The 57,671-nt window shown below is 37.5% G+C and carries 51 protein-coding genes and 1 tRNA gene (1 of these 52 only partly in view); 26 read left to right on the top strand and 26 right to left on the bottom strand.

Annotation, left to right across the window (positions count from 1 at the left end):
- The 7 genes from FJR37_RS03325 to FJR37_RS03295 form a co-directional block, all read right to left on the bottom strand.
- On the bottom strand, positions 1–1,218 hold the 5' portion of the coding sequence (locus tag FJR37_RS03325) for a glycosyltransferase (RefSeq protein WP_039204165.1). It extends 39 nt beyond the left edge of the window; only the first 1,218 of its 1,257 coding nucleotides appear in the window; the start codon lies at positions 1,216–1,218; its stop codon lies beyond the left edge, outside the window.
- Positions 1,219–1,519: 301 nt separating this feature from the next.
- On the bottom strand, positions 1,520–2,779 hold the full coding sequence (locus FJR37_RS03320) for a glycosyltransferase family 2 protein (RefSeq protein WP_039204164.1): 1,260 nt from the start codon (positions 2,777–2,779) through the stop codon (positions 1,520–1,522).
- Between the two features lie 86 nt (positions 2,780–2,865).
- The gene (locus FJR37_RS03315) at positions 2,866–3,333 is read right to left on the bottom strand and encodes a DUF2141 domain-containing protein (protein ID WP_039204162.1); all 468 of its coding nucleotides are present in this window, start codon (positions 3,331–3,333) and stop codon (positions 2,866–2,868) included.
- Positions 3,334–3,689: 356 nt separating this feature from the next.
- Positions 3,690–4,652 (bottom strand): glycosyltransferase family 2 protein, encoded by a 963-nt coding sequence (locus FJR37_RS03310; RefSeq protein ID WP_039204160.1) that lies wholly within the window; start codon positions 4,650–4,652, stop codon positions 3,690–3,692.
- Positions 4,653–4,676: 24 nt separating this feature from the next.
- Positions 4,677–5,681, bottom strand: coding sequence for an NAD(P)-dependent oxidoreductase (locus tag FJR37_RS03305; protein ID WP_168465289.1), 1,005 nt, complete (start codon positions 5,679–5,681; stop codon positions 4,677–4,679).
- Positions 5,682–5,876: 195 nt separating this feature from the next.
- Complete coding sequence (devC, locus tag FJR37_RS03300) at positions 5,877–7,055, bottom strand: ABC transporter permease DevC (RefSeq protein WP_039204157.1); 1,179 nt, start codon at positions 7,053–7,055, stop codon at positions 5,877–5,879.
- A 165-nt stretch (positions 7,056–7,220) separates the two neighbouring features.
- Positions 7,221–8,432, bottom strand: coding sequence for an ABC exporter membrane fusion protein (locus tag FJR37_RS03295; protein ID WP_039204155.1), 1,212 nt, complete (start codon positions 8,430–8,432; stop codon positions 7,221–7,223).
- Positions 8,433–10,145: 1,713 nt separating this feature from the next.
- Here FJR37_RS03295 and FJR37_RS03290 point away from each other — a divergent pair.
- The 11 genes from FJR37_RS03290 (at position 10,146) to chlP (ending at position 32,399) form a co-directional block, all read left to right on the top strand.
- Positions 10,146–15,497, top strand: a complete 5,352-nt coding sequence (locus FJR37_RS03290) for a type I polyketide synthase (protein WP_168465288.1) — start codon at positions 10,146–10,148, stop codon at positions 15,495–15,497.
- Positions 15,498–15,712: 215 nt separating this feature from the next.
- Positions 15,713–17,443 (top strand): SDR family NAD(P)-dependent oxidoreductase, encoded by a 1,731-nt coding sequence (locus tag FJR37_RS03285; protein ID WP_168465287.1) that lies wholly within the window; start codon positions 15,713–15,715, stop codon positions 17,441–17,443.
- Between the two features lie 303 nt (positions 17,444–17,746).
- Positions 17,747–19,099 carry a polyketide synthase gene (locus FJR37_RS03280; protein ID WP_168465286.1) on the top strand — a complete coding sequence of 451 codons (1,353 nt, stop codon included), beginning with the start codon at positions 17,747–17,749 and terminating at the stop codon, positions 19,097–19,099.
- 4 nt (positions 19,100–19,103) lie between these two features.
- Entirely contained in the window at positions 19,104–22,418 is a 3,315-nt protein-coding gene (locus FJR37_RS03275; protein ID WP_168465285.1) for a type I polyketide synthase, read from the top strand.
- Positions 22,419–22,629: 211 nt separating this feature from the next.
- Positions 22,630–24,297 carry a PfaD family polyunsaturated fatty acid/polyketide biosynthesis protein gene (locus FJR37_RS03270; protein WP_027403733.1) on the top strand — a complete coding sequence of 556 codons (1,668 nt, stop codon included), beginning with the start codon at positions 22,630–22,632 and terminating at the stop codon, positions 24,295–24,297.
- Between the two features lie 2 nt (positions 24,298–24,299).
- The gene (locus tag FJR37_RS03265) at positions 24,300–25,814 is read left to right on the top strand and encodes a thioester reductase domain-containing protein (protein WP_168465284.1); all 1,515 of its coding nucleotides are present in this window, start codon (positions 24,300–24,302) and stop codon (positions 25,812–25,814) included.
- Between the two features lie 194 nt (positions 25,815–26,008).
- Positions 26,009–26,800 carry an SDR family oxidoreductase gene (locus tag FJR37_RS03260; RefSeq protein ID WP_039203012.1) on the top strand — a complete coding sequence of 264 codons (792 nt, stop codon included), beginning with the start codon at positions 26,009–26,011 and terminating at the stop codon, positions 26,798–26,800.
- 84 nt (positions 26,801–26,884) lie between these two features.
- Positions 26,885–27,475, top strand: coding sequence for a Uma2 family endonuclease (locus tag FJR37_RS03255; RefSeq protein WP_053537790.1), 591 nt, complete (start codon positions 26,885–26,887; stop codon positions 27,473–27,475).
- Between the two features lie 1,089 nt (positions 27,476–28,564).
- Positions 28,565–28,930: an AccI family restriction endonuclease gene (locus FJR37_RS03250; protein ID WP_254434494.1), complete on the top strand. Its 366-nt coding sequence runs from the start codon at positions 28,565–28,567 to the stop codon at positions 28,928–28,930.
- Between the two features lie 46 nt (positions 28,931–28,976).
- Positions 28,977–30,470: an Eco57I restriction-modification methylase domain-containing protein gene (locus tag FJR37_RS03245; protein WP_168465283.1), complete on the top strand. Its 1,494-nt coding sequence runs from the start codon at positions 28,977–28,979 to the stop codon at positions 30,468–30,470.
- 708 nt (positions 30,471–31,178) lie between these two features.
- Entirely contained in the window at positions 31,179–32,399 is a 1,221-nt protein-coding gene (chlP, locus tag FJR37_RS03240; RefSeq protein ID WP_027403737.1) for a geranylgeranyl reductase, read from the top strand.
- Positions 32,400–32,486: 87 nt separating this feature from the next.
- On the opposite strand, the gene FJR37_RS03235 is transcribed toward chlP, so the two are convergent.
- The 6 genes from FJR37_RS03235 to FJR37_RS26360 form a co-directional block, all read right to left on the bottom strand.
- Positions 32,487–32,855 (bottom strand): M48 family metallopeptidase, encoded by a 369-nt coding sequence (locus FJR37_RS03235; protein ID WP_168465282.1) that lies wholly within the window; start codon positions 32,853–32,855, stop codon positions 32,487–32,489.
- Positions 32,852–33,376: a hypothetical protein gene (locus FJR37_RS03230; protein WP_168465281.1), complete on the bottom strand. Its 525-nt coding sequence runs from the start codon at positions 33,374–33,376 to the stop codon at positions 32,852–32,854. The genes FJR37_RS03235 and FJR37_RS03230 overlap by 4 nt, the downstream gene beginning before the upstream one ends.
- A 2-nt stretch (positions 33,377–33,378) precedes the next feature.
- Positions 33,379–33,795, bottom strand: coding sequence for a type II toxin-antitoxin system VapC family toxin (locus tag FJR37_RS03225; protein ID WP_039203017.1), 417 nt, complete (start codon positions 33,793–33,795; stop codon positions 33,379–33,381).
- A complete protein-coding gene (locus FJR37_RS03220) occupies positions 33,777–34,049 on the bottom strand; it encodes a DUF2281 domain-containing protein (RefSeq protein ID WP_039203019.1) in 273 nt (90 codons plus the stop codon). Before FJR37_RS03220 ends, FJR37_RS03225 begins: the two co-directional genes overlap by 19 nt.
- Before the next feature lie 78 nt (positions 34,050–34,127).
- Positions 34,128–34,316 (bottom strand): hypothetical protein, encoded by a 189-nt coding sequence (locus FJR37_RS03215; RefSeq protein WP_174763379.1) that lies wholly within the window; start codon positions 34,314–34,316, stop codon positions 34,128–34,130.
- Positions 34,317–34,359: 43 nt separating this feature from the next.
- On the bottom strand, positions 34,360–34,620 hold the full coding sequence (locus tag FJR37_RS26360) for a type I restriction-modification system subunit M N-terminal domain-containing protein (protein ID WP_039203023.1): 261 nt from the start codon (positions 34,618–34,620) through the stop codon (positions 34,360–34,362).
- A 624-nt stretch (positions 34,621–35,244) separates the two neighbouring features.
- On the opposite strand from FJR37_RS26360, the gene FJR37_RS03195 reads away from it, so the two are divergent.
- From FJR37_RS03195 to FJR37_RS03175, 5 genes are all read left to right on the top strand, one after another.
- Positions 35,245–35,514 carry a hypothetical protein gene (locus FJR37_RS03195; RefSeq protein ID WP_168465279.1) on the top strand — a complete coding sequence of 90 codons (270 nt, stop codon included), beginning with the start codon at positions 35,245–35,247 and terminating at the stop codon, positions 35,512–35,514.
- Complete coding sequence (locus FJR37_RS03190; RefSeq protein WP_039203028.1) at positions 35,504–35,875, top strand: type II toxin-antitoxin system VapC family toxin; 372 nt, start codon at positions 35,504–35,506, stop codon at positions 35,873–35,875. Before FJR37_RS03195 ends, FJR37_RS03190 begins: the two co-directional genes overlap by 11 nt.
- An 85-nt stretch (positions 35,876–35,960) precedes the next feature.
- Positions 35,961–36,560 (top strand): hypothetical protein, encoded by a 600-nt coding sequence (locus tag FJR37_RS03185; protein WP_052149974.1) that lies wholly within the window; start codon positions 35,961–35,963, stop codon positions 36,558–36,560.
- Between the two features lie 259 nt (positions 36,561–36,819).
- Positions 36,820–38,235, top strand: a complete 1,416-nt coding sequence (locus tag FJR37_RS03180) for an ABC transporter ATP-binding protein/permease (protein ID WP_254434492.1) — start codon at positions 36,820–36,822, stop codon at positions 38,233–38,235.
- Between the two features lie 107 nt (positions 38,236–38,342).
- Positions 38,343–38,603: an ATP-binding cassette domain-containing protein gene (locus FJR37_RS03175; protein ID WP_371416088.1), complete on the top strand. Its 261-nt coding sequence runs from the start codon at positions 38,343–38,345 to the stop codon at positions 38,601–38,603.
- Between the two features lie 144 nt (positions 38,604–38,747).
- On the opposite strand, the gene FJR37_RS27600 is transcribed toward FJR37_RS03175, so the two are convergent.
- Positions 38,748–39,011 carry a hypothetical protein gene (locus FJR37_RS27600; protein WP_039203030.1) on the bottom strand — a complete coding sequence of 88 codons (264 nt, stop codon included), beginning with the start codon at positions 39,009–39,011 and terminating at the stop codon, positions 38,748–38,750.
- A 294-nt stretch (positions 39,012–39,305) separates the two neighbouring features.
- Between FJR37_RS27600 and FJR37_RS03165 the strand changes: the two genes are divergently transcribed.
- Positions 39,306–40,541, top strand: coding sequence for an AAA family ATPase (locus FJR37_RS03165; RefSeq protein WP_039203031.1), 1,236 nt, complete (start codon positions 39,306–39,308; stop codon positions 40,539–40,541).
- A complete protein-coding gene (locus FJR37_RS03160) occupies positions 40,534–41,109 on the top strand; it encodes a DUF4276 family protein (RefSeq protein WP_039203032.1) in 576 nt (191 codons plus the stop codon). The genes FJR37_RS03165 and FJR37_RS03160 overlap by 8 nt, the downstream gene beginning before the upstream one ends.
- Before the next feature lie 258 nt (positions 41,110–41,367).
- Here FJR37_RS03160 and FJR37_RS26770 read toward each other — a convergent pair whose 3' ends face one another.
- A complete protein-coding gene (locus FJR37_RS26770; RefSeq protein WP_284081702.1) occupies positions 41,368–41,505 on the bottom strand; it encodes a transposase in 138 nt (45 codons plus the stop codon).
- Between the two features lie 2 nt (positions 41,506–41,507).
- Entirely contained in the window at positions 41,508–41,837 is a 330-nt protein-coding gene (locus FJR37_RS03155; RefSeq protein ID WP_254434491.1) for a transposase, read from the bottom strand.
- Positions 41,838–42,083: 246 nt separating this feature from the next.
- On the opposite strand from FJR37_RS03155, the gene FJR37_RS03150 reads away from it, so the two are divergent.
- Complete coding sequence (locus tag FJR37_RS03150) at positions 42,084–42,374, top strand: hypothetical protein (RefSeq protein WP_039201450.1); 291 nt, start codon at positions 42,084–42,086, stop codon at positions 42,372–42,374.
- A gap of 88 nt (positions 42,375–42,462) precedes the next feature.
- Here FJR37_RS03150 and FJR37_RS03145 read toward each other — a convergent pair whose 3' ends face one another.
- Together FJR37_RS03145 and FJR37_RS03140 are read right to left on the bottom strand one after the other, a co-directional pair.
- Positions 42,463–42,867 carry a hypothetical protein gene (locus tag FJR37_RS03145; protein ID WP_174763378.1) on the bottom strand — a complete coding sequence of 135 codons (405 nt, stop codon included), beginning with the start codon at positions 42,865–42,867 and terminating at the stop codon, positions 42,463–42,465.
- Positions 42,868–43,004: 137 nt separating this feature from the next.
- A tRNA-Thr gene (locus FJR37_RS03140) sits at positions 43,005–43,076 on the bottom strand.
- Between the two features lie 229 nt (positions 43,077–43,305).
- On the opposite strand from FJR37_RS03140, the gene argF reads away from it, so the two are divergent.
- The 5 genes from argF (at position 43,306) to FJR37_RS03115 (ending at position 47,556) form a co-directional block, all read left to right on the top strand.
- Positions 43,306–44,226, top strand: coding sequence for an ornithine carbamoyltransferase (argF, locus tag FJR37_RS03135; RefSeq protein ID WP_039201449.1), 921 nt, complete (start codon positions 43,306–43,308; stop codon positions 44,224–44,226).
- Positions 44,227–44,402: 176 nt separating this feature from the next.
- The gene (gene lexA, locus FJR37_RS03130; protein ID WP_039201448.1) at positions 44,403–45,008 is read left to right on the top strand and encodes a transcriptional repressor LexA; all 606 of its coding nucleotides are present in this window, start codon (positions 44,403–44,405) and stop codon (positions 45,006–45,008) included.
- A gap of 278 nt (positions 45,009–45,286) precedes the next feature.
- On the top strand, positions 45,287–46,768 hold the full coding sequence (locus tag FJR37_RS03125) for a DNA phosphorothioation system restriction enzyme (RefSeq protein ID WP_039201446.1): 1,482 nt from the start codon (positions 45,287–45,289) through the stop codon (positions 46,766–46,768).
- 146 nt (positions 46,769–46,914) lie between these two features.
- Positions 46,915–47,259: a type II toxin-antitoxin system RelE/ParE family toxin gene (locus FJR37_RS03120; RefSeq protein WP_053537797.1), complete on the top strand. Its 345-nt coding sequence runs from the start codon at positions 46,915–46,917 to the stop codon at positions 47,257–47,259.
- A 3-nt stretch (positions 47,260–47,262) separates the two neighbouring features.
- Positions 47,263–47,556 carry a helix-turn-helix transcriptional regulator gene (locus FJR37_RS03115; protein ID WP_039201443.1) on the top strand — a complete coding sequence of 98 codons (294 nt, stop codon included), beginning with the start codon at positions 47,263–47,265 and terminating at the stop codon, positions 47,554–47,556.
- Between the two features lie 743 nt (positions 47,557–48,299).
- On the opposite strand, the gene FJR37_RS03110 is transcribed toward FJR37_RS03115, so the two are convergent.
- From FJR37_RS03110 to dnaK, 3 genes are all read right to left on the bottom strand, one after another.
- The gene (locus FJR37_RS03110; RefSeq protein ID WP_168465276.1) at positions 48,300–49,040 is read right to left on the bottom strand and encodes a Uma2 family endonuclease; all 741 of its coding nucleotides are present in this window, start codon (positions 49,038–49,040) and stop codon (positions 48,300–48,302) included.
- Positions 49,041–49,171: 131 nt separating this feature from the next.
- Complete coding sequence (locus tag FJR37_RS03105) at positions 49,172–50,164, bottom strand: DnaJ C-terminal domain-containing protein (protein ID WP_039201435.1); 993 nt, start codon at positions 50,162–50,164, stop codon at positions 49,172–49,174.
- A gap of 124 nt (positions 50,165–50,288) precedes the next feature.
- Positions 50,289–52,343 (bottom strand): molecular chaperone DnaK, encoded by a 2,055-nt coding sequence (gene dnaK / locus FJR37_RS03100; RefSeq protein WP_039201433.1) that lies wholly within the window; start codon positions 52,341–52,343, stop codon positions 50,289–50,291.
- Between the two features lie 255 nt (positions 52,344–52,598).
- On the opposite strand from dnaK, the gene FJR37_RS03095 reads away from it, so the two are divergent.
- Positions 52,599–53,447: a M28 family peptidase gene (locus tag FJR37_RS03095; RefSeq protein WP_039201490.1), complete on the top strand. Its 849-nt coding sequence runs from the start codon at positions 52,599–52,601 to the stop codon at positions 53,445–53,447.
- Positions 53,448–53,786: 339 nt separating this feature from the next.
- Here FJR37_RS03095 and FJR37_RS03090 read toward each other — a convergent pair whose 3' ends face one another.
- Positions 53,787–54,668, bottom strand: coding sequence for an SMEK domain-containing protein (locus FJR37_RS03090; protein ID WP_160289964.1), 882 nt, complete (start codon positions 54,666–54,668; stop codon positions 53,787–53,789).
- 380 nt (positions 54,669–55,048) lie between these two features.
- On the opposite strand from FJR37_RS03090, the gene FJR37_RS03085 reads away from it, so the two are divergent.
- A complete protein-coding gene (locus tag FJR37_RS03085; protein WP_027403751.1) occupies positions 55,049–55,483 on the top strand; it encodes a DUF29 family protein in 435 nt (144 codons plus the stop codon).
- A gap of 90 nt (positions 55,484–55,573) precedes the next feature.
- Here the strand turns inward: FJR37_RS03085 and FJR37_RS03080 are convergent, their stop codons facing one another.
- The 4 genes from FJR37_RS03080 to trxA form a co-directional block, all read right to left on the bottom strand.
- Positions 55,574–55,774 (bottom strand): type II toxin-antitoxin system HicA family toxin, encoded by a 201-nt coding sequence (locus FJR37_RS03080; protein ID WP_338422795.1) that lies wholly within the window; start codon positions 55,772–55,774, stop codon positions 55,574–55,576.
- A gap of 147 nt (positions 55,775–55,921) precedes the next feature.
- Entirely contained in the window at positions 55,922–56,128 is a 207-nt protein-coding gene (locus FJR37_RS03075; protein ID WP_039201429.1) for a type II toxin-antitoxin system HicB family antitoxin, read from the bottom strand.
- Positions 56,129–56,341: 213 nt separating this feature from the next.
- Complete coding sequence (gene fabG / locus FJR37_RS03070; RefSeq protein ID WP_053537806.1) at positions 56,342–57,037, bottom strand: 3-oxoacyl-ACP reductase FabG; 696 nt, start codon at positions 57,035–57,037, stop codon at positions 56,342–56,344.
- A 205-nt stretch (positions 57,038–57,242) separates the two neighbouring features.
- Positions 57,243–57,560, bottom strand: a complete 318-nt coding sequence (gene trxA / locus FJR37_RS03065; protein ID WP_168465275.1) for a thioredoxin — start codon at positions 57,558–57,560, stop codon at positions 57,243–57,245.
- Positions 57,561–57,671: the final 111 nt, after the last annotated feature.

Below are 57,671 nucleotides of genomic sequence, written 5' to 3'. Positions count from 1 at the left end.
AAGCTTATTTTCAAACTTTTGGGTACAAGCTGACCAATCAAATTCTAGAATCGAGGGACGTGCTTGTGCAGTCAATTGATTTTTAAGATCAGGATCTTCGAGTATGGTAATTACCTTTTGGGCAAAGTCTTCAGGGCTATTAGGTGCAGCTAAAAAACCATTTACTCCAGAAATAACCTGTTCAGCGGTTGAAGGGGCAACAACAGCCACTACGGGAGTTCCAGAAGCTAAGGCTTCGTTGGTTGTGGTACAGAAATTTTCGGTGACAGAAGGGTTGACAAATATATCTGCTTTTGCAAACCAACCTAAAAGTTCTTTCCCATGAGATTCACCCCAAATTGTGACACCATTGGGGAATTTTTCAGCACGACGGCGAATTTCTGCATCTAGGGGACCGCTACCGACAATTACTAAATGGACATCGGGAATTTTGGCAGCAATGAGGGGATAAATATCTAAAAGTTGATTGACATTTTTTTCTGGGGTAATGCGTCCCACAAATAAAATAGTTGGACGTTTATCATCAGGAATTGGATCATAACAAATATTGCGAGGGTGAAATTTTTCGCAATCAATTCCTTGATAGGGTAAATATTCGCTACGTTGCGCTCTTAGTTTTTGGTATTTAGTTAATTGTTCGCGGGAAGAGAATAAACTTAAATCGTAAGTTTCACTAAATTGTTTAACTAAAAGTGGTAGGAGGGGACGAACTAGGTTAAAGAATGTATTTCCAAAATAATATTGGATATAGGCAATGATATCTGTATGGAAAATTGAAATAATGGGTGTTTTGGTTTTTTTGGCATATTGTACTCCCACAGAACGCCCATAACCTTGTAGGAAGCCAGAATATAAACCTCTCATTTGTGGGGCTTCTTCAACAACAATAATATCGGGTTGAAAGTGATTAAGTAGTTTTGTATCACTCCAATGACGATGGTTTAATGGTTGGGGTAAAGATTTATAAAATATCAGTGGTTCCGTCGGGAATGAATAGGAGGAAAAATTAATAAATGTTTCTAGTTCTTCTATTCCCAACATAGGACGATTTCCCACTTGTTTAGGATATTTATTATTGATTTCTGGGTGAACTAGAAAAACTTCATGTCCTTGTTTTAATAGCCAGTGAACTCGTTGATGAACGGCGACAGAAACTCCGGTTAAAAATGGGGCATATAATCCTGTAAATAAAGCGATGCGAAGAGGTTTATTTTTCATGACTTTGAGGAAATATTTTTTGCAAAAATAGATTACTGATGCGCTGGTTTATAATAATTGTTGAATTGGGAATTTTAGATATTGAAGTGAAATAAAAAATCTAAAATTTCCCTATTCTCTTAAATAAATATGTTGGGTTTTCTCAACCCAACCTAAGTAGGTGAGCGTTGAAAATTGTCGTTATGGCAAGGCAAAAGGCAAGAGGCAAGAGTGAAGAGGGTTTGGGCGATTTTACATTTCTTTACACAGTTTGGTTTTATTGTGTTCACCTACTTACATTTAGTTAGCCGAGCAATATTACTTAAAGAGATGCTTTGGGATCAATTGGTTGATCTAGCCATTGGTAAGGACGATATTCAATTAACCGAATATTTTCACGCCCTTTAATGCGATAAGTAAGTCCACGCCAAGTAATTGTTGATACCCACAAAGAAGATAATATTGTTAACCCGTAAACCCATTGTGTTAGGGGAATAACTATCAACATTTTTAGGATGATTAAAGGCGACAATTTGGGTATTTTTTCACCTTGATTGTGCAGCACTTTATGTATGCCAAATTCCATCAATAGCATTAGCAGGACTAAGCCAATGGTATAGGAAATATAGGCGGAAAATAGCAAGGCGGCTGCGTCCCATTGAGCCTCAATCAATAGCTGAAAAATAACGATGATGACTGCATTGGGGACGATGATACTAGAATATGCTTCACTGATTATGGCTAACCACCGGGGATGATAAAGTTTAGAACCAATTATTAACCTTTTTAATGATTCTAGTAAGTTACGTAGACTACTTTCCTCCCGATTTAGCATCAATAAAGAAGGAATAAATTTGATTTGTAACTTTTCTTGCTTGATAAGTTTATGGAGAAGCATATCATCTGTTAATACTTCTCCCCACTTATCTAAAAGGTTGATGCGGTTTAATACTTCTGTTTTGATTGCTAATGTTCCACCCCAGGGAATTTGAAAGAGAAACATTTGCACTACGGTGGAAACGTTACCAGAGTAGCGAACTAATGAACCCCAATAATTACCTGTGGGAAGATACCAACGATTTCCTGTGGTGAGTCCAACTTGATCATCAATAAGGGGGGTAACTAATTCCCGTAACCAATTAGGATGAGCTACAGTATCAGCATCTATAAAAGCTATAATTGGATAGGCATTATTCAAATCAGAAACAGCTTGAACTAAGGAACTGCATTTAAGGCTACAATTATGACGAACTGCTCTTAATGTGCTAATTTCAACGTTGGTTGCACCTAGTTGATTGATTGTTTCGGTGGCAATTTTCAAAGCTGGATCTTCTTTACTGTCAATGATCAGCTTTAAATCGTATTCTGGGTAGTTTTGTTGTAAGAGCGATCGCAAACAATTAGGTAAAAAAGGATCAGCACCCCGTAAACAGAGGATTACTGCCGTTTTTGGTAATTGTTCATCTGGTAATGACTTGGGTTTGTGTGAACGTAAATACCATAAAAATACTAACGTTAAACAAGTTTGAATTACCAGCCAGCCGAACAAAGACTTAGATAGAAATATCATAAAATCTGGCATTATTTCTATAGTCTTAGAAGGGAGTCAGTAGGGGCGGGGTTTCTCCGCCCAATAGTCAGAGGTGAAGAGTTATGTCTAATTCCCAATTAGGGATCAAGAGAATACTTGAGAAAGATGTTAATGGTAGTATTCTTGTCAACTTTGAAGCTGGAATTATTGAACTTAGGTGAGCCAGTGCTGATAGAAACAGTAGGATTTTTAGAAATTCCAAAGCCCTCTTGAGGAATTCCGAAAAAGTCTTTATTGAGTTTGCGATCGCCATTTTGATCATCAACTACAGCTACAGCATAAGTTCCCGGTTTTAATCCAGAAAATACCCGCTTTATAGAACTACCTGTAATTTTAGTACAACCACTTTTAACTTCACTTTTAGCATTATCGGGAAATCCTTTTTCAGAGTTATAAACTCTCATACAAATTTCCCCAGTTTTGTTAGTAATACCATTAACAACCACAGTTAAAGATCCTGTTGATTCAGCATAGGCTATGTCTGTGAAGTTAACAGTTAGTAAAGTAGCAAGCAAGAAATTACTAACTTGGAATATTTTCAACATAGATCAATATTTCACCCGTAATAAGTTTAGAGGAATTTAATAGTAGTTTTTTACTACTAAAAGTGATTTGTTGTCCAATAAATTGCTAAGTAATGGGACAGAATTAATTACACAACTGATTTTTCTGTTCCCTGTTCCCTGCGATGCACTGAGCTTGTCGAAGTGTTCCCTGTTCCCTCTCTCAACGAGTGAATTTAATTTTGTCCGACTAAGTAGGTGAACACAATAAAACCAAACTGTGTAAAGAAATGTAAAATCGCCCAAACCCTCTTCACTCTTGCCTCTTGCCTCTTGCCTTTTGCCTTGCCATAACGACAATTTTCAACACCAACCTACTTACTTAATATTGCTATAGTTCAGGTTTGATAACTAAACTTACGCAAAAACAACATTTTGGCAGCCATTAAGAAATCTTTCACCAATAACCATTCTGTACCTGATAGCTTTTTAGCGATGCTGATATGGCACAAAATTTGCTCATACCAATTAAGTTGACTATGATGAATAGAAACCCAATATTCCTGTAAAATTCGCCAATGAGGTAACAAAATTTTTCCCTTATTCGTTGAATCAAACCAGACTGCATAATCATAAAAATTAGGCAACATATTCAATGAATACTGGGGATTATTTTGATTAAATGACAAATAATCAGGAAAGAACATACTCAGGGATTGTTGAGGATGGATTCTCGCAAAGAATAGATATTCGGGAATTTCATAAAATTTTCCCAGCATCCCCAGCCTTAATAATAAAATTCCATCTGCATTCCCATAACCACCCATAGGAGGTATTTGTCTTAATGAACTACTGCGAATAACTCCATAAATTTGATAACACAAATGTTTAGTTAGTAATTCATGAAATCTTTGATGAGCTTTTAGAGAATTAGTATTGAGTTTAATGTCATAATTTTGGATAAATTCTCCCTGCTCATCAATAAAATATGTGTGGGAGTGACATAAAATGTATGTTGGATCTTTTTCCAATACATCCATACATTTCTCAATAAAATCGGGGGCGTGCAAATCATCATAAGCAGCCCATTTAAAATACTCACTGTGAGATAATTCAAAAACACGATTGAAGTTACAAGCACAACCAATATTAGTTTCATTACGATAGTAACGAATCCGTTGATCTTGGGCTGCATAAGTCCTACAAATAGCCTCAGTATTATCTGTAGATGCGTTATCCGAGATAATTAACTCAAAATCAGAAAATGTCTGTGCTAATAGCGAATCTAGGCATTTTTCAAGAAATTTCTCCCCATTATATACAGGTAATCCAATACTTAACTTTGCTTGAGAGTTATTCATGCACAAATTCCTAAAATCTAGGTATTATTTCATTAATTTTTGAAGGTCAGTTTTTTGCAACCATTCATGAGTGCGGCGCATTCCTTCCGCTAAATCAACCTTAGCTTGGTAATTCAAAACACTTTCTGCTTTAGCAATAGAATAGGCATAGGGACGACTCATAAAATCAACTGATTCTGGCAGAATATCTGCCTTTTTCCGAAATAGTTTTTGCCCCTGAAGACGCACTTTTAGAAATAATTTCATTTCCTCTTTAGGTAAAGACATTGGCGCTGGTAAATTTTCCAATGATGCTAAATGAATAAAATACTCCTTCCAAGAAGTTTCTTTACCATCGGTAATATTAAAAACCTCTCCATAAACCGATTTTTCTATAGCTAAAAAGATGGCATCAATTAAGTTATCTACATATAGATGATTCATTACACCCTTGCCTTCATTAGCATAGGCAAATAATTTTTGTCTCATCATCTGAATCGGGCGGACAATCCAAGGCAGACTTCCTGGCCCATAAACATCACCAGCCCGAATCACAATTACTCCAAATTCTGGAGCATTATTGAGTTTTAAAACTTCGATTTCCGCCTCAATTTTTGTTTGACAATAAGCATTATTTTCCCCAGACAGCACACCTGATTCTGTGACTTTATCTGAGTAATCAAATCCATATACTAAGGCAGTCGAAAGATGAACAAATGTCTTCACACCAGCTTGTTTAGCAGCCTTAGCAATGGTTACAGTACCGCTGACATTTATTTCTCTAAAATGCTTAATATCCCCCGCTTCTTCGGCAAATTGAGCGTTATGTAAAACTATATCTACTCCCTGACAAGCTTTCGAGCAAATTGCTGGGTCAGTGATATTACCGACAAAAATTTCTACGCCTAATTTTTGGAATGTTTGATCTTTAACTGGAGAACTTTGAATACCTTTAACTTTCATGCCTTGCGCTACAGCTAATTCGGCTGCACGTAAGCCAATAAATTCATCAATTCCAGTAATTAGCAGAGTTTTATTTTGTAAGTTCATGGGGATGTAGATAAGTGTTCGGTAATGAAAAAGTTATACAATCTAAGTTGAAAAATTGCGATTAAATGCAACTACGAAGTATTGTATTTGCAAAAGCATTTTACCGTTGTGAATAACATTAAACTTCTATCTTTAGTTGGTGTTAATTTGCTAAATATTTAGCAGAAGTTGATTAATTTGAGATGCAACAAATTCCTAGAAACTATCAGCCGGATCAGCAGAACGAAGTTTATTAATAGCTAAAGCTCCAGAGGTAATGCAAATTAAGACTGTAGAGACTAGAACAAGTAAGGCATTATTACTTGTCATCATGATGGGTAATTTAGTTGCCCTCATAGCAAAATCATATAAACCAATAGAAACAATAAAACCAGGAATGTAACCTAATAATGCCAAGATTATTGCTTGTTGAAAAACCACATTCAATAAATATCCATTAGCATAACCAATAGCTTTTAAAGTTGCATAGGCAATAAATTGAGTAGCAATATTGCTATACAAAATTTGATAAACAATTACCACACCCACAACAGAAGCCATGATGAGCATCAGATTAAGAATAAAACCAATGGGGGTTCTAACCGACCAATATTGTCTTTCAAAAGCGACAAATTCTTGGCGAGTAAATATTTGAACGTCCTTTGGTAAATTGGCTTTTAAATTTGCTAGAACCCGTTTTATATCCGCACCATCTTTGAGTTTAATCACTCCCATATCTATTTTTTCAACTGGACGGCTATTAGGGTTGATTCTTAGAAAAGTTGAATCACTCACAATTAAATTACCATCAACACCAAAGGACGGTCCTAAACTAAATAAACCACCTACTCTCACTCGATAACCTTTGACAGCATCAAAGGGAAAGATTTCAATTGCTTGTTTAATATTTCCTTGATTAAATAATTCTGCTATTGGTCCAAATTCTGGACGGGCATCTCTATCAAAGAGCATAACATCAGGAATTTTGAGTTTATCCAAATTTTGTTGGACTTCTGGAATATCTAGTACGGATTTTCCAGGGTCAAAACCAATGACATAAATTGAATATTTCTCACCACTGACAGGATTTTTTAATTTTGCAAATTGCAAATAAATTGAACTAACGGAATCCACGCCATCAAAACCTAAAGTTTGGTATAATCGAGTCCGAGAAAAACTTTGAATTGCTGTCAAAGATTTATATTGAGAACTAACTAAAAATAAATCACCGTGCAATCGTTGATGTAGTGCTGTGGCGCTAGAATATAGTGCATCTTGGAAACCAAGCTGGATGAACATTAACAGGACAATGAAGCCAATTCCGGCTACAGCTATTACAAAACGAAGTTTCTGTTGGGCAAGCTGTAGCCACCCTAAAGGAATTTTGATATTCATATTATTTGTTAGTTGTTAGTTGTCAGTTGTCAGTTGTCAGTTGTCAGTTGTCAGTTGTCAGTTGTTAGTTGTCAGTTGTCAGTTGTCAGTTTTAGAAAATAACTAATAACCAATAACTAATAACCAATGACCAATGACCAATGACCAATGACTAATAACCAATGACTAAATCTGGATAGCAACATCAACTTGTAAGTTAGTTAAGCGAGATATTTTTTGACTATCGGTGGAATCATCAATAGATATTTTGACTTCAATTACTCTCCGGTCTGCGTCAGAATTGGGATTAATACTAAAGATGCCTTGTTTATCAACTTGCCAACCAACTTCTCTAACAGTTCCTTGTAATTTGCCAGGAAATGTAGTGCTGGTAATGATAGCTTTTTGTCCAACTCGAACATTTTGAATATCGGTTTGATATACTTCTGCTAGAACCTGCATTTTTGACGTATTACCAATTTCTGCAAAACCAGAAGTACCAATTACTTCGCCATTTTTGGTGTGAATTCTTAAAATTGTGCCGTCTATAGTAGAAGTAATATAAGTTAAATCATGGTCAGCTTTTGCTTGTTTAATTGCAGTTTCTGCACTTTTAACTTCAGTTTTTGCTAACTCTACATCTACAGTCCTGACTTCCTTAAGACTATTAAGTTTGAATTTTCCTTCTTTAAGTTGATCTTGTAATGTGTCTTGTGTGCGTTTGAGAGTAGCTTCGGCTTCTTTTAACTGCTGTTGTGTGGTTTTGAGAACTAACTTTTTAGTATCAGCAACAGAAGCAGAAACAGCACCAGCTTTTGATAATTGTTGATATCTGTCGCTCTCTTTTTGTGCATTTTCGACTTCAGCCTGAATGCGGTTGATTGTTGCTGTTTGAGCCGCAGCGTCTCCTTTTAATTGGGAATTTAATCTAGTAATTGCGGTTTTTTGAGCATTGATATCTCCAGTTTTTGCTCCAGCTTGTACCTGTGCAAGTTTAGTTCTGGCAATTAATAATTTATCAAATGTTTGTTGGATAGCTGCTTGAGAACGAGCATAGTTTTCTAGATAGGCTAATACTTGTCCTTTTTTAACATTATCTCCTTCCTTTACCAATAATTTTTCTACGCGAACACCATTGACAGAATTAGGAGCAGATAAATAAGTAATTTTATCTTGTGGTTGTAATCTTCCTAAAGCAGTTACGGCAACTTTAACAGGAGTGGATTGAGATTTAATAACGGAACTAACAGCAGGAGTTTGAGTTTGAGAATTGGTCTTTAATTGATGGAAAATGTATAAAGATACTAAACCTGTAGAGAAAGTTAGAGAAGTTGCTAGAATTATTCTCCATTTTAATGAAGTCAGGTTGAATAGTTGGCGTTCTTTATTTACTGCCATATTTTTATTCCAATGGTATTATTTCGGAAAAATACTTGTCACTCAATTTTGGATTGACTCCAACCTAAAGTGTAGAAGCTCGAAAATTTTAGATTTGGGATTGACGATTGGGGACTTGTACCAAGTTTTTTAATCTAAAATCTAAAATTCCCAGTCATGTTTATAGACTTATTCTCTGTTGCTTTTAGATCAGAGATATGTCTAATTATTTATGTATGAATTGTTATCAGCATTTTAGCTGTTATAAATACCCAAATTAGCGGTTTTTTACTTACAATTATCTATGGCTAATGCCACGCTATGCTATCAATTTTATGTTGAGTTGCCATTTGATTAAGTAGCCTAAAATACGATAGCTTTAAGGAGAAATAAAAATCTGCACTGCCCAAGTTGTGATGATGCTAATAACTTAGGTAAATCAATAAACTTACCTGTGATTATCCCAAATAACTTGGATATTGTCAACTAAATTTAGTCGTTTTTATCAAGAAAATCCTTGACTAGATACTATATTTAATTACTCATAAATTAATTTAAAAATCTGTACTTTTTTTAGCAAATTATCGTAAATAGATGCTAATTGTCCATATTTCATCACAATTGATATGTTTACAGGTTAATGTTCAACATCCCATAAATTAATGTTTGGTTTATAAATAACCAATTATCTATAAAAGGTAAGTTATCTTATAAATTCATCAAAAACAAAGACTTGATTATGATAGTTTGCTCAAAAAAGACCCAATTATGTTCAAATGTTGGCTGTGTGATTTATTTATAAGTTACTTATAAGACAATTTAACTGCAACTCTTGAATTATCAAGCTAAGATTGATATTAAACCCGTAATTACTCAGGATATGTTATGGATAAATATAGTTCTGAATTATACTTGGCTAATTATGTTTTATTGACCATGAGGTAATTTGACAAATATTTTCTCCCAAAAATTAGCAAAAATGAACTATTCCGTTTTCATAAATTGTGCTAGTCTTTTTATTAATTCAACATTTATAGATGAAAGATAAATTGTTGATTTGATTTCCATTAACGGAAGAAATACTAAAATCCATGCAGTTTTTTACAGTAGGATTGCCTAAAGAAACAAAACCTATCCCTGAATAAACCGGGGTTTTGGATCTCACTAAGTTAGCAACTGCTAGATGATTGAAAACCTGTTTAAGTATTTTTTCACTATTCACAAAATTCTCCACAGAGTGTTTATTATTTTTGTAACGATTTTGGCAGCTTTGATCAGTCTAATCATCTAAAATAGGTTATCCTGGACTTTCAAAACTGGCAATTTCTATATCAACATACACAACGTTGTTATCCAATAGGTAAAACATTGAATGAATACGAGATAAAACCACTTCAGTTTAAGTATGTCCTTTTGCCAGTTATTAACACAATGTAATTGACACTTTTTATAGCGGTAATCACGCTTGGTGCAATATAATCGAGGGCGCAGGCCCTGCGCCCCTACAGACTTTACAATTTGCTGACTGGATCTCATTTTCACAAGTTGAGTATTTTCTAGTATTTATTCACGAATACAAGGTTCTAAAATTGTGGAAAAATATCCAAAAAATACTCAAAATTTTGTCAAGTCAAGCATTTAAACTTACCTGCGGCGCGAACGAATGCAGATTGGATAACTATCTGTTAATAGTCTGCTGCACAATTCACGGTACTCAAAATTAGTCTATGTCCTATGTCTTGCCCCCCTCAAAAGATAGACACAATAAAAAGTTCTTTGACGGAATTAGAAGCCCAAGTTAATAGTTTTGAACAGGCTGTGCTGAAGTTTATAGAGGAAGGAAAAATGAATTCAGGAAACTTAGAAAATTCGATAAATTCCATGTCAACGAACGAAATTAATAGAAAACTGCACACAACTCCTATAGCTATTATTGGCATGGCTTCTTTAATGCCTCAGTCGAGAACATTAAGGGATTACTGGCAAAATATTGTTAATAAAATTGACTGTATTACGGATGTTCCTTCTAGCCATTGGAGTGTAGAAGATTACTATGATCCTAATCCGAGAACAGCAGAAGATAAAACTTATTGTAAACGTGGTGGTTTTATTCCTGAAGTTGATTTTAATCCGATGGAATTCGGAATTCCTCCCAGCATTTTAGAAGTTACAGATGTTTCTCAACTATTAAGTTTAGTAGTTGCTAAAGAAACAATGGAAGATGCTGGTTATAGCGACTCCCGTGAATTTAGCCGCGAAAATATCGGCGTGATTTTGGGTGTGGCTATGGGCAAACAATTGGGAATGCCATTAGCTGCCAGATTAGAATATCCAATTTGGGAAAAAGTTCTCAAAAGCAGTGGTTTATCTGACGAAGATACCAAAAAAATCGTTGATAAAATCAAATCTGCTTATGTGAAATGGGATGAAAATGCTTTCCCTGGAATGTTAGCAAATGTGGTTGCTGGCAGAATTGCTAACCGTCTCAACTTTGGTGGTACAAACTGTGTAGTTGATGCAGCTTGTGCTAGTTCCTTTGGGGCATTAAAAATGGCCATTAGTGAATTAGTTGAACATCGTAGCAACATGATGTTAACCGGTGGAGTAGACACCGATAACACCATCATGGCTTACATTTCCTTCAGCAAAACTCCGGCGGTTACTCCTAGCGATAATGTGAAACCATTTGATGCTAAATCCGATGGCATGATGTTAGGTGAAGGCATTGGGATGATTCTCCTCAAACGCCTAGAAGATGCCCAAAAAGATGGGGATAAAATCTATGCGGTAATTAAGGGAATTGGTACTTCTAGTGATGGGCGTTATAAGAGTATTTATGCCCCTAGAAAAGAAGGACAAGTTAAAGCCTTAGAACGAGCTTATGATGATGCTGGTTTTTCTCCGGCAACTGTGGGTTTAATGGAAGCACACGGTACAGGGACAATGGCTGGAGATCCGATAGAATTTAGTTCTTTGCAGGATTTCTTTGGGAAATTTGACAGCCAAAAACAACATATTGCTTTGGGAAGTGTGAAGTCGCAAATTGGACATACAAAAGCTGCTGCTGGTACTGCTAGTTTAATTAAAACTGCTCTAGCTTTGCATCATAAAGTATTGCCAGCAACTATCAATATTACTGAACCAAATCCCAAATTAGATATTGAAAATTCTTCCTTTTATCTAAATACTCAAACTAGACCTTGGATAAAGGCAGAAGGTGAAACTCCTCGACGGGCGGGGGTGAGTGCTTTTGGTTTTGGTGGCACAAATTACCACGTTGTTTTGGAAGAATACGAACCGGAACAACAAAGTTCCTATCGTTTACATGGTGCTGCGGGTGAGGTGCTGTTTTTTGGTGCTACTCACGCGGAATTAATTAGCAAGTTAGAAGCGACTTTAAATAATTTGCAAGCTGATGATGGGGAAAGATCCTATTCCCAATTAGTTCTAGATTGTCAATCTCTAACTATTCCTAAAACTGCGGTCAGAATTGGATTTGTATCTGAGAATTTACAAGAAGCTTGTAAGTTGCTGGAAGTGGGAATTGGTTTATTAAAAAGTAAGCCTGATGCAATTTCTTGGGAACATCCTCAAGGTATTTATTACCGTGCTACTGGCATGGATTTAGGTGGAAAGGTTGTCGCTTTATTCTCTGGACAAGGTTCTCAATACTTGGAAATGGGACGAGAGGCGGTGATGAATTTCCCCAGCTTGCGACAGTTATATGGGAAGATGGATCATCTGTTCAAGCAAAGCAATTTGCAACCGGTTTCTGAAGTGGTTTTCCCTCGTTCTACTTTTGATGAAGTTGAGAAAAAAGCCCAAGTTGCAACTTTGCAAAGAACCGAATATGCACAACCGGCAATTGGGGTGTTTAGTGCTGGTTTGTATGGAATTTTGCAACAGGCTGGTTTTAAGGCAGATTTCACCGCTGGTCATAGTTTTGGTGAATTAACGGCTTTGTGGGCTGCGGGAGTGTTGAGTGAGGCTGATTATTTGTTCCTAGTGAAAGCTAGAGGACAAGCAATGGCCGCACCCAAAGACCCAGATCATGATGCTGGTAGTATGTTAGCGGTGAAGGAAGATATCAGCAAAATTGAACCGGTGCTGAAGCAGTTTCCAAAAGTAAGTATTGCTAACTTTAATTCTCCTACCCAAATTGTTTTAGCAGGACCAAAGTTAGAAATTCAAAAAGTTCAAGATGCTTGCGAAAAGTTAGGATATAGTGCGATTTTATTGCCTGTGTCTGCGGCTTTCCATACTCCGTTGATTGCCTTCGCACAAAAGTCTTTTGCTATTGCGACTAAGTCGGTAACTTTCCAAAGTCCGCAAATTCCGGTTTTTAGTAATGTCACTGGTAAACATTATCCGCAAAATGCAGCGGCGATTCAAAAGAATTTAGAAAGCCATTTGGCTAGTTCGGTACTGTTTAAACAGGAGATTGAAAATATCTATGCTGCTGGTGGTTATTGCTTCGTAGAATTTGGACCAAAACGGGTGTTGAGTAACTTGGTGAAAGATATTTTAGGCGATCGCCCCCATCTTACCATATCTCTCAATCCCAGCGCCTCCAAAAACAGCGATCGCTCCCTCAGAGAAGCAGCCGTCCAATTGCGCGTTATTGGCATGAATTTGGGCAATCTTGACCCCTACAAACTTCCTGCCATACTTTCCCCCATTGCCACCAAAAAGACCCTCAGCGTCAAATTAACTGGCATCAACTACATTTCCGACAAAACCAAAAACGCCTTCAAAGAAGCATTACAGGACGGACACAAAATCATTAGGGGCGCGGGGCCCGCGCCCAATATTTCCGAAATCGCGCCCAATATTTCCGAAATCACACCCAATATTTCCGAAATAGAAACCCCTGTAATTGCCAGAATTGCTCCAACCAACGAACATAACGGCAACGGTAACGGTAACGGACACAAAAAACAACCCCTCATTGAAACCCAGTTCCAGCTACAGCATCAGATGACTACCACTGCAACCATTCAAAAACAATCCAGTCCAGAACTGTTCGCGCCCCAATCCAGCGAGAAGATGCAAACACCAGATAAACTTATAAATTGCCAACAAATTCTCACCAGCTTAGAACAACTTCTGAGCCAGTTCCAGCACAACCAAAGCGAGAATTTAGAAGTTCACAGCACCTATCTCAACCATCAAATAGAATACGCCAAAACCTTCTTCCAATTAATGCAGCAGCAAAACACCTTATTTGCTAATGCTAAATCCTCCGCCCAAGCTGCTCAAATTAAGCAAGTAATCATGGAAAGCTTAGAGCGGAGTATGATTCAGTTTCATTCCCAACAAAGTGAAACCCTCCGTATTCATGAACAATATCTGCGGGAACAGATAGAATATACCAAACACTTTTTCCAACTCATTCAAGAAGAATATTCTCAACTTATTTCTGACACCCAAGAAATAGCACCTGCAAATGTTAGTGTTACTCCAGAAGAAGCACCTGTCCCTCCCACAGCCACCATTATTCCCTCTCAACCATTACCAGTAATTGAGCCAAAAGTTCAAATTGCAGAACCTGTAATTGCAGCACCAGTCATTGAACCTGAACCAATTATTATTCCCCAGTCCCCAGTTGTATTTATCCCAGAACCCACACCTGTAACCAGCAACTTAAATCTGGATGATCTAGCTAACAACCTCTTAAGCATTACCAGCGAGAAAACTGGTTATCCTATCGAAATGCTAGAACTCGATATGGATATGGAAGCCGACTTAGGAATTGACTCCATTAAACGAGTAGAAATTCTGGGAGGATTGCAGGAATTATATCCCAACTTGCCTAAACCCAACCTGGAAGAACTGGCAGAAAAACGTACCATTGGTCAAGTTGTCGAATATCTGGTAAAAGGTGACAGGTTACAGGTGACAGGTGACAGTTTAGAGGTAAAAGAAGAAGTAGAAGCAAAACAGGTTACAGAAGAAGTAATACCAGAACCAGTTTCCATTCCCCAGTCCCCAGTCCCCAGCAACGAATATGCAGATTTAGGACAAACCCTGTTAAACATCACCAGCGAAAAAACAGGTTATCCAGTCGAAATGCTAGAACTGGACATGGACATGGAAGCCGACTTAGGGATAGATTCCATCAAACGGGTAGAAATACTCGGAGCAATGCAGGAAGCGTATCCTGACTTACCCAAACCCAATATAGAAGAATTAGGCGACCTCCGGACAATCGGGCAAATCGTTAACTACCTCCAATCACTGGTGGGAGGTGAAAAAAAAAAGCCGCACATTGATGTTAACCCGGTAACAACCACCAGCGTAGGGGCGCAGGGACTGCGCCCTCTCCTGGATTCTCTCACCCCACCCCCCATCGTAGACCCTAATCTTCCCCGTCGTCCCGCTCAACTTAAAACCTTACCCAGACCAGATTTTTTAGAAGCGCAGTTACCCGAAGGACACATTGGTTTAATTACTGATGATGGTTCTTTAACTACTAGCAAAGTAGTCCACGCACTGATAGAACAAGGTTGGAAAGTTGTAGTTTTGAGTTTCCCCCAATCATTAGTTGCATCGCAATTGCCATTACCCACAGGTGTTACCCGCGTCACATTGGCAAATATGAGTGAACAACATCTGCAATTATTATTGCAAAGTGTGACTACTAAACACGGACCGATTGGGGCATTTGTTCACCTACATCCTCAATTTACTCCTGAAAAACCTGGACATATTTCCTATCCAGAAGCAGAAAAGGCAATTATTAAACAAGTGTTTTTAATGGCTAAACATCTGAAAGCAACTTTGAATAATGCCGCATCTTTACCAGGAAAAACCAGTTTTTGTACAGTTGCCCATCTTGACGGTGAATTTGGTTTAGGACATCAAACTAATTTTAGTCCAATTAGTGCCGGTTTGTTTGGTTTAACAAAAAGTTTGCGCTGGGAATGGCCACAGGTATTCTTCCGAGCGATTGACCTAAATCCCACTTTAGATCCTCACGAATCTGCCCAATATATTGTGGCTGAATTACATGATTCTAATCGCTATATTGGCGAAGTTGGTTATGGTGATCAAGGACGGGTAACGCTGGTGGCAAAAAGTGAGTAATGTCTAAACTGTGATTTGTTTGATTAGTCAATGTCTAAACTATGATTTTTTTGATTTCTTTGATTTTTTTGATTGAGTTACTTGTTTATTTATCAATCAATTAATCATCTTTATAAAACAAATCCCACAAATCATAGTTCCGACATTTTCATCAAACAAATCACATAAATCATAGTTACGACATATTAATCAAATAAATCCCATAAATCATAGTTATGACTGCAACTGTTCAAGTTAGTCCATCTTCTGTCTTTGTTGTCAGTGGTGGCGCAAAGGGAATCACTGCTCAATGTACTATTAAATTAGCTCAACATCAACGTTGTAAGTTTATTCTTTTAGGTCGTTCAGAAATTACCACAGAACCCGAATATGTTCGTGATTGCGTGGAAGATTCTGCTTTGAAAAAGCGCATTATGGAAAATTTGATTTCTCAAGGTGAGAAACCAACACCCATGATGGTACAAAAGATATTTAATCAAATTCATTCTAGTCGAGAAATTAAGAAGACCTTAGCAGCTATTGAAGCGACAGGAGGAACGGCTGAATATATCAGTGTTGATGTCACCGATACTGTAAAATTGCAAGCTAAATTACAAGAAATTTCTGATAAAGTTGGTCAAATTACCGGAATTATTCACGGTGCTGGTAACTTAGCCGATAAGTTAATTGAAAAAAAGACAGAAGATGATTTTGAGAAAGTTTACACAGCCAAAGTTCAGGGTTTAGAAAATCTCCTCAATTGTGTTAATCCTCAGCAGCTACAACATTTAGTATTGTTTTCGTCCGTGACTGGATTTTATGGTAATATTGGTCAAAGTGATTATGCGATCGCTAACGAAATTCTCAGTAAATCAGCCCACTTAATGAAACAATATAACCCCAATTGTCATGTAGTGGCAATTAACTGGGGTGGTTGGGATAGTGGCATGGTGACACCACAATTAAAAAAAGCATTTGCAGAAAGAGGAATTAGTATTATTCCCGTAGAAGTTGGGACACAAATGTTAGTTAATGAACTACATCCAGCCTATCAAGATCATCCACAAGTTGTGATTGGTAGTCCCATGAAACTACCACCTGCTCCTTTAGGTTTAGAACTTCGTAGCTATCGTATTCGCAGAAGAATGACATTAGCAGAAAATCCATTTTTGCATGATCATACAATTGCAGGTTCACCAGTTTTACCAGCAACCTGTGCTAAATCATGGATGGTAAATGGCTGTGAAGAAATTTATCCAGGTTACACATATTTCAGTTGCCAAGACTTCAAAGTTTTAAAAGGAATTACCTTTAATTCTACCTTAGCTAAAGAACATATTCTAGAAATCCAAGAAGTTGCCAAAGTTGATGGTGATTTTGTCGAATTTCAGACCAAAATATTGAGTAAAACCCCCGAAGGTAGAACTCATTATCACTTTAGTTCTCTGATAAAACTGGTAAAAAATATGCCAGAAGCACCCATTTATGAAGCAATGGATCTCAGAGAAGATAATATCGTCACTGATACAGCCAAAGACTTCTATCAAAATGGTGATTTATCCCTATTTCATGGTCCCGCATTCCAAAAAATTACCAAAGTTTTAAATATTAGCTCAGAAAAACTCACAGCCGAATGTTGTTGGCAAGAAATCACAGCCAAAGAACAAGGACAATTTCCCGTAAAATGGCATAACCCTTACATCATTGATTTGAGTACCCAAACATTATGGCTATGGTTAAATTATATCCATAAAGAAGTTTGTTTACCCGGACAATTAACATACTGTGAACAATATCTAGCAGTACCATTCAACGTCCCATTTTATGTTTCCTGTGAAATCATAGCCAAAACCGACACAGGTGCAACAGTCAACTTCATTATTCATGATCATCAAGGAAAAATCTACTCCAAAATCTTAGGAGCAAAAGCCGTAATTTGGCCAATGAAAATGTTAAATAAACAATAGAAACATACGACTTTTGTTTTTGGTGAATATGAATTTATTTCACGCAGAGGCGCAGAGTCGCAGAGAGTAAGTCCTAGAGAAATATAATTTTCTATTGTCTTCTTTCTTCCTTCTTCTTCTCTTCCTTCTTCGTGTTCTTCGTACCTATCCCTACGGGACGCTACGCGAACGTGGTTCATTTCTCTTAATTATCTTCCTGCGTCCATAAATCCATAAACATTGGGGAATCGCGTAAATCCTAAATAACATAGGGAAAAGAGTAATAATATCTCGTTCCCTCATCCCCCAATGAGGATTTCAAAAGTGGAAAAAATAGCAATCATCGGGTTATCTTGCCTATTTCCCGATGCGAATAATCCTGAAGAATTTTGGCAGAATCTCACCGCAGAAAAAGATTCCACATCATCTATAACTGTAGCGGATTTGGGAATAGATCCCGCTATATTCTACGATGAAATCAAAGGTAAACCGGAAAAATTCTACTTTCAAAAAGGTGGATTTATCCGCGACTTTAAATTTGATGCCAACGAGTATAACTTACCTGCGGCATTTGTTGAAAGCTTAGATAATACCTTTAAATGGTCATTGTACGCTGCCAAACAAGCCATCATTCAAAGTGGCTATTGGGGAAATCAAACTGCACTTGCCAAATGTGGCGTAATTTTAGGAGCTTTAGGATTACCAACCAAAGCTTCTAATCAATTATTTGCTCCTATTTATCAGCAAAATATTCAACCTGCAATTGGTGAACTATTACAGGAAAAAGACTTTCATTTAGGAGGTTTATCAACCTCTACAAAAGTCTCTCCATACAATGCTATGGTTTCCGGTTTACCCGCTGCCATAGTTTCCAAAGCATTTTCTCTATCTGCAACTCATTTCTGTATAGATGCTGCTTGTTCGTCATCATTTTACGCCATTAAATTAGCATCCCATTATCTACAATCTGGCAAAGCAGATTTGATGTTAGCTGGTGCTATTAGTTGTGCAGATCCATTATTTGTGAGAATGTTATTTTCTGGTATTCAAGGATATCCAGATAATGGCATTAGTCGTCCTCTCGATAAGTCATCACGCGGGTTAATTACCTCCGAAGGCACAGGAATGGTAATGCTCAAAAGACATAGTGATGCTGTTAGAGATGGTGACAAGATTCTGGCAACAATTTGTGGTAATGGACTATCTAATGATGGTAAAGGTAAACACCTTCTTAGTCCTAATCCTCAAGGGCAAAATCTGGCATATCAAAGAGCTTATTCAGAAGCTAAACTTAACCCCGAAACTATTGATTATTTAGAGTGCCATGCTACCGGTACTCTATTGGGAGATACCACCGAATGTAACTCAATTGAAGGCTTTTTTAGTCCATATAAAGCAGCACCATTAGTAGGTTCAACAAAAACAAATGTTGGTCATTTACTAGTTGCTGCGGGCATGGTAGGCATAACCAAGACAATTTTAAGTATGTCTCATGGGGTTATTCCTCCAACTATTCATGTGACTCAACCCATAGGTTCTGAAAATAATGTTATCTCTCCACAAAACATTGTCAGAACTCCGACTAAATGGCCAAGTCAAGGAATTAAAAGAGTAGCTTTAAGTGCGTTTGGTTTTGGTGGAACAAACTCTCATATTATTCTAGAACAGGGGAAGTAAGCAAATGAATATTCAGCAACATAAGACTGCAAAGATGGCAATTGTGGGCATGGATGCCTTTTTTGGAGAATGTCAAGAATTAGATGCCTTTGAGAGCAGCATTTACGATGGAAAACAGCATTTTATTCCTCTGCCAGAATCAAGATGGCATGGTATTAATGAACAAGAAACTTTACTGCGAGAGTATGGGTTAGAAGCAGGAAAAGTCCCCCAAGGAGCGTATATTGATAATTTTGAAGTTGATACTTTAGCTTACAAAATTCCTCCTAATGAAGTTGAAAAAATCAACTCTCAACAACTTTTATTATTAAGAGTTGCTGACCGCGCCCTCAAAGATGCGGGACTTTCACCTAATAGCAACGTAGCGGTAATTATTGCCGCAGATACAGAATTATCTGTACACCAACTCCAGCAAAGATGGAATTTACCTTGGCAAATTAAAGATGGTTTAAATGGTGCAGAAATTGTTTTATCACCAGAAAAGATCAATCAATTAGAAGGCATAGTTCAAGATAGTATTCACAATCAAGTTGAACTTAGTGAATATCTCAGTCACGTTACCAATATTATGGCTAGTCGGATTTCCTCTTTATGGAATTTTTCTGGTCCATCTTTTACCATTAGTGCTGTCGAAACAGCCGCTTTTAAAGCCCTAGAATTAGCGCAAATGCTGCTAGATACCCATGAAGTAGATGCTGTAGTTGTGGGTGCTGTTGACTTAGCAGGAGGTGTAGAAAATGTCTTATTGCGAAGTCAATTTGGCAAAATTAATACAGGAGTCAATACCTTAAGTTTTGACGAAAAAGCCAATGGTTGGAATGTGGGAGAAGGTGCAGGTGCAGTTGTTCTTAAACGTCATGATACAGCGTTAGCAAATAATCAACGTATCTATGCAGTAATTGATGGTATTAGCATTGGTCAATCTTCCTCAATGGCTGTAGATAGCCATACCATTACCCAAGTATGTCAACAAGCTTTTCAACAAGCCGGCATTGAACCCACAAAAGTCAATTATTTGGAAGTCTGCGCTAGTGGTATCCCCGCAGAAGACGAAGCCGAAATTAACGGTATCCTCCAAGCTTATCCCTCAGTAGGAGATGGTTTACACTGCGCTATAGGTAGCGTTAAAGCTAATATTGGTCATACCTTCGTTGCATCTGGAATTGCCAGTTTAATTAAAACTGCACTGAGTATTTATCACAGATATATTCCCGGAACTCCTAATTGGTCTGGTGTGAAAACACCGCAAGTATGGGAAGGTAGTCCTTTTTATGTTGCCACAGAATCGAGACCTTGGTTTTTGCAAAAAGAGGTCAAATCTCGAATTTCCGCGATTAATAGTATTGGTTGTGACGGTTCTTTTGCCCATATCATCTTATCAGAAGAAACCGCACAACCAGAACGTACCAGCACATATTTAGAATCAAGACCTTTGCATTTATTACCCATTGCCGCAGATGATCAATCTAGCTTATTAGCAGCATTGGATCATTTGCAAGCAACAATTGAAAATGCTGATTCTCTCAAAAATATTGCAAGTCAAACCTTTGTTAAATTTCAACAAAATTCTGACAGCAAATATACACTTTCCCTAACTGGACGCAACCAAAAAGAATTAATTAAAGAAATTAATTCTGCGAAAAAAGGTGTAACTAATGCCTTTGCAAATGGTAAAGATTGGCAAACTCCCATAGGTAGTTATTTTACACCCAAACCCCTGGGTAAAGATGGAGAAATTGCCTTTGTTTATCCCGCTGCTGTTAATACTTACCTGGGTATTGGTCGGAGTCTTTTCCGTTTATTTCCTAAAGTCTTAGATGATGTGATTATCAAAAGTCTTGACGAACGGGCTGCGGATGTTGAAAAATTGGTATTTCCGAGAAGTTTGAGTAAATTGTCAACTCGACAATTAGAAATTCTAGAAAAGAAATTGTTAGATGATTCTCTGGCAATGTTTGAAGCAGAAGTGCTTTTTACCAGATTAATCTCCACAATTATTACTGAGGATTTCCAAATTAAACCTAAATATATTTTCGGATATAGCTTAGGTGAAACTAGCATGATGGTTGCTCAAGGAGTATGGAGTAATTTTTATGAAGTCAGTCACACATTTAATTCATCAGCTTTATTTGGAGACAGATTATCTGGTCCTAAAAATGCTGTCCGTGAGTATTGGGGACTACCAAAAACTGACATAGTTCCAGAAAATAAGTTATGGGCTAACTACGTTCTCATGGCTAGTCCAGCCCAAGTTAGAGAATGTTTAAAAAATGAACCTCACGTTTATTTGACACAGATTAATACAGCAGAAGAAGTATTAATTGCCGGAGAACCAGCCGCGTGTGAACGAGTAATTAAAACCCTGGGTTGTAATTCCTTTCCTGCTCCTTTTGATCATGTAATTCATTGTCAAGCAATGCAATCAGAATCTCAAGAATTGGAAAAATTATACACTATACCAGCGCAAAGAATACCCGGAATTAAGTTTTATTCTGCGGCTGAATATCAATCAATTGAACTTGATAGCCAAGAAATTGCCCACAATATTGCTACAGGGTTATGTCAACAACTCGACTTTCCCCGCTTAGTTAATCGCGTTTATGGTGACGGGGCAAAAATATTTATTGAAGCCGGCGCTGGTGGTATTTGTTCACGCTGGATAGATAAAAATTTAGCTAATCAAGAACATCTTACCGTATCCCTAAACCGACGCGGTACAGATGACCATAGTTCCCTAATTAAAGCATTAGCAAAACTATTAAGTCATCAAGTCAAGTTGAATCTAGCTCCTTTATATAACCTATTCTCAGAAAACACTCAACAAAAAAAAGCTGCACTGAGGAAAGTTACATTAGGTGGTAGTTCCATGACTGCTGCAATTTTAAATGCAGAAAATCGCCAAATTTTTGCTAATAACCAAAAGCAAACAATTTCTACTCAGCCAGAGTATAAAATAATTAATTCTCTACAGACATCCGAGAAAATAGCACCCACAGAGATTTACTCCAAACCCCAACCAAAGCTACAAAAAAATACCATAAAAACGATCATGGAGAACGGTTTGGAATTGTCAAAGAAACTAAAATTCTTTGAGTCAACAAAAATCTTAAAGCCAAACATAAATCAAGAATCTGGTGAAAAAATTAGCATGAATGATTTAAAAAAAGCTCAGTATCAAAACTTGAGTAACAATACTGCCAAATTAACTAAAACTCACACAAACTTCTTAGCAGCTAGACAGGATTTTAGTCAGCAAATGAGCGAAATTATTCAATTGCAACTAGCTTGCGCTCAAAACTTACTCAAGGAAGAGAAATAATTCACTTAGTGTTAAGTGTAAAACTCTTTTTTAACTAACCACAGAGGCACAGAGGACACAGAGGGAAGAAAAAATGCTTAACTGAACTGTGTTCAGAAATGGACTGAAAATTACACTGAGATGTAATGTTCTTTCTCTGCGCCTCTGCGCCTCTGCGTGAGCTAGATTCTTCATTTCACATCCTTTGCTTATAAATTGAGGAATAATTACCGTGACAACAATCGAGACGGTACTAAGTAAACATGATAATGGACTGGGTTTTTTCACCTGTAATCACCAAAACCAAATTTGGAAGGGTTCATTAGATTGTGTTAGCTTTGAAAAAAGTGCTATCAAAGATAAACTATTAACATCAGATAAACCTTGTTATATTATTAAAATAGCTGGGAAAATCGGTGCTACTAATGATGGTTATTTATCATCTGCTGATAATGCTTTATCTGGACAAGCAGAACTTTTAATATCACTCCCTCCCCTACGTTTACAACAACTTGGCGACCCTAGTTTTCTCGCCGCTTATGGTGTAAAATATGCCTATATGACAGGAGCAATGGCTGGGGGTATTGCTTCTGAAGAAATGGTAATTGCACTCGGAAAAGAGAAAATTTTAAGTTCTTTTGGTGCAGGTGGTTTACTTCCAGAACGCTTAGAAACTGCGATTAATACTATTCAAGAAGCGTTACCTAGTGGTCCTTATGCTTTCAATTTAATTCACAGTCCTAACGAACCAGCTATTGAACGCCGCGCTGTAGATTTATATCTGAAATATGGTGTCAGAACTGTAGAAGCATCAGCATTTTTAGACTTAACTCCTAATATCGTTTATTATCGAGTTGCTGGGTTAAGATTAAATGCAGCTAATCAAATTGATATCCGAAATAAGGTAATAGCTAAAGTTTCCCGTCGAGAAGTTGCCACTAAATTTTTACAACCAGCACCGGAACGAATTCTCAAAGAGTTACTTCAGCAAGGACTAATTACCGAATTGCAAGCTAATTTGGCTAGACAAGTGCCAATGGCTGATGATATTACCGTTGAGGCTGATTCTGGTGGTCATACAGATAATCGTCCTTTAGTATGTTTATTACCTTCAATTATTGCCCTCAGAGATGAAATTCAAGGGCAATATAATTACTCAGTTCCTATTAGAATTGGCGTGGCTGGAGGCATTGGTACACCAGAAGCAGCTTTAGCTGGTTTTATGATGGGTGCTGCTTATATAGTGACTGGTTCAATTAATCAATCTTGTGTGGAATCTGGCGCTTGTGAACATACTAAAAAGTTGTTAGCACAAGCAGAAATGGCAGATATGACAATGGCTCCCGCAGCCGATATGTTTGAAATGGGAGTCAAATTACAAGTTCTCAAACGGGGGACAATGTTTCCCATGCGAGCGCAAAAACTATATGAATTGTATCGCACTTACGACTCTATTGAACAGATTCCCTCAGCAGAAAAAGAGAAGCTAGAAAAACAAATTTTTCGGAAAAGTCTTGCGGAAGTTTGGGAAGGTGCAGCGGCTTATTTATCCCAAAAAAATCCTGAAAAATTGGGTAAAGCTGTTAATAATCCTAAATTGAAAATGGCTGTCATCTTTCGTTGGTATTTAGGATTATCTTCTCGGTGGTCTAGCACTGGTGAAAAAGGTCGGGAAGTTGATTATCAAATATGGTGTGGTCCAGCTATGGGTGGTTTCAATGACTGGGTGCGTGGTTCATATTTGTCAGAATATAATCAGCGTCATGTTGTTGATGTTGCTGACCAAATTATGAGGGGGACAGCATTTTTATATCGTAGTCACAGTTTAAAAATGCAGGGTTTACAAATGCCTACTTATTACAGTCAATATCAACCAATTCCTTCTACATTGGAGAAGTAAAAATGAGTTTAAAACAGTCTTGTACTTCTGAAAGTATTCAATCATTTCTAGTTTCCCATCTCGCGGAAGTTGTCGGAGTTGAAACCGCAGAAATTGATGTTGATGAAAACTTAGAAAATTATGGTTTGGATTCTGCTCAAGCCATGATGATCATTAGTAAATTAGAGGAATTACTAGGTTTTAAACCTTCTCCTATTTTACTTTGGCATTATCCTAATATTGCGGCACTTTCCCAACGATTGTCAGAAGAATCTAGTAATGGTTCTCAGCTACAAGATGCAGGTTCTGGAACAAATTCCCCTGTTAGTTTTGCTCCTCCTCTTCTAGATTTAGGTGCGGAAGCTGTTCTAGACCCCACTATTCAACCCATAGGCACTGCTGTTTCTGTTACTAACCCTAAAAACATCTTTTTAACCGGGGGAACAGGTTATTTAGGTGCTTTCATTATCAAGGAATTACTAGAAGTATCGGACGCAACTCTTTATTGCTTAGTCCGTGCTAGTAATTTGGAAGAAGGTAAAAGCAAATTAGCAAATAATTTGCAACAATATGGCATTTGGCAAGATCATTATAGTGGCAGAATTATTCCCATTATTGGGGATTTAGCACAGCCACATTTAGGAATTAATGCAGAACAATTTCAAAATCTAGCTGCTAATATTGATACTATTTATCATAGTGCAGCTTTACTGAATTATGTTTATCCTTACTCAGCATTAAAAACAGCGAATGTTTTGGGTACACAGGAAGTTTTGCGTTTGGCTTGTCAAACTAAAGTTAAGCCATTGCATTATGTTTCTAGTGTGGCTGTTTTTGAATCCAGTGCTTATGCTGGTAAGTTAGTTAAAGAAGATGATGATTTTCATGATTGGGAAGGTATTTTCCTCGGTTATTCCCAAACTAAATGGGTGGCAGAAAAATTAGTAAAAATTGCTGGTAGTCGAGGATTACCTATTACTATTCATAGACCTCCTTTAATTTCTGGAGATAGCCAAACCGGGATTTGTAATACCCATGATTTCATCAATTTGATGATTAAAGGTTGTCTGCAAATGGGTTCTTTCCCTGATGTAGATTATATGTTGGATATGTCTCCTGTTGATTATGTGAGCAAATCTGTTGTTTATCTTTCTCGACAAGAAACATCAGTAGGTAAGGCTTTCCATTTACAACATCCCCAACCTGCTTCCTTAAAATCTTTAGTTGATTGGGTGCGTTCTTTTGGATTTTCACTGAAGATGATTCCTTATGAAGAGTGGCAAGCAGAGTTAATTAATAATGTCACTTCTCAAGACAATCCATTATATACTTTGCGACCATTTTTACTAGAACGTTGGTCTGATGAACAAATCACCATTCCTGATTTGTATTTACAAGCAAGAAGACCAATTATCAGTTGTGAAGCAACTCTAGAAGCACTCAAAGGCAGTTCCATTGTTTGTCCGACCATTGATTCTCAATTGTTGATGACTTACACATCTTACTTAGTACAAACTGGTTTCTTAAGTCTTGCTTAATATCAATTTTTGGTTAAGCTGCATATAATTATGAAATCCAGAATTTATCCGTATTTATCCGCGTTCATTTGCGTTTATCTGCGGTCAATTATTCTGGAAATCTTATTATATGCAGCTTAATTTTTATTTGTTATAATGTAAGGGTGTTGGCACAATTTATCAATGCTAACTCCAGCTAACTCATCTTTCTTAAAATGAACATAAAACGTCAGGGAACAGTTTTGATTACGGGTGCAGCTAATGGTATCGGTTATCAATTAGCTCGTATTTTTGCTCATAATAATTATAATCTAGTCTTGGTAGATAGACTAGAAGAAAAAATCACAAAAATAGCTGTTGATTTTGCAGAAGAATTTGGAATTTCTGTTAAACCTATTATTAAAGATTTATCTATATCTATATCTCCTGAAGAAATTTTCACAGAATTACAAGAATCTGGTATCAAAGTTGATATTCTGGTAAATAATGCCGGGTTTGGTACTTATGGGTTATTTAATGAAACTAATCTCAAGACTGAATTGGAAATGTTGCAGGTAAATTTAGTTTGTCTGACCCATTTAACTAAGTTGTTTCTCAAAGAAATGGTTAAACAAGGTCATGGCAAGATATTAAATGTTGCTTCTGCGGCTGCATTTCAACCAGGTCCGTTAATGGCAGTGTATTTTGCCACTAAGGCTTATATTTTATCATTCTCAGAAGCGATCGCTAATGAATTAGAAGGTACAGGTGTCACCGTCACAGTTCTTTGTCCAGGTTCAACTGCATCTGCTTTTCATGAAAGAACCGGCATGGCAGATTCTAAAATGCTGAAGGGGAAAAATATGATGGATGCGGAAACTGTGGCTCAGATGGGCTATGATGCGTTAATGAGAGGAAAGACAATTGTTATTCCTGGGTTTATGAATAAAATGATGTCAAAATGTGTGAGGTTTATTCCTAGAAAACTTGTCACAAAGATTGTCAGAAGTATGCAGGAAGAGAAGTAGGGGTTTAGGACTGCTGAACCGTCACAAAATTAGATCATGATAGAATCTTATTAATATCACAATTATTAACTCTGTGTTGATATTATGCAAACACAAACACGATACTACACACCAGAAGAATACTTAGAACTCGAAGAACAAGCAGAGTATAAAAGCGAATATCGAGATGGAGAAATTATAGCTATGACTGGAGGAACAACAAATCATAATAAAATAGCTCTTAATTTCGCAGCTTCCTTAAAATACGGATTAAGAAAGAAAAACTATGACGTTTATATTGGTGATGTCCGCTTGTGGATACCGCGTTATCGTCAACATACATACCCTGATGTGATGATAATTCAAGGAGAACCTATTTATGCTACTGAAAATACTACCACTGTGATGAATCCTTTATTAATTGCTGAAGTTTCATCTAAATCAACTAGTAATTATGACCAAAGTGATAAATTCATGTATTATCGTTCTATACCTGAATTTAAAGAATATATTTTAATCAATCAATATCAATATCATGTCATGCAATATGTGAAAACAAATGATGGTAAATGGATATTCACAGAGTTAGAATCGGAATCAGATATTTTAACATTACAAACTATAGATTTTCAGATTGCTTTAAGTGAAATATATGAACAGGTAAATTTTACCCAAAGCAATGAAAATCAAGAATAATCATAATGTATCTTTGATATCCTGTATTTGCTGTTATACTGATTTGCCGGGAAAAACTATTAAATATAGAATTTTGCATATGGTATTGCTGAATTGAGGTATGAAATTCCCAAATTGAACCTTGAAAACTTTTACCTTTACCTTTACGTCTTTGCGCCTTGACGTGAGACTAAAATTCATACCCTTAATCAGCAACGCCGAATTTTGCATATTTAATCAATACCTTGTCCGTTTTTTCCAGGTTGGGTTAAGCGACAGCGCAACCCAACGCTTATGTTAGGTTTCATGCTAATTGCTCCGCAACGCTAACGCGAACAACCCAACCGACGAATCAAGGCTAGGTTTTTCCTAATCTGTAGGTAGGATGGGTTATGATGGGTTAATGCGAGAGAAAACAATTGTTATTCCTGGGTTTATGAATAAAATGATGTCAAAATGTGTCCGGTTTATTCCTAGAAAACTCGTCATAAAAATTGTCAGAAGTATCCAGGAAGACAAGTAAGCAGGTGAGCAGAAAAGCTGTTTTCGTTTTGTAGGGTGCGTTAGGAAACGCACCTTATTTAGGTATAACATATCTCATTAAAAGCATCTAAGTAGGTAGACGTGAAATAACCAAAATGTGTAACGATATGTAAATTCAGATCAATGCGTTATTGTTGTTGAGTTTTAGCCATTTCAAAAAACGAAATATATTTTGATTTTCCTCCGCCCACCTACTTAAATTTGACGAAAGTTATTCACACAACCACGTAAAGTAAGATAATAATTATATTTATACTGGATTAAATTTTCTATGGACAAAGATTTAGTGTAAAATCCAATAAATATTGTTTTTTATTCCTAGCTAGGTATAATTAATGCACCCCTTTGAGAAAGTTTTATCAGTATCGAAAGAAAATATTGAACTTGAACTACAGCAATTTCCAATCATATAAGGTACATCTTAGCCCCTCATCGCTTGCGGGGAGGGGGTTGGGGGTGGGGTTCTTGTTCCGGGTTTGATGACAATTTGCTGTAAAATGTATAAACGAAATTAGTTGGGCTGACTTTTGGTTAAATCCAAGACGTTTAAGAGGCAGTGATTTTTTGATGCGTTGGTCTCAAGGTGTTTGGAGTGAAAAACGCTTAACTGGTGCTATTAATGAGACTAATGAGTTTTATGCAATTCCTTATGGACCAAGCGGAACAGCCCCCACAGATGACGTAAGGGCATTTGAACTTTACTTTGAAAGACTGGAAGCTGCTGGATTAGGGAAAATCAAACGTCCTGATTTATTAATTTTTAAAATAGAAGAAAAATCCTATGTTGATAATTTTTTAAAAGATATTGGTGGTAGCGAAGAATTACCTTTTATAGTTGAAAATGAACTGCAACCTCTGATTAGAAAATCACTTATAGCAGTTGAATGTGAAAATTCACTTTGGGTTGCCGAAAAAATGCCTGATCTCACTTAAGATTGCCCAGAACGCCTTAAAAATACTCAATAACCTTTAATAAATTATGATTCATCAAAAACTACCTAATAACTGGCAAGAAAGAGAAAAATTACGTGATAAAGGTCAATTCTGGACACCAGAATGGGTGACAAAAGCGATGATTTCGTATATAGTAAAAGACACGGATTTGGTGTTTGATCCTGCTGCTGGAAAAGGAGCTTTTTTAAATGCTTTATTACAAATAAATCCCTCTATTAATTATTATGGAATTGATATAGATAAATATGTTTTAGAAGATGAAATTTATCAAAAAAATAGTTGCTTTGTAGAATTACGTGATTTTATCAAAAATCCTCCACAGAAAAAGTTTAACGCAATTATAGCTAATCCACCTTACATCAGACATCACCGAATTGATGAAAAGATGAAACAATTTCTAAAAGAGCTTTTTATAAAAATTACAGGTTTTACAATTGATGGTAGAGCAGGTTATCATATTTACTTTTTTGTGCAGGCGTTAAATTTACTTGATAAAAATGGTAGATTAGCTTTTATCATGCCTGCTGATACTTGTGAAGGAATTTTTGCTCAAAAACTGTGGCAATGGATTACTAAAAATTATTGTCTTGAATGTGTTGTTACATTTCATGAAAATGCGACACCTTTTCCCAAGGTTGATACCAATGCAATCATTTTTTTTATTAAGAAATCTGAACCTGTCCAGATAATTAAATGGATAAAGGCAAATGAAGCCAATGAGGAACTTTTTAATTTTGTTAAATCAGACTTTAAAGATACAAATTATATAACTCTGGAAATTAATAATCGAGAGTTAAAAGAAGGATTAGCAACAGGTTTATCAAGACCCAAACAAAATCATTGTGATTTTAAGTATCACCTCAATGACTTTGCAAAGGTGATGCGTGGTATTGCCACAGGAGCGAATGATTTCTTTTTTTTAACAACACAGCAGGTTCAAGAACTGGCAATTCCTGAAGAATTTCTTAAACTCGCAATTGGACGGACAAAAGATGTAACAGGAGATAAATTAACTATTGAAGATATCAAAAAATTAGAAGAAAATAATCGTCCCACAATTTTACTTTCAATAAATAGTAATGATAATATCTCTGAATCAGTTGCTAACTATCTTGAAGAAGGTGAAAAATTAGGTTTGCCTGACCGTCCCCTGATTAAACAACGTAAATTGTGGTATAAAATAGAATATAGAGAAGTGCCACCCATATTATTTGCTTATCTTGGTAGACGCAATTCCCGGTTTATTAAAAATGAGGCTGGTGTTGTTCCATTAACAAGTTTTTTGTGTATTTATCCTATTTATGATGATGAACTATATATCGCTAATCTTTGTGAGGCTTTAAATGATCCTGAGACAATTAAAAATCTTAGACTGGTAGGCAAAAGCTATGGTTCTGGAGCAATTAAAGTTGAGCCTCGTAATCTTGATAAAGTTCCTATTCCAGAACATATAGTAGATAAATATAACTTAAGCCGACAAAAATATAAAACTAAAAGTCAGCAACTTGAACTGTTTTAAGCTGTTACACAGATAAATTTAAGGCTCTTGAGTACATAATATGCAAAATCTGAACAAAGAAATCTCATAAAGCTTGCTGTGTAGAAGAAATAAGCCATATTTTTGAATATTATGGCAAAATTTTTTCTCTTTGCCCTGTTCCCTGTTCCCTGTTCCCTATTACCGACTGGTAACTTAGCATAACAAGTACCGAAGAGCCAAATTTAATAAATAAATAGCATTACCTTGATTTTTAATTGTGCGTATTTAATAAGTAAGACCTCCTTTATTGTTCCATAGGCGCATTTAATTGCTTTGTTTGTTTTCTCTTTCATATCCTGTAATTGCTGTTACACATATACGGCGGGAAAACCTATCAAATAGAGAAATTTGCATATTTAATGAGGCTTTGGTGGGTGAAGGTATGATTTTTCAGGCTTCGCCCCGCTTCGCTAACACGCAGAGGCGCAGAGTCGCAGAGAGTAAGAGTTTGAGAAATAGAATGTTTGATTTTTATACCTCAATTCAGCAATGTCCATATTTAATGATTAGTTGTTCTTCTAGTTATCATTGACTAATATTTACTCATAAGATATAAAAAACACGGGTTTCATGTCGAAATATTAAGGAATATTGTATTTATATCAAAACCTGGAGCTACAAAGGAAATTCAGCCAAAAGTCCGTGATAGGATACTTTGGGAAAATATTCATAATTAGGAGAAAACCTTTGACACTACGGGTTGCTGTTGTGGGTTCGGGACCTGCGGGTTCATGCGCTGCCGAAACCCTAGCTAAAGCTGGGATTGAAACCTATTTGTTTGAGCGCAAGTTAGATAACGCCAAACCTTGTGGGGGCGCTATTCCCCTGTGCATGGTGAGTGAGTTTGACTTACCTCCGGCAATTATTGACCGTCGGGTACGGAAGATGAAAATGATTTCTCCTTCTAATCGTGAAGTTGACATCAATCTGATAAATGAAGAAGAATATATAGGAATGTGCCGCCGAGAAGTGCTGGATGGTTTCTTGCGGGACCGGGCGGCAAAATTAGGGGCAAATTTAATTAACGCCACTGTTCATAAAGTTGATATTCCTGGGAACAATACCGACCCCTATACCATTCACTACGTTGACCATACAGGGGACGGGGCGCAAGGCGTTACCAAAACCCTAAAGGTGGATTTAATCGTGGGTGCTGACGGGGCAAATTCCCGCGTTGCCAAGGATATGGGCGCTGGAGATTACAATTATGCGATCGCCTTCCAAGAACGCATTCGTCTTCCCCAAGACAAAATGGACTATTACAACGACCTCGCCGAAATGTACGTTGGCGATGATGTTTCCACCGACTTCTACGCTTGGGTATTCCCCAAACACGATCACGTAGCCGTCGGTACTGGCACAATGCACATCAACAAAGCCAGAATCAAACAATTTCAAACTGGTATTCGCGCCCGGGCTGCGGAAAAACTCGCTGGTGGTGAAATTATCAAAATCGAAGCACACCCCATCCCTGAACATCCCCGCCCCCGTCGCGTTGTCGGTCGCATAGCCTTGGTAGGAGATGCTGCTGGTTATGTTACCAAGTCCTCCGGGGAAGGTATCTACTTCGCTGCTAAATCTGGCAGAATGTGCGCTGAAGCCATTGTGGAAGCCGCTAACGGTGGGGCGCGGATTCCCACAGAACGAGACCTCAAAGTGTACATCAAGCGCTGGGATAAGAAATACGGACTCACCTACAAAGTGTTAGACATTCTTCAAAACGTCTTCTATCGTTCCGATGCTACCCGTGAAGCATTTGTAGAAATGTGTGATGACATGGATGTACAAAAGCTAACTTTTGATAGTTATCTCTATAAAACTGTAGTTCCCGCTAACCCCTTCACCCAGTTAAAAATTACTGCCAAAACCATTGGTAGTTTAATTCGTGGTAACGCCCTTGCACCCTAAATATAGGAAATCAGAAGCCGGAAATTCGTTTCTAGGCTTCTTTTTTTTGGGTCGGTTTCTATATCGCTCGTTGGAAAAAGTTTCGTTTTATGGTAGAAAATCAGAAGAAAATTTAGAATTATTAGGCGAATTTTGAGAAAGTTGTAATTTTTGCTCTTTTTCTTCCCAGTCAGGCAAATAAGCAGACATAAAGCATTTAAACAGTTTACCGTGATTGGGAACGAGTAAATGTACTAATTCATGAACAATCACAAATTCTCCCAGTTCCTTGGGTAAATCCAGTAATTTAGTATTGATGGTTAAGCGGCCGATAGTGGAAATAGAAGCCCATTTGCGTTTCATGGAACGGAATTGAATTTGTTTAACTGTTACTTGAAGGCGATCGCTCCATTGTTGTACAGTATCTTTGAGTTCTTCTGTATCCTTCCAATGGGTTTGGACAGTGGTTGTATTCATGATTCCACCCGTTCTAGTTTTAGTAGGTTATTAGTAATTTCAATAGTTTGCTCAACAGAGTTGGTTATTTTGTACAGGTTAACGTAAAGTTCTGTTCTTAAATCAACTTCGTGACGGGCATCCCAACGATAATCAAGGAAGTTATTATAAATAGCGTTGATAGTTTCCGCTTGCTTCACTTCCACATTATTTATTGCTTGTTTAATGACGGTGTAAATAGCATAGGTATTTTCATCAATTTGTAGATTTTCCCGTTCTGTTTCCGCTTGAATACGTTCCTTAGCAATTTCTTCCAGTCTTGCTAATGCTTCTGTAGCTTCAATTTGCCTATTTTCAAACTGCTGGCGAATTTTCTCAGCGCGATCGCCTATGGAAATTAAAAAAGGTGATTTTCGGCTTTTATCCTCTACATCTTTGAATAATGCTTTGCTTAAATTAAGAACCTTTACAGTTTCCGTTGTCTGGTTTTGATGGAATTTTTCTAATTGTTGAGTATTCAATTCATAGATAATTCCCGGCATTTCTAAACAGCAATAATTAAATCAATCATTTCATTTTTATTCTTGCGATAAATTCGGAAATCACTATCTATAGTCAATATATAACTACCAGGAATTAACTCACTCATCCTTACCAAACACCCATCAGCTAAAGACATTGGTACATTTTGATAGCGTTTCATCAACTCTCGTATAGTATTTATTTCTTCATTCAAAGAAAAATCAATTTGAATATTCCCGCTACTAACTAAACCCATAACAGCATCTTCACCACCATAAACATTTTTTAAAAGAAAACACGCCTCTGTAATTACAGGTTCACAAGTTAAAAAAGGACAAGGTAAATTTGCCACAGTTTGAGTTGCCCAACGGTGAAAGTTATCGCTTTTATCCAAAATAGCAACTAATACACCTGTATCTATTAATATTCTTCTTTGCATATTAATTTATATCCTTGTTTTAACTCCTTCTTTTTTAAAGACAAATCACCCATACCACTATCTACACAACCAACAAACTCCTTAGCCGCATCTAAAAATGATCTACCTTCTTGTGGTTGTTCCTGGTGATTTACCTGTTTTTGTGCCTTAAATTGCAAAAAATCAATAAAATTTAATACCTCTTCCTGTTGTTCCGGTGTTAAATTCTGGACTCTATCTAAAATAGATTCTTGTTTTGCTACAGCTTGAACCATAACTAAAAAACCTCATAACTCCTAAAATTATTTTACACCACTAGCCAAAATTCCCAAAATTTTATTTACATCATTAAATCATTTACCTAAATTCAACTTAACCAAAACCTCATCTAAATCCTTATCAGCCCATTCCCGCGCTTGTCTTGCTGCTGCCAAATCTGCTAAAATATCACCAATTTCCCGATGTACAAACTTCTCGCTAATATCCACAAACTGGGAAGGACTAAGATTATAATCAGCCTCCCTTAACTCTGCAATTTTCACAACCTTACTCAATTTATACCTGGTTTCCCAACTGCGAAAAACCTCACCAAGCACATTTTTCATATTCATCATCAAAAACATCAGATAGACGTTTATAAAAAATTAACGGGAGAATAAAATCTTTGTATTTTGGTGCATCTGTAGAACCGCGTATTTTACAAGCAGCATCCCACAGCCATGTTTCCATTGTGGGAATGTCTAAACGTTCCTCAGTTTTATCAATTTCTGCTAATATAGATAACAGCCCCGGCGTATTATTTTCGGCTGGTTGTTTTTTAGTGCTTTTTCTAGTTCCACGTGGCAAAATGCTGTCTCCTATCAATGTATTGATGCTTGCAGGAAACTTTTAGGTTAACGCAGTTTGTTAACTAATTGTTGATAAATAACATCTAACCACACAGGAATAACAGCCTTACCTTCATCCAGATATGCGATCGCAAACCACACTAACAAAAGAGAATATGTGTTTAATAATAAAGGCCAGCAGTTGGATTTGAACCTACGACCTTCCGATTACAAGGCAGAATTTATTTATCTAAAACCCAGTTTTAGTAATGATTTTGGCTACATCTAAAATAATTGATCTAATTTTGATCTACCCTATTAATGCTGTAATAATTTTTAAATTTGTAATGCCCACTAATCCTACACTACTCGTTTTAACAATATGGACACCATTTCCACCCAATTTCTCGGATAATAATTATCTATCAAAAAATGATAATTTGATACAGGTTCTCCACTTGAAATTAAGAGAGTTTGATCTTATTTTTTTCAAAATCAGAATTGCTGCTCGGAAGGAGTTGGCATTGATGGAGGATTTGATTCCGCTGTTGCACAAGCTGGCGCAGAGGCGAGAAATTTCGGGGTTGGGGGCGTATGAGCAGTAATATAGATAGATATCGTCGGTACTAGATAAACGACAGCTATGAACCCTATTTTGCAACAAATTCAACACCATGCCGCCGCTCTACCGATATCATCGCAAGCGGAGTTACTAAATTATGCTGTTTATTTAGAACAAAAAGCACGAGAAAAAAAGCCTATCACTTTAAACCAAGTAAGGCGCGAAGGTTTGGCGCAAGCATTGGCGCAGGCGGTGGCGTTAAATCCTTTTGCAGAAATTGCTGATCCAGTTGTTTGGCAGCGTGAACAACGCCAAGATCGCAATTTATTCGGGAGAGACGATGCTGATTGATAGTAATTTGATTATTTATGCCACTCAGCCGCCATATACGCAGTTGCGTAGCTGGTTGGTGAATTATGCCACGCATTATTCTGCGATTAGTCGTTTGGAAACATTGGGCTACCATCGTTTAGGTGAGGCTGAAAAACAGGCCATCATAGCGATTTTAGATAACTTGGATGTTTTGATGATCAATAAAGTTACGCTTGAAATTGCGGTTGCTTTGCGCCAACAGCGAAAAATGTCCGTAGGTGATGCCCTAATTGCTGCAACCTGTTTAGATTCTGATCTACCGTTAGCAACGGCAAATATAAAAGATTTTGAGTGGATAGAGGGTTTGGTGATCCACAATCCATTGGAGCTAGGGAGTTAGCATTTTATGGATGATTTGATGGCGCAGGGGCGGGACATTTCGGGGTTGTTTACAAAAGAGAATTTTTCATCAATTCTTGTGTCGGATGGAAAATCGAGATGAAGCGCGAGTCCGGTTACATTTTGCCCTTGCTTGTTTAATTTTAGGTCCACAAACACCTTTTATCTATCAAGGAACAGAACAAGAGTTTTGTGGTGCTTTAGGAGTATATCAATGTGAGGATACAGGGAATTGGCTGGGTCATGATTGTTATGTACGGGAGGATATGTTTGAAAATCCTGCTTGTGCTTGGCAGTTTGGGTCAATTAATCGGAAAACCTTTCAGCCATATAGTCAACACCATCCCACTTTTTTACTAATTCACAAACTTGCTGAAATTCGTGGGCAAAACAAACTGATTCAAAATGGCACAAGAACCTTATTGTGTTCTCATGAAAATGGTATGTGGTGTGTGCTTATTCATGGTACTGGTGATCAACAACCGCTGTTAATAGCCATGAATTTGGGAATTACTCCCGTATCTGAGCAGAGTTTAAAGATTCCTAGCTGCTATGGAGATTTTTGTACAATTGATATCCTAATTACTACGTCAGGTGGATTACTTAAACTGGTGGCAGACGAAATACAAATTCAGCTTTCAGCTTTTACATTTATGCTGGGGAAACTATCCAAAAGTCTTTCTTGAATATTAATATTTTGAGTATTTTAGCCAAGTTATACATCTAAATTTGTGATACAAAATTCAATCGGCTACTGACTCTATTATCAATACATATAATCCACACAGCTTAATCGTTTGATTCTATTGTTTGAATTAAGATTTTACTCTTTTCTCTTTTGCTTATGATATAAGGGATATAGTAATGCTAAACTCCTACACATCTAGGTTTAGCAAAAAAATCTGGAGTCAACTAAAATCATTAACACTGATTAACCATATAAAGATGAATGGATTTAAACTCAGAGCAGTATCGCAATTTTGGGCGATCGCCAAACTCTATTGGTTAGGTAATGAAAAACGAGGTGCGATCAGTTTACTTGGACTTCTAGCGATTTTACTATTCGCTAATACTCAAGTTAAGGTTTTTCTAAATACCGTACAAGGAAACCTGATTTCTGCCCTTTCGGTTCGTAATAGTACAGGATTTTGGCAAGGTATAACAGTTGCTTTTGCTGGAATTGTTATCTTTGGTTTTTTAAACTCTGGCTATGGCTATTTACGAGAAATAATCGGTTTATATTGGCGCAAATGGTTAACCCATGATTTACTCAATCAATATTTTCAAAATCGTGCTTTTTATGAATTGAGTAATTTTGATAAAGAAATTGATAACCCAGACCAACGTATTTCTGAAGACGTTGCTAATTTTTGTCAGCAATCTATTGGTTTCTTGGTCAATTGTCTGGAGTCAATTTTGGTAGTGATTGCATTTAGTGTCATTCTCTGGTCTATTTCTCCTAATTTAGTTATTGCTTTAATACTCTATTCTATATTAGCTTATACAATTACTATTGTTTTTTATGGTAAAAAATTAACTCAACTCAATATTGAACAACTCAGAAAAGAGGCTAATTTTCGCTTCAGCTTAGTTCGCATTCGAGAAAATTCTGAGTCTATCGCCTTCTATAATGGCATATCTCAAGAAGAAAACAAAGTTAAATTTATATTTAATCAAGTATTTAATAATTTTAAAAAATTAATCCTCTGGTCAGAAGTATATTTAAATGTATTTAAATATCAATTTGGTTATCTGCCTTGGATTATCCCAGCGTTAATTTTAGGAAACCAAATTCTCTCAGGGGAAACTGAAGTAGGCAAAATCACCGAAGCTGGAGGAGCTTTTGGACAAGTTGCTTTTTCAGTGAATTTGATTATGTATCAATTTGAAAAATTTACAAAATTTGCTGCGGCCATTAATCGGTTATATGTTTTTCATGAATATCTCCAAAAATCCAGAAAATCAACTGCTGATAACAGCAATATTCAGATACTAAAAGAAAACAGATTAGCATTTGAAAATCTGACTGTTCAGACTCCTAACTATGAAAAAACCCTATTTCAAAACCTTTCTCTAGAACTACAAGCGGGTCAAAGCTTACTTGTCATGGGAGATAGTGGTTGTGGGAAAAGTTCTTTATTGCGCGTCTTAGCTGGCTTATGGAATTCAGGAACTGGTGTAATTGTCCGTCCAGAATTAGAAGAAATACTATTTTTACCTCAGCGTCCTTACATGATTTTAGGTACTCTGCGAGAGCAGTTAATCTATCCCCATAGCAATGCTAATATTAGTGATGAAGAACTTGATCGAATTATCAAGTTAGTGAATTTATCAGACTTACAGCGATTTCCAATCATATAAGGTACATCTTAGCCCCCTCATCGCTTGCGGGGAGGGGGTTGGGGGTGGGGTTCTTGTTCCGGGTTTGATGACAATTTGCTGTAGCTGCAAGATTTGAGGGTTTAGATATAGAGAAAGATTGGAGTGAAATTCTTTCTTTAGGAGAACAACAAAGATTAGCTTTTGCTCGGCTTTTAATCACTAAACCCAAATATGCTATCTTAGATGAGGCTACTAGTGCGTTAGATGTTAAAAATGAAGAAAAACTTTATAATTTGCTGATAGATATAGAGACAACCTTTATTAGTGTTGGACATCGCCCGACTCTCAAAAAATATCATCAAATTGTTGTTAATCTTTCAGCTTCAGGTCATTCCACTGGAGTTTAGACTAAGAGGTTGTTTGAAAACTTTTTCGTGTGGGATCTGACACCCGCAGATCCCCCTAAATCCCCCTTAAAAAGGGGGATTTTGAGGAATTTAGCCCCCCTTTGTAAGGGGGGTTGGGGGGATCTCGATTAATTCTGATACTTTTCAAACATCCTCTAAGAGAACTCCACAAAAAAGAGGGCGCAGATAGCGGCTGGGGGATACTGAAAAATAGAGTAGATAAGTAGGCGAAATGTTTGGGGAGTTCCATTGCGATCGCAAAACATAATCCACCGACTTTGGCTGTCCAGGTTTGGCTGGCAGAGGAACGCGGGTTTCTTTGACCAATTGTATAGGTTGCTCATCCATGCAAATCACTGGACACTTGGGGTCATAGGGTAGATGATAAATCTCCAGAACATCTTCCATGTAACACGGGGTTTAAGACTGTTGAATCAATGGTTTTCTCATAAACCTTTTTCCCAATCGCCGTCAAAGAATAACAGACCATGAACTTTTTCCCCTGGTTATTGTACCTAACCGTTAGGCAAAGTACTGTATCACGATTGTGATCTTCACCCACGAGCTAGATATCGCGCCCAAACAAAGTATAATATCTTTGTGCAAAATGGACTGATTGTGAGCCAAACTACTTTAACAACCATAGACATATTCCGCTAAAATCTAAGCAAGATCGTTTAGTATTGGAAAGGAAATTCTATTTTGTCCAACCCAGATTCCAACACAAATCAGCCTCGCCTTTTATCTTTTACCCTTGACGGTTGGTCTGTTTTAGGTAGTCGAGTCACTGTGTCTTTAGAAAATGGCGTTGCAGTATTAGTTGGTCGCAATGGGGCTGGAAAGTCAGCTATTCTTGAAGGGTTTGAAGCAATCTCATTATGCGCGATTGGCAGGTTTAATCAACTTGTATATGATAGCGAAAGTTTTCCTAAAATATTAGAAATCGAAATTTTGACTCCGACTGCTCGTAGACTTGAATACAGGTATGAGTTTATAACTCTTGCTAGTTCTGATGATGATCTGAATTTTGATGACTCCGATGACTCCATAGATGAAAAATCAGAAGTAAGTCGTTTCTCCTGGAATGACTGCTGTAGATATATTAATGAAGGGGAAGATCATCTTTGGACTACTAATAATGGGGTAACAACCTTCAATACTGAGGATGAGCCAATTATCACTGTTCTTGGGAATACAAACTCTCTTCGACAATCACTCCCAGAAACTTCAGGAATCAAGCTTCCTAACGAAATGCTTTGGGTTTATTCTGTTTTGAGAGGAGTTCGCTTACTGGGGAAAACTCCTATTAGACAAAGGACTAGACGACAACCATCACAACTAAGAGTATCAATCAAAGGTATTTATACTCGTCCTTTCAGTTTAGGTGATATTCTAGCTCGGAAAATACTACGTCTTATTGGCAAGGATGAACTATCCGAGATTGAGAGTATATGTCAGCGAGTTGGACTTGGCAGTAAAATATCTGTACAAAAGTTTATTTTAAGCAGAGACTCTGGAGAGAAAATTGAAAATGAAGATGAAGAATATATTTCTTCGGTATTACTGGATGGTGTCAATATAGGGTTATTATCTGATGGAACACTCCGAGTCTTGGCGATTCTGATGGAAATAATTGCATCATCTCCTAATACGACGACAATAATTGAAGAACCTGAGACACAAATTCATCCTGGTATGCTTGCAAAGTTACTGAATGAAATCGAGACCTACTCTTTTGGAGAAAACTTGATTCTTTCGACTCACTCACCGCAAGTCGTTTCATGGACTAGTCCAGACAAAATTATTCTAGTTCATCGAGATAATGGACGGACATTTGTTCGGAAATTAGGTGAGGATCAGATTCACAATGTTATCGAATACCTCTCTGAAGATGGTGAATTAGGCGAATGGATTTACAGTGGTATTCTCGATGAGTAATCTTAAGATCGCCTTAATTGCTGAGGATAATACAGACTGTGAAGCAATTCGTACAATTGTCCATCGTGTCCTTGGGGCAGAAGTCACAACCAAAAAATGGGCTTCTAAGGGTTGTAGTTCATTAACAAAAAAGCTAAGAGCAAAGCTGAAATTACTTTCCAGTGAAGGTTGTAATATTTTTATTGTCGTTCATGATTTGGATCGCAATCCTCAGAATGGTTCCCTCAACAATGAGCAAGCATTGCGGTCAAAATTAGAAGAATTATCTTCTGAAATTGAAAGTCTTAAAAAACATATCTGTATTCCCATTGAAGAGTTAGAAGCTTGGTTCTGGTCTGATCCAGAAGTTATAAAATATCTTGGTGGTGAAAAAGGTAAAGCACATCCTAACCCTCACGAAATTAAATCTCCTAAAGAAAAACTAATAGAATTGTCGGTTGGAGAAAATAGAAAGCCTCGTTACAGTACCAACATGAATGTTGAGTTAGCAGAGAGACTAAATCTAAATATATGTTCCAATCGCTGCGCTTCGTTTAAGAATCTCCTTAATTTCTTGCGATCGCTCTGAAAGGATTGCGATAGCGAAGCGCGACCTAGCCCGGATTTCTCACAAGCGAAAAAAATCATTCATAAAGAGTAAAACAAAGGCAGTTTATTTGATACATAAACAGCAAAGATGAAAAAAGGAAATCTCCTAAGTATATATTTGAGAAATTTAGTTAAATATCAAGAGCCATTCAGTCAATATATACTGATATAATATAAATAATTGAGTAGTAAAATTAGGCATCTGAAAACAGAGTGAAAAAAAACTTTTATCCCCACCCTAAATTAAAGTGAGAGTCGTCATCTTTATTAAACGACTGTTCTGCGGCAACCCAAATACATAATCTACTTTTATTTGTGACTCACACCATTCCATAATATCTTCTCGGGAATAGGCGCTATCTCCACGTACTAAAATCTCTACATTATTCCATTCTGCACGTATTTGTTTAATAACTCTCTGTAATTCTGATAATGGTCATTTAAGTCTTCATATCCCATGATTAAGCCATATATCCGTTGTGTTAATAAGCTTTCTATAGGATGTAGTGTTTTATTTGGCTTTCTGTAGTCTTGGAAACACTTAGCTAACCGTGATGTTATTTGCAATTTTCGGTCTATTTCCGCAATTAAACTTAAACCTGCATCTGATGTTACTTGCCCACCCTGGAAATTAACTACTATTGGTGGGAGTTTTTCTCTTTCAAACTTGAACTGTTTTGATGTACTATCTGTTGTTAATGGGGTCATACTTTATAACTGCTAAAATGCTTTCTACATATACATTTTCGCAGGTTTTGACCCCTTTTTTTTAGTTATTTGTGAGAAATCCGGGTTCACTATTCACTAATAACAACAACAAATATCCATGAAAGAAACATTTCCAGAATTACTTAGAAGGTTGGCGATTGCTCACTATCAGAGAAAGCTAAACCAAGGACTTTGTTCACTTCCAGAAAACATAAAATTCGTTCAACTACCAAAGGTTTCTTGGTCATGAATAAGTATGTAAATGAAGCTGAATTAATAAAACATAGACAAGAGTTAAAATCTCACTGTCACAAGTTAATTAATTTAATATTTCGCCATATATACGGAATAAAACTCTTGCTGGTTTCTGCTAAATGCCTTGAATCAATTGCTGACTACAAAGCTAATCGCAGTGGTAATTATGTTGAAAAGTTTCCCATGACTTTAGAGGACATACAAGAGTTAGAAGCATCGAATCAACAATTAACAATTAGGAGTTTTGAATATGGAATGGCAAAGAACAAAACAAGCGGCTGAATCTCTGAGTTTAATTTCTTGTGACCAACTAAGAAAATTTGTTCGTGAAGGATTTTTCAAAGAAGGTATAGACTATCGAGATATTAGATTAAACGGGCGAGTCAAACCGAATTATCAATTTCATATCGAAAACTGTAAGAAAAAACTTGGTTATCCATAATTTAGCGTTGTCAGTGGTATTTTCAGTAATTGCTAATTCCTTGACAAGATATTCAGACCACTCAAATTTCCCCTGGGCCAATAAACCTCCAACTTTCTTGGCTTCTGATTCAGCAAATTGTAACCCAGCAGGATTGGCGTAAATCCCCAAAGATAAAAGCTGTTGGTAAGGTGGCTTGTCTATTCCTGGTTTTGGCGGAAATGTGGCACGAAGTGAGAGGCGATAGCGAAGCGCTGCTGCAAGCAGTTCGCCCCGCTGATAAACCACTACACCGATATTGCCGGCTTTTAATCTTGCGTTAACCTCGTCTAATGTCCACTTCTTGCTGTTCATTGATCTAAAGTTGATCTATTATTCTGTCATTTTCCACTAAATTCTAAAGTGTTGCGGCACGATGGAGAAATATCAAAAGGTTAATATAACAGAGCATTGAAACGACAAAACCCCTGATTTCTCAAGGGTTTCGTTAAGGCCAGCAGTTGGATTTGAACCTACGACCTTCCGATTACAAGTCGGATGCACTACCACTGTGCTATGCTGGCGGTTTGGGTAAGAACTTTTTTAATTGCCTCACCGATTTCATATTATAGCATAGGCATATCATTTGTCTAGAGGGTAAACAAAATATTTTTCCAGTTGCCAAGAATCAGTAAAACTAGCCGCCGTGCTGTAGATTGATGCAAAAATATTTGGTACAGTGCAATTGGAGTATTCCTGGTGACACGGCTATACCAAAGCGCAGGAACATTTGTTCTTTATAGATAATCAAGCATGGCAGCATTGATAGGCAGAGATTTATTAAGTCTAGCGGATCTGAGTTCTGAGGAACTGCAAGAACTTCTGGAATTGGCTACTCAACTCAAGTCAGAAAAACTGAAGTTGCATTGTAACAAGGTTCTAGGTTTGTTATTTTCCAAAGCTTCAACACGCACTAGAGTCAGTTTTACAGTCGCAATGTACCAAATGGGGGGACAGGTAATTGATCTGCATCCTAATGTCACTCAGGTGAGTCGAGGAGAACCTATCCAGGATACTGCTAGGGTGTTAGATCGTTATTTGGATGTTTTAGCAATTCGTACCTTTGCTCAACAGGAGTTGGAAACTTTTGCCAAATATGCGAAAATTCCTGTAATTAATGCCCTCACGGATTTAGAACACCCCTGTCAGATATTGGCAGATTTACTCACCATTCAAGAAAAATTTGGCAGTTTAGCGGGTTTAACATTAACCTATGTCGGTGATGGGAATAATGTCGCTAATTCCCTGATGTTGGGTTGTGCTTTGGTGGGAATGAATGTCAGAATCGCTTTTCCGTCAGGATATGCCCCAGATGCAGAAATTGTAGAAAAAACTAGGGAAATAGCTAATAAAAAAACTGAAGTTATCTTGACTCACGATCCTGAAGCAGCAGCAAAAGGTGCATCCGTACTTTATACTGACGTTTGGGCAAGCATGGGGCAAGAAACACAAGCCAATAATCGCTTCCCTGTTTTTCAACCTTATCAAATTTCACAACAATTATTAAGTCTTGCAGATCCAGAAGCAATTGTTTTACACTGCTTACCAGCCCATCGCGGTGAAGAAATTACTGAAGAGGTAATTGAAGGTTCACAATCACGGGTTTGGGATCAGGCAGAAAATCGCCTCCACGCTCAAAAAGCTTTACTTGCAAGTATTCTTGGGGCAAAATAACAGTATTGGTAATGGGTAATGGGTAATGGGTAATGGGTAATTAGTGAAATTATTATCTGTTCCCTATTCCCTATTAGTTACTAATTACCATAAATTTTTAATAAAAGCTTGTTAAGGGAAGAATTTTGTAGTACCAATGTTCTAGGGACATTTATTATTTACTTCCCAAAAAAATTATGGAACGTCTCACAGAACCCCAAAAAGAACTATACGAATGGTTGGTAGAATATATCAGGTTGAATCAACATTCTCCATCAATTCGCCAAATGATGGAAGGGATGAATTTAAAATCTCCTGCACCCATTCAAAGTCGGTTAGAACATTTACGCAATAAGGGCTACATTGGCTGGAATGAAGGCAGGGCAAGAACTTTGCGGATAGTTCATCCTGTTAAACAAGGTGTACCAATTTTAGGAACTATTGCCGCCGGTGGTTTAATTGAACCGTTCACTGATGCGGTGGAACATTTAGATTTGGCTAATTTATCATTACCTCCTCAAAGCTATGCTTTACGGGTCGCGGGGGATAGTATGATTGAGGATTTAATAGCAGATGGTGATGTCGTATTTTTGCGTCCTGTCGCTGAACCCAATCAATTAAAAAATGGAACTATCGTCGCGGCGAGGGTGGAAGGACATGGAACAACTTTAAAACGTTTTTATCGCCATGATGATCTTGTCACCCTTAAACCTGCAAATCGTAATTATCATCCGATAGAAGTATCAGCAATGCAAGTAGAGGTACAAGGTTCTTTGGTGGGTATTTGGCGTAATTATAACTAAAGGATGTCATTTGTCAGTTTGTAGGGGTAAAATGCAATGCTCATGAGTGTCAACTTAAGCTGCAAATGGCTCATCTGTAAGCTGCCACACCCGCCCAGAAATGAATTTCCGGGCTAATAGCCAAAGTGTACTAAAGTAGACTGATAGCAAAGCGTAACGTAAGCCATAGATTCTTCAAATTATTTAGTCATCTTTAGATGACTTGAGCTATTAGCAAGGAACTTAAGTTCCTTGCGGAACTAAGGTTTTACTTTACTCCTACTAATAATTACCAATTTATGTACCTAACGCAAAATGCAGTACCGAAATTGCCTACTTTTAAGCTCAAGTTACCTTATGCGGGTGAGAAAAAAGGCAGTTATCAAATTAATAAATCATTACCGGGATGTCCAAAAATGCCTTTATCTCTGCAATTGCGGGGATATCAACGCCAAGCTGTGACTAGCTGGTTTGCTAATCATGGTAGGGGGACATTAAAAATGGCTACTGGTAGTGGTAAGACTATTACTGCATTAGCGATCGCTTGTGAATTGTATCAGCAAATTGGTTTACAAGTCTTGTTAGTGGTGTGTCCCTATCGTCATCTTGTCACCCAATGGGGCAGGGAATGTGAGAAATTCAACTTACAGCCGATTTTAGCATTTGATAATTTACGCAGTTGGCAAAGTCAACTTTCTACGCAAATCTATAATTTGTCTTCTGGTTCTCAAGATTTCGTCACGGTAATTACCACTAACTCGACTTTAATTAGTGATGGTTTTCAAACCCAACTTAAATATTTTCCCCCAAAAACATTAATTATTGGTGATGAAGCCCATAATTTAGGCGCACCAAAACTAGAGGAAAGTTTACCCCGAAAAGTGGGTTTACGTCTAGGTTTATCAGCCACACCAGAAAGATATTTTGATGATGATGGCACAGAATCTTTATTAGATTATTTTGGAAATATTCTTCAACCTGAATTTAGCTTACAGGATGCTATTTCTCAAGGTGCATTAGTTCATTATATCTATAATCCGGTGTTGGTGGAATTGACGGAAACTGAGAGTATCGCTTATTTAAAATTAACCAAAAAAATTGGGCGTTCTCTCCTTTATCGAGATCGAGATATTGGGGAAGGAGCAGATTTTGAAGATAATGAAGATATCAAATCATTATTAATGCAAAGAGCGCGATTAATTGGCACAGCAGAAAATAAATTAATCGCCTTAAAAGAATTAATGTCAACTCGTCGAGAAACTAGCCATACACTATTTTATTGTAGTGATGGTTCTCAAGAAATCGGACAACGTTATTCTCTGCGTCAACTCAAAGCAGTTTCTCAACTTTTGGGAGGAGAATTAGGTTATAAAGTCAGTACCTACACAGCAAATACTTCTTTAGAGGAAAGAGAAACTTTACGCCGGCAATTTGAAAGTGGAGAATTACAGGGTTTAGTCGCAATTCGGTGTTTAGATGAAGGTGTAGATATTCCCGCAATTCAAACCGCAGTCATTTTATCAAGTTCAGGAAATCCCCGCCAATTTATCCAACGTCGGGGACGGGTTTTACGTCCTCACCCTGGCAAAGAACGGGCAACGATTTTTGATATGATTGTTTTACCGCCAGATTTGGATAGAGAAACTATTGAAGTGGAACGAAATTTATTAAAGAAGGAATTACGGCGGTTTGTGGAATTTGCAGATTTAGCTGATAATGCTGGAGAAGCGAGGATGAAGTTATTGGCTTTGCAAAAACGATATGGGTTATTGGATATTTAATGTTATGCGGATTTATCAATAGTTATTGACTTTATGTACCAAAAAAGGTACAATATGGTGTAGCATCAAATCTAATGTATGTATTTGTTGAGTAAAGGTATACAGAATACCTAATTCTAACTTATACATTTAATTAGGTTAGATGTATGACAGATAAAAGAGTTCCGGCTGAATTTTATAGAAACGAGAATGGTACTGAACCAGTCCGTGATTGGTTAAAAAGTTTACTTAAAGAGGAAAGATTTTTGATTGGTGCTGATATCAAAACAGTTGAATTTGGTTGGCCAATTGGAATGCCAACCTGTCGGCCAATGGGTGACGGATTATTTGAAGTGAGAACAAATTTACCACAAAATCAAATTGCTCGTGTATTATTTTGTTTTTATGAAGGTAAAATGATATTGCTGCATGGCTTCATTAAGAAAAGTCAGAAAACTCCAAAAAAGCAATTGGAATTAGCCTTGAAACGTAAACACACATTGGAGGCATAAACTATGATACAGAATGCGTATATTGGTTCTTCTTTTGATGATTTTTTGGAAGAAGATGGAATGTTAGATGAAATCAATTTAATAGCTATTAAAAGAGTGATTGCTTGGCAGATTAAAGAAGCAATGGCTGAGAAAAATCTTACTAAAACAGCAATGGCTGAGAAAATGAAAACAAGTAGATCATCTGTTGATAGACTTTTAGATCCTGATAATTCTTCTATTACTTTAGAGACAATTGATAAAGCTGCTAGAGTTGTTGGTAAGAAAATCCGTTTTGAATTAGTAGATACTGTTTAAAAAATAGTGTTAGGTTAAGCAAAAAAACAACCTCCGGCTTTTTGGATCAAAACATTATTTTATGTTTATTCTTGATCTTCAGGGTATAGGACATAATCTACATCTTCTTTTTGGAATTTATTCGTAAGCAGTAAGCTGATTAATTTTTTTCTGTTAGGTCCCGGATGAATTTTGATAGAGATACGTTGTTCACTTGACATCTTTTGAGTTATCCCTGTTCTGTCAGAGTAGGGATATATAACAATAATCAATAGTTATTGAATTTGTGTACTAGAAAAGGTAAAATATAGTCACTTATTTTACATCAGGGTATTGTATGCAAACTCCATCAAATCTGTTATTTTCCAAGTTCCAACCCCAAGAATTTAATCAACTATGTCAAGAAATTTCTAATCGAAAACGGCAGGGACAATTGTTGGGGTGACGCTTTGTGTTCAGTCCTGACCTTGGGTATACTACTATTGCTGATGCCTAAACTCGTCAAAAACCGACTACCCCAACTACATTTTTCTTGTTTCTTTTTTGGTGGTTTATATCGCTCGCAAAAGCCTTTGTAGCGTTTGGCACAGTCATCTAATCTGCTGACAAACTTTTTGATATCCTACGATCCACTTTTCCCAAACTAGCCAAGTATGAATTATCAATTGACAATTGACAATTGATAGCTAACTGTGCAAAATTAATTGAATATTTTAAATGTTGGGTTTCCTTGCGTCAACCCAACCTGCACAAAGTGTGTTATTTCATAAAATGTCAGGGTCAATATTCAATTCTCTGAGTTTGGCAGCTAAACGTTCTGCACGTTGAGCCTGTTGTTCTGCAAGTTTGGTTGCTTCTTCTGTGAGTTGGGCTTGTTGTTCTGCACGTTGGGTTGCTTGTACCCCATATTCTTCTGGTGTTAGCATTAACTGTCCTTCTGGCAGAAAATAACGCAATTTACCGTCATGGACACCCAAATATAAATTTAGCTGCTGACTCCATAATAAACCTTGAGGATTAGGTTCTATGGGTTGATATGTTCCACCAAACAAGATAAAACCAGCAAATTCTAAATTTTGCGGATTAAACCAGAAATATTCAGGTGTGCGGAAAATATCTTGATAAATTTGTTTTTTTAACCCTTTATCAGTGGAAACAGTGGAGGGAGAAAGCAATTCTATAATTAAGTTAGGATATTTACCATCTTCCTCCCAGACTACCCAATTATTGCGATCGCGGTTTTCTGTATCCAGCACTAGGAAAAAATCTGGACCACGAAAATCTTTGGTTTTAATTTGCCGAGGACTGTAATAAATAGTCATGTTCCCAGCAACAAAATAGTCATTAATTTTATTTATATCTCGCCACCACCAATTGAGACATTGGATTAGTAGTAGCATTTGTTGTAGATGTAAAGATGATTCCAAAGGGGGTTCGTCACTTTCTAGATTACTTGGTGGAAATATTACATCCAAACCGGGTTCAATATTTTGGGTGACGGTCATAGCTGCAAGTTAGTGGAGGATCTATTTTCATGGTAACAGATCCAGGAATCTAAAATTCTCTACCCACTCTGCATCTGAGCCATCTGTGGAGAAATTAATTTCTTTTGTTGCTTCTGTAGTTTGTTTTATTGTTAAATTAAATCAGCACGAGGTTTAAAGGTTTCTATTTCTCGCAATTTTTCATAAAGTTCCCGTTCTTGGGGAGTAATATTTTTGGGAGTTACTATCTGAATTTCTACCAGTTGATCACCTCGTTGACCGCTTTCACTAGGGTAGCCTTTATTACCAAGACGGAATCTTTGTCCAGACCTGACACCAGGGGGAATGGTCATTTTCACTGGACCATCAAGGGTAGGCGCTTCAACTTGTCCGCCCAATGTTGCTTCACTGGGAGTTACAGGGACTTGACAGAAAATGTTAGCACCTTCTAGTTTAAACAAAGGATGAGGATCTACGGTAATTTTTAAGTATAAATCACCACCACTAATTCCTTGATTTCGTAAGCGGATGGTTTGTCCTGTCACCATAGCTGGGGGCATTGTCACTTCGAGCGATCGCCCATCCTCTAACCTTATTCTCTCATTGCCGCCTTGATAAGCTTTTTCCAATGGTAAAGTTAATCTGGCTTCGATATCCCTGCGAGTGCTACGGGGTGGAGTATTGACAGTATATGCCACTTTAGTTCTAGGAGTGCGAAAGGGGTCGCTAGTGGTGGTGCTTCCCGGACTATTTTTAGGATCTTTACGGTTGCTGACACCAATCACTTGATTGACAAAACTTTCAAAATCGTTGAATTGGCTGGGGTCTACATCCTGGCTAGAACGCCCGTTAGGACGGCTATCCCAACCTTTAGGCTTGGGAGTTTGTTTATTGCCAGCAAAGCCGTTTTGTTGCCAATAGCGGCTAAATTGGTCATATTGCGATCGCCTGCTAGAATCGGAAAGGATTTCATAAGCCTCCCCAATAGTTTTAAATTTCTCCTCAGCTTCCTTATTCCCTGGATTCAGATCAGGGTGATATTGTCTAGCTAAACGCCGATAAACCTTTTTAATTTCTTCGCTTGTGGCATCTTTAGAAACTCCTAAAATCTCGTAATAATCCCGAAAATTTTGCAAATTTTGCATATATTTAAACGTCAGTGGTCAGTGGTCAGTGGTCAGTGGTCAGTGGTGTTTCTACTTGTGACTGACCCTGCAAATCAAATATTGGGAAAGATATTAAATCCCAATTTAAAAATCTAAAATCGAATTATAACCAATCATCGTCATCATCCCAGTTATCCTGGTAGCTGGGGCGTTTGCTGCGAGTGGGACGACTTTCATAATTGGGAGAACGCCCTGGGTTGCCATAATCTCTGTTAACACCTCGGTTAGATGAATCTCGTTGACGATAGTTATCTCTGTAAACATCCCGTTCCGGTTCTCTTTCTTTTTCACCCACAAAGATTTCCCGGATAGCGCCAAATAGATCCTCATCTTCATCCTCAGCATAATACTGACGGACTTCTCTATTCAGTTCATACAGAGCATCTTGTAAATCAGCATAAGCCTGATCAATCCCGCGATCTTCATCAGCTTGTAAACTTTCTCGTAAATTTCGGCAAATATTATCAATGCGTTGACGACGGTTACGGGCAAATTGCATTCCCATTTCCAAAGCCACTTCTCGCAGTTGCCGTTCTGCTTGTAATATTAACGCTTCGGCACGGGTACGTTTTTCAACTCGTTCTTTCCGTTCTCTGTCAACATCGGCGTATTTTTGAGCATCCTGAATCATCCGGTTAACTTCTGACTCACTCAAAGTAGAAGCGCCTTGAATAGTAATGCTTTGTTCCCTGCCAGTGGTACGATCTAGTGCCGTTACCTGGAGAATCCCATTAGCATCAATATCAAAGGATACTTGAACTTGAGGAATACCTCTTGGTGCTGGGGGAATACCATAGAGTTTAAACCGTCCCAAGGACTTGTTATCTGTAGCCATGTCCCTTTCACCCTGCACTACATTAATTTCTACACTGTTTTGGTTATTTTCAGAAGTAGAAAAAATGTCAGAACGACGGACTGGGATGGTTGTATTCCGGGGGATGAGTTTTTTCATTACACCACCGATGGTTTCTAAGCCCATAGATAGGGGTGTGACATCTAAGAGGAGAACATCTTTAAGTTCACCAGCCAGAATACTGCCCTGAATAGCTGCACCCACAGCGACGACTTCATCAGGATTGACGTTTTCATTAGGTTCAATGCCAATTAAGTCTTGAACTAGCTGTTTCACCATGGGCATTCTCGTAGAACCACCAACTAATACGACTTCTTCAATATCTACAGGAGAAAGTCCGGCATCTTTTAACGCCCGTTTGACTGGTGTTCTGATTCTACTCAATAAGTCTACACATAAACCTTCAAATTGCGATCGCGTCAGGCGAGTTTCTAGGTGTTTTGGCCCGTCCTCAGTAGCTGTAATGAAGGGTAAATTAATATCGGTGACACTAACCGCCGAAAGTTCAATTTTCGCCTTTTCTGCGGCTTCCATTAACCGTTGCAAAGCTTGGCGATCGCGTCTTAAGTCTACACCCTCTGCTTCTAAAAACTGTTCCGCCAACCAATCAACTACTTTTCTATCAAAATCATTGCCACCAAGTTGAGTATCTCCACTAGTAGCTTTAACCTCAAATACGCCGTCACCTACTTCCAGCAAGGACACATCAAAAGTTCCCCCACCTAAATCAAACACGAGAATAGTTTCTGTGTAACCTCGATCTAATCCGTAAGCCAAAGATGCCGCTGTGGGTTCGTTGAGAATTCGTAACACATCTAAACCAGCAATTCTGCCCGCGTCACGGGTAGCTTGGCGTTGGGAATCATTAAAATAAGCCGGAACAGTAATGACAGCCCCGGTAACAGGTTCACCCAAATAACGACTAGCATCATCAGCTAATTTTTTCAGCACCATAGCTGAAATTTCTTCTGGAGAAAATTCCTTATTCAGCCGAGGACAGGCAACTTTAATATTGCCAACTTCATCTTTACGGATAGTGTAAGGTACGCGCTTAGAATCTGGGTTTAATTCCCCATACTTGCGCCCAATGAAGCGTTTTACCGCAAAAAAGGTATTTTGGGGATTAAGGACGGTTTGCCGTCTGGCCATTTGCCCCACAACCCTTTCCCCTTCTTTACTAAAGCCAACGACGGAGGGGGTTGTTCGCATTCCTTCTGCATTGGCAATCACCACCGGCTTGCCACCCTCCATGACGGCGACTACTGAGTTGGTTGTACCCAAGTCGATGCCAACTACCTTGCCCATGCGTTACTCGTCTCCTGTTGCGTGTTTTGTAAATTTATAATGATATAATAATACTGCTTTTAGCTTGGTGCTAAATCAGGTCAACAATCCAATAATATAATAGTCATCATTAAGCGGTATTTTAGCAACAGCGGTGCTACTTGCTAAACTAGGATAGCATTTTCAGTCAGTTGTCAGTTGTCAGTTGTCAGTGGTCAGTTGGAAAAGGAAATATTTATCTTTACTCTTCCCCATTACATATTATTTTTATCCACTTTGAATTTAAAACAGCGGTTAGAAAACCATCTTCAGGAAGTAGCGAGAGAACGCAACCCATACATGGACAGTGCGGCACATTTCTTTGTTCAAGAATACATTCGCCAGCAATTAGGACAATGGGGAAGTGTGGAAATCCACACCTTTGAAGTCAGAGGCAAAACCTGTAAAAACCTAATTTTAAATTTACCCGCTGCAACCACAAAACAAAAGGCAGATTTACCACCTATTTTAATTGGCGCTCACTATGATGGTGTATTAGGAACTGTTGGGGCTGATGATAATGCAACGGGTGTGGCGGTTTTATTAGAATTTGCCAGGAGTTTTGCCGAGAAACCCGCTAGATATCCTTTGCGGCTAGTGGCTTTTGATATGGAAGAATATGGGTTGTTGGGTAGCGCAGATTATGCAGCTTTGTTGCGCGAACAAAAGCAACCTCTTCGCTTGATGATATCTTTGGAAATGTTGGGATATCGGGATTCTACTCCTGGTTCTCAAAAATACCCATTTCCTTTAGAGTTATTTTACCCAAATCGTGGTGATTTTATAGCTTTAATTGGCAATTTAAAGACTTTGGGTGATTTAATTAGTTTAAGTAAAAGTATTCACAAAGTTGGTATACCTAGTCAATGGCTACCAGCACCAAATCGCGGTTTATTAGTTCCCCAAACTCGCTTAAGTGATCATGCACCTTTTTGGGATCAAGGTTATCCGGCAATTATGGTGACGGATACGGCGTTTATGCGAAATCCACATTATCACAAGGCTAGTGATACTATTGCTACATTGGATTTAGATTTTCTCACGGGTGTATGTGAGGGGTTGGAACAGGGAATTAGGAGATTGTAAATTAAGATTATTGTCTGAATCAGGATGTCCAGGATTTAAGGATTAACAGGATTAAAACTTCTTTTGTTAGACAATTCGGACATTTATGCCGGAAATAAGCGATTCCTACGGAGCGCTTCGCTATCGCACTCAACGGATTTAAAGCATCAGGTTGATATAGATGTTAGGTTTCACCTAGTGTGTTAATTCTGTGCCTTTTGAGGAGGTAAAAATTCATCTAAAATCTCTGGTATCTATTTCGGGTAAAACCCTATCCTACATGGACTTTGCGTTCAGATAAACACAAAATTTGCATGAACTAAAAACAGGGAAGTTTCATCAAAATTAACATACTAGATTTCACCCAACTTTGATCTCCTTATTTATGCCTTGATCTTTTGCTAACTGATTTGCAAGGTCTGCTATTTCTTGCTTACAATCATCAATATCTTGCCGTTCTCTGGAATCCAGAAAAATAAAGGTGGGACTACTGGACTGATTCTTCGCTCTATTATATATTTGGATTATTTTCGATATTGAGAATTCAATTTCCTCTAACTTTTCCCTGATATCAGGTTGATACTCCGATAGAGATTTAGCTCTTATTGACTTCCCATAAATTCTTCCAGTATGGATGACCTCCTTAATCTTTTTCAGGCCAACTACCATATCGCCATAGTCACCCTCACTCCGGGTCAAATCTCGGACAGCATTTCTATCAATTATTCCTAGCACAATTTCGAGACACATAACGTCATCAAGGGGATTCAAGAGATGCAAAGGAATCTCTCTCTGCAATATATCATTTACTTTTTGAATTGTTTCATAGTTAGAACTCTTTATTTTGTCCAGTAGATATTCGATCCCAACAATTTTAGCGAAAGGAGAAGGAGATTTAGCATTTGTTTTCTTGATGAACCCCAAGATAATGAGTTTGTCGTAAGCCATACTATGTTTCTTGTACATTTCGAGTGTATGCTTCACTTTAGGCATACTGGCATCAGTGGTTACCTGTATTGCAATACGTTGTTTTTCATCTAATAAATCAATCGCTGGATGGTTATGCTTAATTCTATTCACGTTCACGTAGTCTGCATTTTCCAGAACATTGAGTAAGTCCTTCACAACTACCTCAATTTGAAATGACAGATCACTGAAAGACTGCTTCGCAAAATTTTGAATATGAAGTTGTAAAAACGTGAGTCTTGTTATGGCATTTTTTATCTCTTGTTCTGTGGACATTTGCACTTCCTTCGTTTTGTAAACCCAACCTATAATAATCCTATCGCAGTTGCGGTAAAATTTATAGAGGTAAATCATTGCATAACCTTACTTTTTGTCAAGCCATTTGATGAATTGATCTAAAGTTAAATCTCGATCTAATTCTTAGTAATTTTACGTCTGTTAATTATCTGCTAAATTTTGCCAAAGGCGATTGCTATTCCATCCAACAATAAACATTCTCGAATGATTTGATGTGTTTTGGAGTGCGATCGCCTGATTCTTCTCTCTTCTAAAGTTTAATGTAGGCGATCCAAAGTTCAGAGTAGCGATCGCCTCTTAATGGATATAGTAACTAATGCTATAACTACTATATATCTCATTCTCACATCACTAAAGATATGGAAGAACTTTTGACATTAAGGGAATTACTACTTAAAGGTGATATGACTGGAGCTTTGGCAATTGTTGACGAATTAGAAGAAATGAGCAGAGACGATAAAATCAACAACATTCGTAGCTATGCAGTAATTCTGCTCATGCATCTAATCAAGCAAAAAGCAGAAAATCGCACTACGAAATCGTGGGAGCTATCAATTCGCAACTCTATACGCGGTATCCAAACCAAAAACCAGCGACGTAAAGCTGGCGGAACATACCTCAATACCGATGAATTAAGCCTAGCAATTTCTGAAGCTTATACAGAAGCAGTTGATCGCGCCTCCTTAGAGGTTGAAGAAGGACGCTATGAACCCCATGAGTTAGCCAAACTAGTCAACCGTCAAGAGATATGCGATCGCGCCATGATTTTAATCTCTACAAATCTAGAAATTTAAACTGGGTGTTAAGGATTCTAATGGGAGCTTAGGCGATTCAGAAGGTCAGCGTAGCGATCGCCAATACTACAAATAATACATACAATATATTTAAACATTGGCAATAAATTCTTCTACTGTTAACCCAGCAGTTCGTATCAGACCGCGTAAAGTCCCTTTTGCCACCTCATGATGATCAGGAACAGACAAAGTTACCATTTCACCTTCTTTGACCAAAATTATATGACTTGCACTTTGGCGTGCAAATCGCCAGCCCAGCTTTTCAAAGGTACGAACTAAGTAGGTGAACACAATAAAACCAAACTGTGTAAAGAAACGTAAAATCGCTGAAAACTTCTTTACTATTGCCTCTTGCCTCTTGCCTTGCTATAACGACAATTTTCAACGTCAACCTACTTACTTCTTGTCCACTCAGACCAGGTAGTTTTGATGCCATAACTATACTAAGACTTCTACTTGTTTAGTTTCAATAGTCAATGGCAAGCCAATCTCTGCCCTAACCTGCAAGCAAGCAAAAATTGCATCTTGAATATTCTCTAAAGCCTCTTCTTTTGTCGCTCCCTGACTAATGCAACCAGGAATACTAGGACATTCAATCATCCAGACACCATCTTCATCTCGATCAATCGTAACATTGAATTTCATACTAAGTTGTAGTTAAGTAATACCTGTATTTTAGCTTTTAAAATTTCGATTATCCAACTGAACTTCCACAGTTTTAGTCTTAATGAAAGATTACCGCAAATTCTCGGAAAAAGTCAATTGCGATCGCTTTAAATAATAATTATAAGTGATACCTGCTGAGTAACAAACAGATACCACTCTCATAATCGTTCTCTTTCTCAGTCGTGGTTTATTTCACAAACTACCATAAACGGGAATGACTGCGCCACGAATATCAATAGCTGCTTCTGAGGCTAAGAAGCAGATAACTTGGGCGATAGATTCGGGTTTTACCCATTTATCAGCGTTTTCTGCACCCATAGCGGCTCTATTGCTGGGAGTATCAATGATACTGGGAAGAATGGTATTAGCTGTAATATTAGTATTTTTGGTTTCATGAGCGATCGCTTTTGTTAAGGCTATTACCCCAGCTTTTGCCGCAGAATAAGCCGCTAAATTTGCCGCAGGTTCAGCACCAGCGCGAGAACCTACAGTCACAATACGCCCATAACCATTTTCCAGCATACTTTCAAGGCTATATTTACAAGTTAAAAAAGTTGTATTTAAGTTTAAGTCTATTTGCTGTTTCCAATCATCAAAGCTGTATTTGTGAGTTTTTCCCATAGAAAAACCACCAACTAAATGAATTAACACATCCACTTTTGTCATGCGGCTGACCAGTTTCTCTACTGAGGCTTCATCTTCCAAATTAGCAGGAATAAAATGAATTCTCGCAAAATCCGCCGGCGAAATAATTCCTTTGAGCCGCTCTACATCTTGAGGATTACGATAAGGAATAGTTACATCTGCACCTTGGGCGATAACTGCGGGTGTGACACCTAAACCGAGTCCCCCTGTGCCACCTGTAAGTAAAACTTGTTTGCCTTTCATTATAAAGATGCACTCCTTGGATATTCTTTATTCAAGATAGCGTGGATTTTCCAGAATCAATTTCATGATTTTGTTTCGCACAATCTCTCTTAGAGATCCCGCAGGGGTAGATACAAAGGGGCAAAGGAAGAAATACACGGAAAACCGCTGTCATAGAGACGCGGGATTTGGCATCTCTAATTGAAGACAGTAACTATTTTAAAGGTTAAAGCTTTGCTTGCAGATGTTGTACTAATTGTGGTGCTTGCACAACACCTTCAATTCTATCTACAGGCTGTCCTTGCTTAAATAGTACCAAGGTTGGTAAAGCCGCAATCCCGTATCGGCTGGCTAATTCTGTATACTTTTCCGTATCAATCTTGACAATCCGCAAACGGTTTTTCAATTGACTGTTGACTTGTTCTAAAATTGGCACCATCATTTGACAAGGACCACACCAGTCAGCATAAAAGTCTACCAATACGGGTACATCTGAACCAGATAGCATTTCTTCAAAGCTGTTGAATTCTTTTTTAATGGTCATAACACACCAGTTTTTAATTAATTGTTTGTTTTAATGTTAGTTCTTAGAATCTGTAATTTGTATATGTTTATATTTTTTATAGATCCTCTTTTTAGATCCCCGACTTCTCTC

The organism is Aphanizomenon sp. UHCC 0183 (assembly GCF_009712065.1).
GTDB lineage: Bacteria > Cyanobacteriota > Cyanobacteriia > Cyanobacteriales > Nostocaceae > Dolichospermum > Dolichospermum heterosporum.
Note: the sequence above shows the minus strand (reverse complement) of the source record. Positions and strands in the feature narration are given on the sequence as shown.

Bases quoted from the DNA above. Each gene is read 5' to 3' on its own strand.
- FJR37_RS03220 (WP_039203019.1), bottom strand. From the start codon at position 34,049: ATGGTTCAAGCTGTAGCAAAACAAGAATCTATTTTAGATAGAGTCCAG.
- FJR37_RS03085 (WP_027403751.1), top strand. From the start codon at position 55,049: ATGGAAGAACTTTTGACATTAAGGGAATTACTACTTAAAGGTGATATG.
- FJR37_RS03295 (WP_039204155.1), bottom strand. From the start codon at position 8,432: ATGGCAGTAAATAAAGAACGCCAACTATTCAACCTGACTTCATTAAAA.
- devC (WP_039204157.1), bottom strand. From the start codon at position 7,055: ATGAATATCAAAATTCCTTTAGGGTGGCTACAGCTTGCCCAACAGAAA.
- fabG (WP_053537806.1), bottom strand. From the start codon at position 57,037: ATGAAAGGCAAACAAGTTTTACTTACAGGTGGCACAGGGGGACTCGGT.
- FJR37_RS03290 (WP_168465288.1), top strand. From the start codon at position 10,146: ATGTCTTGCCCCCCTCAAAAGATAGACACAATAAAAAGTTCTTTGACG.
- FJR37_RS03110 (WP_168465276.1), bottom strand. From the start codon at position 49,040: ATGACCGTCACCCAAAATATTGAACCCGGTTTGGATGTAATATTTCCA.
- FJR37_RS03145 (WP_174763378.1), bottom strand. From the start codon at position 42,867: ATGAACAGCAAGAAGTGGACATTAGACGAGGTTAACGCAAGATTAAAA.
- FJR37_RS03315 (WP_039204162.1), bottom strand. From the start codon at position 3,333: ATGTTGAAAATATTCCAAGTTAGTAATTTCTTGCTTGCTACTTTACTA.
- FJR37_RS03320 (WP_039204164.1), bottom strand. From the start codon at position 2,779: ATGCCAGATTTTATGATATTTCTATCTAAGTCTTTGTTCGGCTGGCTG.
- FJR37_RS03250 (WP_254434494.1), top strand. From the start codon at position 28,565: ATGCGTTGGTCTCAAGGTGTTTGGAGTGAAAAACGCTTAACTGGTGCT.
- dnaK (WP_039201433.1), bottom strand. From the start codon at position 52,343: ATGGGCAAGGTAGTTGGCATCGACTTGGGTACAACCAACTCAGTAGTC.
- FJR37_RS03255 (WP_053537790.1), top strand. From the start codon at position 26,885: ATGCAAACACAAACACGATACTACACACCAGAAGAATACTTAGAACTC.
- FJR37_RS03235 (WP_168465282.1), bottom strand. From the start codon at position 32,855: ATGAATACAACCACTGTCCAAACCCATTGGAAGGATACAGAAGAACTC.
- FJR37_RS03075 (WP_039201429.1), bottom strand. From the start codon at position 56,128: ATGAAATTCAATGTTACGATTGATCGAGATGAAGATGGTGTCTGGATG.
- FJR37_RS03150 (WP_039201450.1), top strand. From the start codon at position 42,084: ATGAATAAGTATGTAAATGAAGCTGAATTAATAAAACATAGACAAGAG.
- FJR37_RS03275 (WP_168465285.1), top strand. From the start codon at position 19,104: ATGAATATTCAGCAACATAAGACTGCAAAGATGGCAATTGTGGGCATG.
- FJR37_RS27600 (WP_039203030.1), bottom strand. From the start codon at position 39,011: ATGGAAGATGTTCTGGAGATTTATCATCTACCCTATGACCCCAAGTGT.
- FJR37_RS03230 (WP_168465281.1), bottom strand. From the start codon at position 33,376: ATGCCGGGAATTATCTATGAATTGAATACTCAACAATTAGAAAAATTC.
- FJR37_RS03160 (WP_039203032.1), top strand. From the start codon at position 40,534: ATGAGTAATCTTAAGATCGCCTTAATTGCTGAGGATAATACAGACTGT.
- FJR37_RS03285 (WP_168465287.1), top strand. From the start codon at position 15,713: ATGACTGCAACTGTTCAAGTTAGTCCATCTTCTGTCTTTGTTGTCAGT.
- FJR37_RS03265 (WP_168465284.1), top strand. From the start codon at position 24,300: ATGAGTTTAAAACAGTCTTGTACTTCTGAAAGTATTCAATCATTTCTA.
- FJR37_RS03090 (WP_160289964.1), bottom strand. From the start codon at position 54,668: ATGTCCACAGAACAAGAGATAAAAAATGCCATAACAAGACTCACGTTT.
- FJR37_RS03180 (WP_254434492.1), top strand. From the start codon at position 36,820: ATGAATGGATTTAAACTCAGAGCAGTATCGCAATTTTGGGCGATCGCC.
- FJR37_RS03195 (WP_168465279.1), top strand. From the start codon at position 35,245: ATGAACCCTATTTTGCAACAAATTCAACACCATGCCGCCGCTCTACCG.
- FJR37_RS03155 (WP_254434491.1), bottom strand. From the start codon at position 41,837: ATGACCCCATTAACAACAGATAGTACATCAAAACAGTTCAAGTTTGAA.
- FJR37_RS03260 (WP_039203012.1), top strand. From the start codon at position 26,009: ATGAACATAAAACGTCAGGGAACAGTTTTGATTACGGGTGCAGCTAAT.
- FJR37_RS03185 (WP_052149974.1), top strand. From the start codon at position 35,961: ATGGAAAATCGAGATGAAGCGCGAGTCCGGTTACATTTTGCCCTTGCT.
- FJR37_RS03105 (WP_039201435.1), bottom strand. From the start codon at position 50,164: ATGCAAAATTTGCAAAATTTTCGGGATTATTACGAGATTTTAGGAGTT.
- argF (WP_039201449.1), top strand. From the start codon at position 43,306: ATGGCAGCATTGATAGGCAGAGATTTATTAAGTCTAGCGGATCTGAGT.
- FJR37_RS03310 (WP_039204160.1), bottom strand. From the start codon at position 4,652: ATGAATAACTCTCAAGCAAAGTTAAGTATTGGATTACCTGTATATAAT.
- FJR37_RS03305 (WP_168465289.1), bottom strand. From the start codon at position 5,681: ATGAACTTACAAAATAAAACTCTGCTAATTACTGGAATTGATGAATTT.
- FJR37_RS03225 (WP_039203017.1), bottom strand. From the start codon at position 33,795: ATGCAAAGAAGAATATTAATAGATACAGGTGTATTAGTTGCTATTTTG.
- FJR37_RS03245 (WP_168465283.1), top strand. From the start codon at position 28,977: ATGATTCATCAAAAACTACCTAATAACTGGCAAGAAAGAGAAAAATTA.
- lexA (WP_039201448.1), top strand. From the start codon at position 44,403: ATGGAACGTCTCACAGAACCCCAAAAAGAACTATACGAATGGTTGGTA.
- FJR37_RS03125 (WP_039201446.1), top strand. From the start codon at position 45,287: ATGTACCTAACGCAAAATGCAGTACCGAAATTGCCTACTTTTAAGCTC.
- FJR37_RS03190 (WP_039203028.1), top strand. From the start codon at position 35,504: ATGCTGATTGATAGTAATTTGATTATTTATGCCACTCAGCCGCCATAT.
- FJR37_RS03115 (WP_039201443.1), top strand. From the start codon at position 47,263: ATGATACAGAATGCGTATATTGGTTCTTCTTTTGATGATTTTTTGGAA.
- trxA (WP_168465275.1), bottom strand. From the start codon at position 57,560: ATGACCATTAAAAAAGAATTCAACAGCTTTGAAGAAATGCTATCTGGT.
- FJR37_RS03120 (WP_053537797.1), top strand. From the start codon at position 46,915: ATGACAGATAAAAGAGTTCCGGCTGAATTTTATAGAAACGAGAATGGT.